The 57,671-nt window shown below is 71.1% G+C and carries 45 protein-coding genes, 7 tRNA genes and 1 pseudogene (1 of these 53 only partly in view); 38 read left to right on the top strand and 15 right to left on the bottom strand.

The window, feature by feature from the left end; translation table 11 throughout:
• Positions 1-19 precede the first annotated feature (19 nt).
• Positions 20-757 carry a TetR/AcrR family transcriptional regulator gene (locus ACZ5K7_RS29980; RefSeq protein ID WP_351713436.1) on the bottom strand — a complete coding sequence of 246 codons (738 nt, stop codon included), beginning with the start codon at positions 755-757 and terminating at the stop codon, positions 20-22.
• Between the two features lie 119 nt (positions 758-876).
• Here ACZ5K7_RS29980 and ACZ5K7_RS29975 point away from each other — a divergent pair, with 119 nt between their 5' ends.
• From ACZ5K7_RS29975 to ACZ5K7_RS29925, 11 genes are all read left to right on the top strand, one after another.
• Entirely contained in the window at positions 877-1,476 is a 600-nt protein-coding gene (locus ACZ5K7_RS29975; protein WP_351713434.1) for an NADPH-dependent FMN reductase, read from the top strand.
• A 30-nt stretch (positions 1,477-1,506) separates the two neighbouring features.
• Entirely contained in the window at positions 1,507-3,093 is a 1,587-nt protein-coding gene (locus ACZ5K7_RS29970; protein ID WP_450973691.1) for an MDR family MFS transporter, read from the top strand.
• A 106-nt stretch (positions 3,094-3,199) separates the two neighbouring features.
• Positions 3,200-4,318, top strand: coding sequence for an NADH:flavin oxidoreductase (locus ACZ5K7_RS29965; RefSeq protein WP_351713430.1), 1,119 nt, complete (start codon positions 3,200-3,202; stop codon positions 4,316-4,318).
• A 168-nt stretch (positions 4,319-4,486) separates the two neighbouring features.
• On the top strand, positions 4,487-5,686 hold the full coding sequence (locus ACZ5K7_RS29960; protein WP_468918035.1) for an MFS transporter: 1,200 nt from the start codon (positions 4,487-4,489) through the stop codon (positions 5,684-5,686).
• 312 nt (positions 5,687-5,998) lie between these two features.
• The gene (locus ACZ5K7_RS29955) at positions 5,999-6,346 is read left to right on the top strand and encodes a response regulator transcription factor (RefSeq protein ID WP_351713426.1); all 348 of its coding nucleotides are present in this window, start codon (positions 5,999-6,001) and stop codon (positions 6,344-6,346) included.
• A 47-nt stretch (positions 6,347-6,393) separates the two neighbouring features.
• A complete protein-coding gene (locus ACZ5K7_RS29950) occupies positions 6,394-7,932 on the top strand; it encodes an acyltransferase domain-containing protein (protein WP_468918032.1) in 1,539 nt (512 codons plus the stop codon).
• 75 nt (positions 7,933-8,007) lie between these two features.
• Positions 8,008-14,268: an SDR family oxidoreductase gene (locus tag ACZ5K7_RS29945; protein WP_468918030.1), complete on the top strand. Its 6,261-nt coding sequence runs from the start codon at positions 8,008-8,010 to the stop codon at positions 14,266-14,268.
• Positions 14,265-15,836 carry a cytochrome P450 gene (locus ACZ5K7_RS29940; protein ID WP_468918027.1) on the top strand — a complete coding sequence of 524 codons (1,572 nt, stop codon included), beginning with the start codon at positions 14,265-14,267 and terminating at the stop codon, positions 15,834-15,836. The genes ACZ5K7_RS29945 and ACZ5K7_RS29940 overlap by 4 nt, the downstream gene beginning before the upstream one ends.
• Positions 15,833-18,325: an SDR family NAD(P)-dependent oxidoreductase gene (locus ACZ5K7_RS29935; RefSeq protein WP_468918024.1), complete on the top strand. Its 2,493-nt coding sequence runs from the start codon at positions 15,833-15,835 to the stop codon at positions 18,323-18,325. Before ACZ5K7_RS29940 ends, ACZ5K7_RS29935 begins: the two co-directional genes overlap by 4 nt.
• Positions 18,322-19,569, top strand: a complete 1,248-nt coding sequence (locus tag ACZ5K7_RS29930; protein ID WP_468918021.1) for a cytochrome P450 — start codon at positions 18,322-18,324, stop codon at positions 19,567-19,569. The genes ACZ5K7_RS29935 and ACZ5K7_RS29930 overlap by 4 nt, the downstream gene beginning before the upstream one ends.
• Positions 19,566-21,005: a carotenoid oxygenase family protein gene (locus ACZ5K7_RS29925; RefSeq protein WP_351713416.1), complete on the top strand. Its 1,440-nt coding sequence runs from the start codon at positions 19,566-19,568 to the stop codon at positions 21,003-21,005. The genes ACZ5K7_RS29930 and ACZ5K7_RS29925 overlap by 4 nt, the downstream gene beginning before the upstream one ends.
• Positions 21,006-21,124: 119 nt before the next feature.
• On the opposite strand, the gene ACZ5K7_RS29920 is transcribed toward ACZ5K7_RS29925, so the two are convergent.
• Positions 21,125-21,886 carry an SDR family NAD(P)-dependent oxidoreductase gene (locus tag ACZ5K7_RS29920; RefSeq protein WP_468918017.1) on the bottom strand — a complete coding sequence of 254 codons (762 nt, stop codon included), beginning with the start codon at positions 21,884-21,886 and terminating at the stop codon, positions 21,125-21,127.
• A gap of 142 nt (positions 21,887-22,028) precedes the next feature.
• On the opposite strand from ACZ5K7_RS29920, the gene ACZ5K7_RS29915 reads away from it, so the two are divergent.
• The gene (locus tag ACZ5K7_RS29915; protein WP_351707350.1) at positions 22,029-23,516 is read left to right on the top strand and encodes an aldehyde dehydrogenase family protein; all 1,488 of its coding nucleotides are present in this window, start codon (positions 22,029-22,031) and stop codon (positions 23,514-23,516) included.
• A 103-nt stretch (positions 23,517-23,619) separates the two neighbouring features.
• Here the strand turns inward: ACZ5K7_RS29915 and ACZ5K7_RS29910 are convergent, their stop codons facing one another.
• On the bottom strand, positions 23,620-24,936 hold the full coding sequence (locus ACZ5K7_RS29910; protein WP_351707377.1) for a serine/threonine-protein kinase: 1,317 nt from the start codon (positions 24,934-24,936) through the stop codon (positions 23,620-23,622).
• A 196-nt stretch (positions 24,937-25,132) separates the two neighbouring features.
• Here ACZ5K7_RS29910 and ACZ5K7_RS29905 point away from each other — a divergent pair, with 196 nt between their 5' ends.
• The 4 genes from ACZ5K7_RS29905 (at position 25,133) to ACZ5K7_RS29890 (ending at position 27,555) form a co-directional block, all read left to right on the top strand.
• Positions 25,133-25,420, top strand: coding sequence for a hypothetical protein (locus ACZ5K7_RS29905; protein ID WP_351707347.1), 288 nt, complete (start codon positions 25,133-25,135; stop codon positions 25,418-25,420).
• A gap of 196 nt (positions 25,421-25,616) precedes the next feature.
• On the top strand, positions 25,617-25,793 hold the full coding sequence (locus ACZ5K7_RS29900; protein WP_046726640.1) for a hypothetical protein: 177 nt from the start codon (positions 25,617-25,619) through the stop codon (positions 25,791-25,793).
• A 396-nt stretch (positions 25,794-26,189) separates the two neighbouring features.
• The gene (locus ACZ5K7_RS29895; RefSeq protein WP_468918013.1) at positions 26,190-27,113 is read left to right on the top strand and encodes a phosphotransferase family protein; all 924 of its coding nucleotides are present in this window, start codon (positions 26,190-26,192) and stop codon (positions 27,111-27,113) included.
• A 142-nt stretch (positions 27,114-27,255) separates the two neighbouring features.
• Positions 27,256-27,555 (top strand): TFIIB-type zinc ribbon-containing protein, encoded by a 300-nt coding sequence (locus ACZ5K7_RS29890; RefSeq protein WP_360490284.1) that lies wholly within the window; start codon positions 27,256-27,258, stop codon positions 27,553-27,555.
• A gap of 93 nt (positions 27,556-27,648) precedes the next feature.
• On the opposite strand, the gene ACZ5K7_RS29885 is transcribed toward ACZ5K7_RS29890, so the two are convergent.
• From ACZ5K7_RS29885 to ACZ5K7_RS29865, 5 genes are all read right to left on the bottom strand, one after another.
• Positions 27,649-27,720 (bottom strand) — tRNA-Val (locus tag ACZ5K7_RS29885).
• Positions 27,721-27,754: 34 nt separating this feature from the next.
• Positions 27,755-27,826: transfer RNA gene (locus ACZ5K7_RS29880), tRNA-Val, on the bottom strand.
• A gap of 54 nt (positions 27,827-27,880) precedes the next feature.
• A tRNA-Val gene (locus tag ACZ5K7_RS29875) sits at positions 27,881-27,952 on the bottom strand.
• Between the two features lies 1 nt (position 27,953).
• Positions 27,954-28,027: transfer RNA gene (locus tag ACZ5K7_RS29870), tRNA-Cys, on the bottom strand.
• A 38-nt stretch (positions 28,028-28,065) separates the two neighbouring features.
• A tRNA-Gly gene (locus ACZ5K7_RS29865) sits at positions 28,066-28,138 on the bottom strand.
• Positions 28,139-28,316: 178 nt separating this feature from the next.
• On the opposite strand from ACZ5K7_RS29865, the gene ACZ5K7_RS29860 reads away from it, so the two are divergent.
• The 3 genes from ACZ5K7_RS29860 to ACZ5K7_RS29850 are packed head-to-tail and all read left to right on the top strand — an operon-like array spanning position 28,317 to position 31,056.
• Complete coding sequence (locus ACZ5K7_RS29860; RefSeq protein ID WP_468918011.1) at positions 28,317-29,360, top strand: chorismate-binding protein; 1,044 nt, start codon at positions 28,317-28,319, stop codon at positions 29,358-29,360.
• Entirely contained in the window at positions 29,357-30,178 is an 822-nt protein-coding gene (locus ACZ5K7_RS29855; RefSeq protein WP_468918008.1) for an aminotransferase class IV, read from the top strand. The genes ACZ5K7_RS29860 and ACZ5K7_RS29855 overlap by 4 nt, the downstream gene beginning before the upstream one ends.
• A gap of 53 nt (positions 30,179-30,231) precedes the next feature.
• Entirely contained in the window at positions 30,232-31,056 is an 825-nt protein-coding gene (locus ACZ5K7_RS29850; RefSeq protein WP_468918006.1) for a GNAT family N-acetyltransferase, read from the top strand.
• Positions 31,057-31,159: 103 nt separating this feature from the next.
• Here the strand turns inward: ACZ5K7_RS29850 and ACZ5K7_RS29845 are convergent, their stop codons facing one another.
• Positions 31,160-31,681: a DsbA family protein gene (locus ACZ5K7_RS29845; protein ID WP_468918003.1), complete on the bottom strand. Its 522-nt coding sequence runs from the start codon at positions 31,679-31,681 to the stop codon at positions 31,160-31,162.
• A gap of 237 nt (positions 31,682-31,918) precedes the next feature.
• Between ACZ5K7_RS29845 and ACZ5K7_RS29840 the strand changes: the two genes are divergently transcribed.
• Together ACZ5K7_RS29840 and ACZ5K7_RS29835 are read left to right on the top strand one after the other, a co-directional pair.
• Positions 31,919-32,365: a hypothetical protein gene (locus ACZ5K7_RS29840; protein WP_351707326.1), complete on the top strand. Its 447-nt coding sequence runs from the start codon at positions 31,919-31,921 to the stop codon at positions 32,363-32,365.
• Between the two features lie 259 nt (positions 32,366-32,624).
• On the top strand, positions 32,625-32,777 hold the full coding sequence (locus ACZ5K7_RS29835) for a hypothetical protein (RefSeq protein ID WP_351707323.1): 153 nt from the start codon (positions 32,625-32,627) through the stop codon (positions 32,775-32,777).
• Positions 32,778-32,933: 156 nt separating this feature from the next.
• Here the strand turns inward: ACZ5K7_RS29835 and ACZ5K7_RS29830 are convergent, their stop codons facing one another.
• Positions 32,934-33,494 carry a CGNR zinc finger domain-containing protein gene (locus tag ACZ5K7_RS29830; protein WP_351707320.1) on the bottom strand — a complete coding sequence of 187 codons (561 nt, stop codon included), beginning with the start codon at positions 33,492-33,494 and terminating at the stop codon, positions 32,934-32,936.
• A gap of 270 nt (positions 33,495-33,764) precedes the next feature.
• Entirely contained in the window at positions 33,765-34,178 is a 414-nt protein-coding gene (locus ACZ5K7_RS29825) for an SsgA family sporulation/cell division regulator (protein ID WP_004002642.1), read from the bottom strand.
• Between the two features lie 191 nt (positions 34,179-34,369).
• Between ACZ5K7_RS29825 and ACZ5K7_RS29820 the strand changes: the two genes are divergently transcribed.
• The 10 genes from ACZ5K7_RS29820 to ACZ5K7_RS29775 all read left to right on the top strand — a co-directional run bounded on the left by ACZ5K7_RS29820 (position 34,370) and on the right by ACZ5K7_RS29775 (position 45,284).
• Positions 34,370-34,834 carry a TIGR02611 family protein gene (locus ACZ5K7_RS29820; protein ID WP_351707316.1) on the top strand — a complete coding sequence of 155 codons (465 nt, stop codon included), beginning with the start codon at positions 34,370-34,372 and terminating at the stop codon, positions 34,832-34,834.
• Between the two features lie 69 nt (positions 34,835-34,903).
• Positions 34,904-34,975: transfer RNA gene (locus ACZ5K7_RS29815), tRNA-Val, on the top strand.
• Between the two features lie 1,221 nt (positions 34,976-36,196).
• Positions 36,197-37,483 (top strand): ABC transporter substrate-binding protein, encoded by a 1,287-nt coding sequence (locus ACZ5K7_RS29810; RefSeq protein ID WP_351707313.1) that lies wholly within the window; start codon positions 36,197-36,199, stop codon positions 37,481-37,483.
• Between the two features lie 11 nt (positions 37,484-37,494).
• The gene (locus ACZ5K7_RS29805) at positions 37,495-38,457 is read left to right on the top strand and encodes a carbohydrate ABC transporter permease (RefSeq protein ID WP_351707311.1); all 963 of its coding nucleotides are present in this window, start codon (positions 37,495-37,497) and stop codon (positions 38,455-38,457) included.
• The gene (locus ACZ5K7_RS29800) at positions 38,427-39,311 is read left to right on the top strand and encodes a carbohydrate ABC transporter permease (RefSeq protein ID WP_450972901.1); all 885 of its coding nucleotides are present in this window, start codon (positions 38,427-38,429) and stop codon (positions 39,309-39,311) included. Before ACZ5K7_RS29805 ends, ACZ5K7_RS29800 begins: the two co-directional genes overlap by 31 nt.
• 4 nt (positions 39,312-39,315) lie before the next feature.
• Positions 39,316-39,903, top strand: a complete 588-nt coding sequence (locus ACZ5K7_RS29795) for a hypothetical protein (protein WP_468917996.1) — start codon at positions 39,316-39,318, stop codon at positions 39,901-39,903.
• 93 nt (positions 39,904-39,996) lie between these two features.
• The gene (locus ACZ5K7_RS29790) at positions 39,997-42,735 is read left to right on the top strand and encodes an exo-rhamnogalacturonan lyase family protein (protein WP_468917993.1); all 2,739 of its coding nucleotides are present in this window, start codon (positions 39,997-39,999) and stop codon (positions 42,733-42,735) included.
• A gap of 121 nt (positions 42,736-42,856) precedes the next feature.
• The gene (locus ACZ5K7_RS29785; protein ID WP_351707299.1) at positions 42,857-43,303 is read left to right on the top strand and encodes an SRPBCC family protein; all 447 of its coding nucleotides are present in this window, start codon (positions 42,857-42,859) and stop codon (positions 43,301-43,303) included.
• A gap of 39 nt (positions 43,304-43,342) precedes the next feature.
• Positions 43,343-43,414 (top strand) — tRNA-Val (locus ACZ5K7_RS29780).
• Between the two features lie 124 nt (positions 43,415-43,538).
• Entirely contained in the window at positions 43,539-45,284 is a 1,746-nt protein-coding gene (locus ACZ5K7_RS29775) for a DUF2207 domain-containing protein (protein WP_468917991.1), read from the top strand.
• A gap of 37 nt (positions 45,285-45,321) precedes the next feature.
• On the opposite strand, the gene ACZ5K7_RS29770 is transcribed toward ACZ5K7_RS29775, so the two are convergent.
• Entirely contained in the window at positions 45,322-46,047 is a 726-nt protein-coding gene (locus ACZ5K7_RS29770; RefSeq protein WP_351707293.1) for a 3'-5' exonuclease, read from the bottom strand.
• Positions 46,048-46,216: 169 nt separating this feature from the next.
• On the opposite strand from ACZ5K7_RS29770, the gene ACZ5K7_RS29765 reads away from it, so the two are divergent.
• The 3 genes from ACZ5K7_RS29765 (at position 46,217) to thrS (ending at position 50,093) form a co-directional block, all read left to right on the top strand.
• On the top strand, positions 46,217-46,783 hold the full coding sequence (locus ACZ5K7_RS29765; protein WP_351707290.1) for a DUF4365 domain-containing protein: 567 nt from the start codon (positions 46,217-46,219) through the stop codon (positions 46,781-46,783).
• Positions 46,780-48,006: a hypothetical protein gene (locus tag ACZ5K7_RS29760; protein ID WP_351707287.1), complete on the top strand. Its 1,227-nt coding sequence runs from the start codon at positions 46,780-46,782 to the stop codon at positions 48,004-48,006. The genes ACZ5K7_RS29765 and ACZ5K7_RS29760 overlap by 4 nt, the downstream gene beginning before the upstream one ends.
• Positions 48,007-48,116: 110 nt before the next feature.
• On the top strand, positions 48,117-50,093 hold the full coding sequence (gene thrS, locus ACZ5K7_RS29755) for a threonine--tRNA ligase (RefSeq protein ID WP_468917988.1): 1,977 nt from the start codon (positions 48,117-48,119) through the stop codon (positions 50,091-50,093).
• A gap of 30 nt (positions 50,094-50,123) precedes the next feature.
• Here thrS and ACZ5K7_RS29750 read toward each other — a convergent pair whose 3' ends face one another.
• A complete protein-coding gene (locus ACZ5K7_RS29750) occupies positions 50,124-50,786 on the bottom strand; it encodes a potassium channel family protein (RefSeq protein ID WP_351707281.1) in 663 nt (220 codons plus the stop codon).
• Between the two features lie 67 nt (positions 50,787-50,853).
• Here ACZ5K7_RS29750 and ACZ5K7_RS29745 point away from each other — a divergent pair, with 67 nt between their 5' ends.
• Positions 50,854-51,417: an HIT family protein gene (locus ACZ5K7_RS29745; protein ID WP_468917986.1), complete on the top strand. Its 564-nt coding sequence runs from the start codon at positions 50,854-50,856 to the stop codon at positions 51,415-51,417.
• A 111-nt stretch (positions 51,418-51,528) separates the two neighbouring features.
• On the opposite strand, the gene ACZ5K7_RS29740 is transcribed toward ACZ5K7_RS29745, so the two are convergent.
• Complete coding sequence (locus tag ACZ5K7_RS29740; protein ID WP_351707275.1) at positions 51,529-53,172, bottom strand: hypothetical protein; 1,644 nt, start codon at positions 53,170-53,172, stop codon at positions 51,529-51,531.
• A gap of 223 nt (positions 53,173-53,395) precedes the next feature.
• Complete coding sequence (locus tag ACZ5K7_RS29735; protein WP_351707272.1) at positions 53,396-55,594, bottom strand: elongation factor G-like protein EF-G2; 2,199 nt, start codon at positions 55,592-55,594, stop codon at positions 53,396-53,398.
• Between the two features lie 223 nt (positions 55,595-55,817).
• Between ACZ5K7_RS29735 and pgsA the strand changes: the two are divergent.
• From pgsA to ACZ5K7_RS29720, 3 genes and pseudogenes are all read left to right on the top strand, one after another.
• Positions 55,818-56,553, top strand: a pseudogene (gene pgsA, locus ACZ5K7_RS29730) (phosphatidylinositol phosphate synthase).
• Complete coding sequence (locus tag ACZ5K7_RS29725; protein ID WP_351707266.1) at positions 56,550-57,458, top strand: phosphatidylinositol mannoside acyltransferase; 909 nt, start codon at positions 56,550-56,552, stop codon at positions 57,456-57,458. Before pgsA ends, ACZ5K7_RS29725 begins: the two are co-directional and overlap by 4 nt.
• A protein-coding gene (locus ACZ5K7_RS29720; protein ID WP_468917983.1) for a glycosyltransferase family 4 protein crosses the window boundary here: on the top strand, positions 57,455-57,671 show its 5' end (the start). The gene runs 944 nt beyond the window's last position; 217 of the gene's 1,161 nt are visible here — the first part of the coding sequence; it begins with the start codon at positions 57,455-57,457; its stop codon lies beyond the right edge, outside the window. The genes ACZ5K7_RS29725 and ACZ5K7_RS29720 overlap by 4 nt, the downstream gene beginning before the upstream one ends.

Raw genomic sequence — 57,671 nt, 5'->3', positions numbered from 1 at the left:
ACCTGTCCTGGCGATGTCCTCAGATCGAGAGGCGCGCCGCGATGCCGTCGAGGACGGAGTCCAGACCGGACTCGAACTGCCACTGCTGGTCGTCCTTGCGCCGGGCCTCGGTGATGTAGCGCGCGTACATCGGGAACCGGCCGGTGGTCATGAGCCAGGCCATCTGCGAGGCCAGTCCGGCGCGGGCCTCCTCGCGGGTGGACCAGCCGCGGACGCGCAGCATCTGCGTCAGTCCGATCTCCGAGTCCACCGCGCCGTGCACGTAGGAGGTGAGGGTGTTGTAGACCGCCATGGCGTGGTCCGCGTCGAGCCCGAGGCCGTCGAGCGCGGCCAGGACGGCCTCGGTCACGGCCAGCTGGTTCGGGGTCGGCGCGCACCACGTCGCCCGCGTCACCCACGAGTGCCGCAGCAGGACCTCCCTTATCCGCAGGGCGACGGACCGCAGGGTCGTGCGCCAGCCCTCCTTGCCGTCGGGCAGCTCCAGCTCCGCGTACACGAAGTCGACCATCAGCTCCAGGAGCTCGTCCTTGCCGGTGACGTAGCGGTACGCGGCCATGGGGGCGACGCCGAGTTCGGTGGCCAGGCGGCGCATGGTGACCGCGTCGAGTCCCTCCGCGTCGGCGATACCGACGGCGGTCATGGCGATCCGCAGGGGGGTCAGGGTGGTGCGAGGGGCGGGCGCCGGCCGTTCGAGGCGCTCCCACACGGAGACGTGGTCCTTGTCCTCGCTCGCTGCTTGTCTCTCCCGGGCGGTCATCGCTTCGGTTCCTTCCGACGAACAGTGCTGTGTACACCGTATCAGGAGTGGACAACGTACACACGGATGTGTACGTTGTACGAGAAAGATACGGCGTACACACCACCGAGGAGTCCTCCATGGCCGACGTGACTGACGACACTATCCGCACCGCGGTGATCATCGGCAGCACCCGGGATGGACGGTTCGGTCCGGTCGTCGCGGACTGGATCGCCGGACACATCGCCCAGCGCGAGGACATGGAGGTCGACCTGATCGACCTCGTCGAGACGCCTCTGCCCACCGTCTTCCCGGCGTTCGGGCAGGCCCCCGCCGACGAGGTCGTGGCCCAGCTCGGCGCGGTGTCGCCGCGGCTGGCCGGCGCCGACGCCTTCGTGATCGTCACGCCCGAGTACAACCACAGCTTCCCCGCACCGCTGAAGAACGCCATCGACTGGCACAACGAGCAGTGGCACGCCAAGCCGGTCGGCTTCGTCTCCTACGGCGGACTCGCCGGCGGCCTGCGTGCCGTCGAACAGCTCCGTGTCGTGCTCGCGGAGCTGCACGCGGTCACGATCCGCAACACCGTCAGCTTCCACAACTACGGCGAGGTCTTCGGTGCCGACGGCAGGCCGACCGACCCCGGGTGCGACGTTGCGGCCAAGGCCATGCTCGACCAGCTCACCTGGTGGGGGCAGGCCCTGCGCGAGGCCAGGCGCGCGCGCCCGTATGCCGTCTGACATCCCTCCACTCGTGCCCTGGGGGCAGCGATGAACGACCCCACAACCGACACTCCCGCGCCCGACCGGCCCGGCCTGCCCCGGCTGGGTGTCTTCGGACTGATGCTGAGCATCTTCCTGGCGACGCTCGACGGACAGCTCGTCAGCACGGCGCTCCCCACGATCGTGGGCGACCTCGGCGGCCTCGACCACTTCTCGTGGGCGGTGACGGCGTACCTGCTCACCATGGCCGCGTCCACTCCCGTCTGGGGCAAGCTCGGGGACCTGTACGGCCGCAAGGGCGCCTGCCTGAGTTCCGTGATGCTTTTTCTGGGCGGGACGGTGCTCTGCGGCCTGGCGCAGAGCATGGGGCAGCTCATCGCCTTCCGCGGCCTCCAGGGCCTCGGTGCGGGCGGCCTGATGGTCGGCGCGCTCTCGGTCATCGGCGTGGTGGTGCCCGCGCGGGACCGCGGCCGCATCCAGTCGATGGTGGGCGTCATGATGCCGGTCGCCTTCGTCGGCGGCCCCCTGCTCGGTGGGTTCATCACCGACTACATGAGCTGGCGCTGGGCCTTCTACGTCAACGTACCCATCGGCCTGGTCGCACTGCTGGCGATCACCAAGGGCGTACGGCTGCCCGCCGGCCGCGTCACGGGGCGGATCGACTGGCTCGGCACGGCCCTGCTCACCACCGGCATCCTGGCCCTCACCCTGCTGGCCGGCTGGGCCGGCACCACCTACGCCTGGACGTCCTGGCAGATCGCCGGACTCGCCGTGCTCGTCGTGCTCGCACTGGCCTGGTTCGTGCGCGTCGAACTGCGCGCCGCCGAACCGATCACGCCGCCCCGGCTCTTCGCCCGCCGGGACTTCACCCTCGCCCAGATCCTCAGCTTCCTGGTCGGCGCCGTACTCTTCTCCGTCGTCAACTACCTTCCGCAGTACATGCAGTTCGTCCAGGGGGCGTCGTCCACCGCCAGCGGCCTGCTCATCCTGCCGCTGATGCTCGGCATGCTGACGGCCCAGCTGGCCACCGGGCGGCTGATGGACCGAGGCGGTCTGGACCGCGTCGTGGCGCTCGCCGGCGGCGCCGTCGCCCTCGCCGGGGCGCTGCTGCTCCTCCTGCTCGGCACGGACACCCCGCTCGCCGCGGCCTCCGCGTTCACCCTGGTCATCGGGGTGGGAATCGGCGCCCTGATCCAGAGCACCATGGTGGCCACCATGAACAACGCGGACCCGCGCGACATGGGCGCGGCCACGGGCACGGTCACCCTGGTGCGCACCATCGGCGGCTCCCTCGGGGTCGCCTTGCTCGGCGCCCTGCAGAGCAGCCGCATGAGCGAGGTGCTGACCGAACGGCTGGGCTCCGCCGCGCAGCAGCGGCTCACCGCGGGCGGCGCACTGACCCCCGCGCAGCTGAAGGACATGTCGACCGCCATGCGCGACGCGGTCCGGGAAGCCGTCAGCAGCGGTCTGCACGGCGTCCTGCTGGGCGCGGCCGTCCTGTCCGCGATCGCGTTCGGCGCGGCGTGGTTCGTCCGCGCCGCGCCGCCCCTGATCCCGGCTGCCGCGGGGCCGCCGGCCGCCGGGGCCGGAGCCGGGGCCGGGAAGGACTCCGCCCGCACCCCGTCGGGGGACTGAGCGCGGCCCCGCGCCGCCACCCGTCCCCGTACCCACCCAAAGCAGCCGGCCGCACGGACGAATCCCCCGTCGCCGCGCGGCCGGCCCCTATCGAAGGCGAACACCGATGCCCAAGTACTCCGTCGAACGTGCCCGGGACGTCCTGGACCGTCCGTTCTCCCTGGGAGGCCTCACCCTGCCCAACCGCGTCGTGATGGCCCCGATGACGCGCGAGTTCTCCCCCGGCGGAGTGCCGGGCGACGACGTGGCGCAGTACTACGCCCGGCGGGCGGCCGCCGGGGTCGGTCTGATCATCACCGAGGGCACCTACGTCGGCCACGACTCGGTGGGCAGCAGCGCCCGCGTCCCCCACTTCTACGGCGACGAGGCGCTCGCCGGCTGGTCGGCCGTGGCCGAGGCCGTCCATCAGGCGGGCGGCCGGATCATGCCGCAGCTGTGGCACGTCGGCATGGACCGCGCGGCAGGCGCTCCGCCGGTCCCCGACGCCCCGCGGATCGGCCCCTCGGGCATCGCCCTGGACGGCACGAAGTCGGGCAAGGAGATGACCCAGGCGGACATCGACAACGTGGTCGCCGCCTACGCCACGGCCGCGGCGTCCGCCGAGTCGCTGGGCTTCGACGGCATCGAGATCCACGGCGGCCACGGCTATCTCATCGACCAGTTCCTGTGGGCGCACACCAACCGGCGCACCGACGCCTACGGCGGCGACATCGTCGGCCGCACCCGTTTCGCCGCCCAGATCGTGGCCGCCTGCCGGGAGAGCGTCTCCGACGACTTCCCGATCTCCTTCCGGTTCTCCCAGTGGAAGATGAACCACTACCAGGCGCGGGTCGCCGAGACGCCGCAGGAACTGCAGACCATGCTCGGTCTGTTGGCCGACGCGGGTGCCGACGTCTTCCACTGCTCCACCCGGCGGTTCCACCTCCCCGAGTTCGAGGGGTCCGACCTCAACCTTGCGGGCTGGGCGAAGAAGCTCTCCGGCAAACCCGCCATCAGTGTCGGCTCGGTGGGCCTCAGCAACGAGTTCCTCGAGGTGTTCCAGGGCGAGCAGGCCACGGTCACGGACATCGGCGAGCTGCTCGACCGCATGGAGCGTGAGGAGTTCGACCTCGTGGCGGTCGGCCGGGCCCTGCTCGGGGACCCCGAGTGGCTGCGAAAGGTCCTCGCCGGGCGCGTCGACGAACTCACCGCGTTCCACCGGGGTCTGGTCGGCAGCCTCCACTGAGCCGTACGGCCACCTGCCCGACCGCAGGCCGATGATCCCGTCGCTCCGGAGCGCCTCCGGAGCGACGGCCGTGCGGGCGGCGCGGGCGTGAACGCGAGTCCGGTACCGCCGCGGCCGTCCGCCCGCCTGCCTGTCCGCAGAATCGGAGAATCCAGGTTGAACCCACGCTTGCTCGTTCTGACGTCTGCGACGTTCGCCGTCGGCACCGACGGTTTCCTCATCGCGGGGATCCTGCCCGACATCGCCCACTCCCTCGACGTCTCGCCGTCCGTTGCCGGGCAGTTGGTGACCTTCTTCGCGCTCGCCTACGCGCTGCTCTCGCCCGTGCTGGCCGCGGCCACGGCCTCCTGGCCGCGACGCCGGCTGCTGGTGACGGCGCTGCTGGTCTTCACCCTGGGCAACGTGATCGTCGCCGTCTCCCCCGACTACGGCGTCGCCATGGCCGGCCGGCTGGTGGCCGCCGCCGGGGCCGCCGTGGTGACGCCGGCCGCCACCGTCGTGGCGACCGGCCTCGTCCCGCCGGAACAGCGCGGCAGGGCGCTGGCCCTGGTCGTGGCCGGGCTGAGCGCGGCGACCGCGCTCGGCGCTCCGCTGGGCACCGCGCTCGGCGGCGCGGGCCACTGGCGGCTCTCCCTCTGGGGAGTGGCGGCCCTGGGCGTCGTCGCGGCCCTCGGCGTCGCGGCCCTGCTCCCGGAGACGCCCCGGCCGCCGGCCGTCGGCCTGCGCCAACGGCTCGCGCCCCTGCGTGACATCCGGATCGCCACGGTGCTGTCGACGACCCTGCTCACCCTGACCGGCCTGTACACCGTCTACACGTACATCAGCCTCTCCTTCGACCGGGCGACGGACGGCAGCGGCAACCGCCTCGCCCTCCTCCTCTTCGTCTTCGGCCTCGCGGCCACGGCCGGCAACCTGACCGCCGGCAGTCTGACCGACCGGTTCGGCACCCGCCGGGTGCTCACCGTCGCCCTGCTGGCCTGCGTCGTCGACTTCGCGCTGATGCCCTGGAGCGGGTCAGGTCTGCCGAGTGCGCTGCTCGCCGTCGTGGTCTGGGGCGTGTGCGGCTTCGGAGTGCTCGTCCCGCAACAACACCGGTTGATCTCCGTGTCCGGCGCGGGAGCTCCGCTGTCGATCGCGCTCAACGCGACCGCGACCTACCTCGGGGTCGGCCTGTCCGGCGTCATCGGTGCGGCGGGTCTCCATCTCGTGGGCGCCCATCGACTCGGCCTGATCAGCGTGGTGTTCCTCGCCCTGGGGCTGTGCAGCGCCGAGCTGGCGCACCGGGTCATCCGGCGCCGGGAGGAGTCCGCGACGGCCCCGACCGGTGCCGTGTCTCTTCCCGACTCCCCGAGCGGGACCGCCCGTTGACCGGTTCCACATGCCCTAGCAATTTCTCCATGCTCCCATAGAAAATCGTGCCCAGGTCTTGCTACGGTGGTGGGAAGCTCCGATTACGGGACCGGTTTGAATCTCCCTGTTCCTGCGAGAGTTCTCCGGTCAAGCGGCCACCGGGTCAATGAGGCCCGGTCAACCGACCCGCCCCGGACGGAGTCGTTCTCCGGCGTTGCCTGGCGATCGCCACTCAATCCTGATTCGGCGATCTGCCACACACGCCGTACAAGGCTGCACGGTTTCTGGGGCGTCGTCTGATCGGGCGCCCCGCTGGTCAGCAAAGGGGGAATGTTGATCGCCCTGCTCTCTGAAACCTGGCATGAACTGACCGACGACAGGGGGGAGTCCGGACAGGAGTGGAGACGCATCAGCTCACTCATCGGTGAAGGCGGCGCCAATTGGGTCGAAGACCCCGTGCGCCACATCGAGGAACTCACCGACCGGGAATTCGACGTGTTCATCCTCCTGGGCCGAGGCCTGTCCAACCACGGGATATCGGCGGCCCTCCACGTCACCGAGCGCACGGTCAAGTCGCACGTCACGCACATCCTGGCCAAGCTACAACTGGACTCGCGGCTGCAGGCCGGCCTGGTGGCCCAGGCCTACACGCACCTGGTCGCGCTCAGCTCCCAATAGTGCATCTGTCAACTGTACTTTCGTCCGGTGCGCTGTCCGCCGGTCCGATGGTTGACTCCTGCTACATATACACGCTCCTCAAGTCTCGTATCTCGCAACAGCATTTACGGTTCAAGTCCAGTGGAGTGAAAACGGGGATGACGGCAGAGGAATCGGCAGTTCTCTTTCCAGGGCAAGGCGGATTCAGCGGTGCGGCGCTCAATGCCGCCAGGATGAAGTATCCGCAAGTCGACGAGACTTTCAAGGCCGTTGACGCGGTGGCGGAGGAAATATTCGGGGGTGCGGTTTCCGCCGTACTGTTCGACGGCCCTCCGCTCACCGTGGACGACCTGCTTCAGCAAGCCGGTTGGGTGTCGCAACTGGCCATTTACGGCAGCGATGTGGCTGCCTGGCGCATTCTGCAGGAAAACGGCCTGAGACCGCGGCTCTTCGTGGGCCACAGCATGGGCGAAATACCGGCGCTCGTCGCCGGCGGGGCGTTCTCCGTGGAGGACGGCGCGCGTATCGTCGCCGAGCGGCTGCGCGTCCTGGAGGAGGCGGACCTGCCGGCGGGACGGATGGCGGCTCTCACGCTGGACCGGCAGCGGACCCGGCGGCTGCTCGACCTCCTCGATGACCCGGCCCTGGTGGTGGCCGCCGAGAACCACGACCGGCAGACGGTCATCAGCGGCCCCGAGCACTCCGTGCGCGCCGCGCTGCGCGTGGCCCGCGAACTGCATGCCGGTGGCCTCCTGCTGGCCTCGCCGTTCGCGTTCCACAACCCCGCGCTGCAGCCGGTGCGGGCGCCGTTCGCCGCCCGGATCGGCGGCCTGCTCCGGCAGGCTCCGCGCACGGCCGTGTACTCGCCGATCCTGCGCCGGACCTACCGCGCGGACGACGACCTGGCGGCACTGCTCGCCGAACACCTGGTCCGGCCGGTCGACTTCCGCGGGACGGTGCGCGCTCTCTACGACGCCGGCGTCACCACGTTCTTCGAGGCGGGCGGCCTCGGCTCCCTCGGCCGGTGCGTCGAGCGGGTCCTGGCCGGCGCCGGCGACCTCACGGTCCGGTCGACCTTCACGTTGGAGGCGGACGGACGACTCGGCGTGGAGCAGGCCGTGACCGGCCTCTCCGCCGCCGCACCGGAGCCCTTCGAGCAGTTCTGGGCCGCCTTCGGCACGCGGCTCGTCGCACGCGTCCGGGCGGAGCTGGCCGCCTCCACCGCCGTACCCGCGAGCCCGGCGAAGCCGGCGCCGGCCGCCCCGGCCGCCCCGGCCGCCCCGGTTCCCGCGTCCGCGACGCCGTCGGCGCCCGCCGCGCCCGCCCCCGTCGGGGCGCCCGACCGGGAGGAGCTCTTCGCCGAGCTCCGTTCGCTGTACGCGGAGGCGCTGGAGTATCCCGAGGAGGTCTTCACCGAAGAGGTCCTGCTGGAGGCCGAACTCGGCATCGACTCCGTCAAGCAGGTGGAGCTGCTGACCCGGGTGACCGGCCGCTACGGCCTGCCGCCCAGCGACATCCGCATCTCCGACCACGACACCGTCGGCAAGGTGGTCGACCTGCTGCACGCCCACCTGGTGAGCCGCGACGTGTCCGTCGCCGCCGCCTGAGCGGCACACCCCGACCGGAGCAGCGGCGACCCGCCCGCTCCGGTCCCGGACCGCGCGACAAGGAGCAATCTCGCGATGCAGCAGCAGCTCAGCGGCAGACTCGCCCTGGTCACCGGGGGAGCCAGGAACATCGGCCGGAGCGTGGCCAGGGCGCTCGCCGAGCGTGGCGCCCACGTCCTGGTGAACTACTTCCATTCGCACGAGGAGGCCCTGCGCACCCGCGCGGAACTGACGGCGCTCGGCGCCCGGGTCGATCTGATCAGGGCCTCCGTGGCCCGGCAGGACCAGGTCGACCGGATGTTCTCCGAGATCGGGGAACGCTTCGGCCATCTCGACATCCTGGTGAACAGCGCCGCGAACGGCGCGCTGCTCCCGCTCGACCGGATCACCGAGACCGACCTCGACAAGGCCCTCGACACGAACTACAAGGGCAGCCTGCGCTGCGCCCGGGCCGCGGCCCCGCTGATGGCACGCCGGGGCGGCGGCTCGATCGTCCAGATGTCGGCCCTCGGCAGCTCTCAGATGGTGATGGCGAACTATCTGGCCTGTGCGCCGGCCAAGGCCGCCGTCGAGGCCCTCACCCGCTATCTGGCCGTGGAGTTCGCCCCGCTCGGCATCAGGGTGAACACCGCGTCCGCGGCCATGCTGGTCAGCGAGGTCGCGGACGCGTTCCCGGACGCCGAGGCCATGCAGGAGGTCATCCGGGACGCCACCCCGCTCGGCCGGCTCGGCACGCCGGAGGAGTTCGCCGCCCTCGTGGCCTTCCTGGCCTCCGACGACTCCCGCTGGATCACCGGCCAGACGATCCTGGCGGACGGCGGACTGTCCCTGGGGGCGGCGCTGCTGTCGCCGCCACGCGTGGACCGAGGCGCTCCCGACGCCGGGGAACGCACCCTGGACGACGGCGCCCCGGACGAGGACGCCGTAGCGGAACCCGCCCTGAACGGCGGCGCCGTTTCCGGCGAGCCCACGGACGACGGCAGTGCTGTGGACGACGGCAGTGCCGTGGACGATGGCGGTGCCGTGGACGATGGCGGTGCCGTGGACGGCATCGCCATCGTCGGCATGGGGCTGGCCGTCGCCGGCGCCAACAGCCCGGAGGAGTTCTGGGAGCTGCGCACCACCGGGGCCGATCTGTTCGTCCCCGTTCCCGAGGACCGCTGGCAGCGCCGGACCTTCCACTCGGCCGACCTCTCGGCGCCCGACAAGTCGTACCAGGACACCTGTGTCTTCATCACCGACTTCCACCCGGTCGCGGAGGCAGTCGAGACAATGGACGAGGCCGACGGCGCAGACCACGAGCTGACGACCACCTGGCTGCGCCACAGTCTGGTGCAGGCGTTGAAGGGGGTACGGCGCGCCCCGTCCGCCCGCCATTCCTTCCTGGTGGGCTACACCCCCGACGGCAGCCAGCACCTGGAGGAGGCCGGCGTCCTGGCGGGCATGGACACACGGGCCCGGCGGACGGCCGGCTCGCTCGACCTCACCGCACCGCAACGCGACCGCCTCCTCGACGCGGTCCAGGACGTCCTGACCCGGCGGTACCGGCGCGGCGCGCGGGCGCCGGAGCGGTTCCTCCCGCACCGGGTGGGACAGCTCGCGATGGCGGGAGTCCTGCCGGCCGACACCGAAGTGCAGATGATCGACACCGCCTGCTCGTCGTCGCTCTACGCCATCGACATCGGCGCCAAGGGCCTGCTGAGCGGCAAGCACGACATCGCCGTATGCGGCGGCGCGTTCGCCCTGGCCCCGCGCGGCACCGTGCTGTTCTCCAAACTGCAGGGCCTGTCCCGGCGCGGCGCGGTCCACTCGCTCGACGCGGACGCGGACGGTGTGATCTTCGCCGACGGCGCGGGCGTCGTCGTCATGAAGCGGCTCAGCGACGCGCGGCGCGACGGGGACCGGATCCTCGGCGTGCTCACGTCGGTCGGAGCCTCCTCCGACGGCCGGGGCAAGGCGGTCTACGCACCGAACTCGGCCGGTCAGGACCTGGCGGTCCGCGCCGCCCTCGCCGACGGCGTCTCGCCCGACGACGTCGACTGGATCATCGCCCACGCCACGGGCACCCCGGCCGGAGACCTCGCCGAGTTCACCACACTCCGCGCGCACTTCGGCCGGACGAACCCGGCGTACGTCACGTCCAACAAGTCGCTCATCGGACACACCGGATGGGCGGCGGGCGTCGTATCGGTCATCGAGGCGTTGCTGGCGCTGGAGCACGAGACGATCCCGAAGCAGTTCCGGTTCAACCGCGCTCCCGAGTCGTTCGGCCTGGACGACAGCCTGCTGGAGATCCCGACCGAGAACGTCCCCTGGACCGCGTCGGCGGGCGGGCCTCGCACGGTCGCGGTGTCCGGCTTCGGCTTCGGCGGCACGAACGCGCACGTACTCCTGCGGGAACACCTCGCGGGTGAGCACCGTCCGCCGGAACGCCGTCCGCGTGACCACGGCCCGGACCACCGTCCGCGCGCCGGCCGCCCCGCCCCACCCGGGGCCGCCGGCGCCGAGGAGCGGGTGGTGGTCGTCGGATGGTCCGCGCACGTCCCGGGTCTCGACCGCGAGGGCGTTGTCGAGTGGATCGGCGGACGGGGCGCCGGGCCGGCCGACAGTTTCGGCTCCTCGTACCCGACGCCGCCGCTGCACAGGGTCCGGTTGCCCCCGGCGACGGTGCGCACCATCGACCGCAGCCAGTTGATGATCCTGGAGTGCGCCCACGACCTGCGCGGCAGGCTCACCGAGTTCTGGGACGCCACCACGGGGTCCACCGGCGTGTTCGTGGGCAACATGGGCCCCACCAGGGCGGCCATGCTGTTCGCCAACCGCTGCTTCCTCGACGACGTCGAGGAGGCTCTCACCGAGGATCCGGCCACGGCGTCCCTGCCCGGACTGGCCGAGCTGCTGACCGGGCTGCGCGCGCTGGTGCGGGAGGAGATCCCGGCGTCCAACGAGGACTCGTTCCCCGGCATGATGCCCAACGTCATCTCCGCCCGGGTCGCCAACCACTTCGACCTCAAGGGCCCCAACATCACTCTCGACTCCGGGTACGCCTCAAGCCTGACCGCCATCGAGACGGCCGCGCGCTATCTGCGGGCCGGACAGCTGGACTTCGCCCTCGCGGGCGGGATCAACGGCAACAGCCTCCCGGAGTACGCGACGCTGCTGGCCGGGCTTCCGGAGGGCGTCGCGGACGGGCGACTCGCCGAGGGCGCCTTCATGTTCGCCCTCACCACCGAGGCCGGAGCCGTCGCGGCGGGGCTGCCGGTCCTCGGCCACGTGGCGGATCTGACGGTCGGCGGCACACCGTCCGGCGGTCGCCGCATCGCCCTCCTGCCGACGCGGCCGGACGAGGTCTCCACCGCCCGCTACCTCGGCGCCGCCGGCGCCCTGGCCGTCCTTCAGGGACTGCTCGGCCCGTCCGGCGCGGTGGACGTCACCTGCCCGGGACGGACCGAGCAGAGCACCGTCCGTCTCGCCCTCGGCATACCCGCCGCCGCGGCCGAGGCGCCGCCGGACCGGCCCCACCCGGCGACCACCGGCCCCCGGCACCCCGCACAACCGCCCACCGCCGGTCCGCGACCGGCCGTTCGCCGCCCGCGGGCCCCGCTGCTCCCGTTGCCCGAGCGGTTCGCCGGCGCCGACCGGCTGGCCACGGGCGAGGGCCTGATGACCGCGCGTCATGTGTCGGTGCTCTCCGAACTCGCGGCCGGACCCGAGCCGCACGAGCGGGTCGCGTTCCTGCCGCCCGGCGTCGTGGTGCTCACCGACATGCCCGACCTGTGGGCCTCCCTGCGCCATCTGCCGGCCGACGCGACCGTGCTGTGCACGGCGCCGGTCAGTGTGACCCGGCCCGGCTGGCGCCATCTGCCCGAGGCCACCCCGGACGCGGTCCGCGCGGCGCTGGCCGACCACGGGCCCGTTCGGCATCTGCGGGTCGTCGCCGACCTCGCCCGCTCGGCGCCGCTGCCCGACGGCTCCCAGGCCGGTCCGCCCGCCTCCCGCGACGGCCTGGCCCCCTCCCTGACCGCCCTGCACGACGCGACGTTCCTCGTGCTGCAGACCGCCCATACGGACCTGGCCGCGGAAGGTTCGTCGTTCCTGACCCTGCTCCTGGGGGCCGTCACGGAGCGGATCCCGCACCCCTGCACCGGCCTGTTCTCCGGGCTGGTCAAGTGCGCGGCCCTGGAACTGCCGGACACCCTCACGTTCCTCCTGGCCACCGACGTACGGGAACCGCGCAAAGGCGCGCTGCTCGCGGAGCGGGAGACCCGGGCCGTACGCGCCTTCCCGGTGGTCTTCCACGAGGACGGCCGGCGCCACGCCCAGGTGCTCACGCCGGAGTACGCCCTCTCCGGCGCCGGACGGGGGAGCGCCGCGGGCCGCCTCGGCCCCGACTCCGTGGTGGTCGCCGTCGGCGGCGCCCGGGGCATCACCGCGGAGGCCGTCACGGCACTGGCCGAGCACTTCCGCCCGCGGATCTACCTGTTGGGGAGCAACCCCCTGGACGGGTACCCCGAGGCCGTCTTCGAGGGGGACGACGAGACCTTCGCCGCCACCCGGCGGTCGTACCTCCGCGAGAACCTGGCGGGAGGCGGCCGGACGGTCGCGGACGTCAACCGCGCGTTCGACCGCTTGCTGGATGCCCGCGCGGCCCGCCGGACCATCCGGCGCATGGAGGAGTTCTGCGGGGCCGGCCGGGTGACCTATCTGACGTGCGACGTCCGGGACGGGAAGGCGGTCGCCCAGGCCGTCGACCGCATCCTGACGGAGCAGCCGGCCGTGGACCTGCTCGTCAACGCCGCCGGACGCAACAAATCCGCCCTGATCAAGGACAAGGAGTTCGCCGAGTTCAAGGCCATCCGCGACCTGAAGGCCCTCGCCTACCGCAACCTCAAGCGCGCGTTCGCCGGCCGGTCCCCGGCGACATGGTGCAACTTCGGTTCCCTGCTCGGCCACTTCGGCCAGCTCGGCGAGCCCGACTACGCCTCGGGCAACGACTATCTGGCAGCGGCCGCGGTCGACGCCGCCGCGCACGGGGCCGACGAGTTCACCGTGGGCTGGACGCTGTGGGACGGCGTGGGCATGGGAGCCGACGAACTGACCAAGGCGTACTTCAAGCGCGCCGGCTCCTACAGTCACATGCCGGTGCGCGAAGGCGTGCACCATTTCCTCCAGGAACTCCACGCCGAGCGCCGTACGGCGTCGGTGGTGCACATCGGGGCGGCGGAACGGGAGACGATCGAGGGTTTCTACCCCGGTTATCTGGACCGCCGGGCGTTCGGTGCGACTGCGTCCGGCGCGACCGTGCCGGAGCGGTCCGTGCCGGACGGGTCCGTGCCGGAGGGCGTCGGCAAGGGCACGTTCTACCTGCGCGAGACGCTGTCTTCGGACGCCGACTCGGCGGTCTTCGCCTGTGCCTTCGACCTGGGCACCGACGGCTACCTCGCCCACCACACCGTCCGCGGCGTGCCCACCCTGCCGGGCACGTTCGTCGTGGAGATCGCCGTGGAGGCGGCGTGCCACCTGGCGCCCGGCCGCAGGGCCGTCGCCCTGGAGGACCTCCGCTTCGAACACTTCCTGCGCGTCCACAACGCCGTCCGGTCCACCCCCGACCCCAAGAAGATCACCGCCCGGGTGCTGGAACGCGGAGACGAACTCACCGTGGTCGAGGTGGCCGTGACCGGAGACGTACGGGCGCCCGGCGGCGTCCTGCTGGTGAAGGACAGGGTGCACTTCACCGCGCGGGTGCTGCTGCGCGGCGAGCTGCCCGAGGCCCCGGGCTGGGAGCACTGGGACGACGGCGACGACATCCCGGTCCCCGACCCGTACCACGCCCAGGCGTCGCCGGTGTCCCTGACGGGCCCCTTCGTCTCCACCACGCGGACCCGGCTGCACCGCCTGGGCAAACACTCCCTCTACCGGGCCGACGTGGCCGCCGACGATCCCGCCCTCTCCCGGTTCACCACCCCCGCGATCCTGCTCGACGGTCTGGCCCGCACCGGTGTCCTGCACCTGGAGGACGGCCGGCTCGTGCCTGTCGCCGCACCCCTGTCCATCCGCCGGGTGGATCTGTACGAGGAAGCCAACGACATCGAACTGACCAGGCGGTACGGCCGGCTCCACCTCTACGCCACGCCCACCGGCTTCGACATGACCGGACACGCCCCCGACAACCGGTTCCTCGCCGTCACCCCCGGGGGCCGGGTCGTCGCCCAGATGAAGGACGTCACCGCCACCGTCGTCGGCTACCTGGACGCGGTCTCCGGGCGCCTGTACTCCCCGGACAAGCAACCGCTGCCCGGCCCTGTCGACACCGAGACCCCGAGGAAGGCCGGATGATGGAGCAGCGGACGACGACCGAGGACGCGGTCGGGGAGCAGCGGCACGTGCGGGCGGAGAAGGCCCCTGGGCCGGTCGGCAGTGTGCTGTTCGGCGCGCTCAGCAGCTTCAAGAAGGACACCCTCCGCCTGCTGACGGAGCTTCAGCGCCAGTACGGCGGCGTGGCCCGGATGAAGATGGGCCCCTACCTCGTCCATCAGGTGACCGACCCCGAGGCCGTCAAGCACGTACTCCAGGACAACGCGCGCAACTACGTGCGCGGCAGGTTCTACCGGGGCTTCAACCTGTTCTTCGGCCGCGGGATGCTCACCACGGACGGCGCGGAGTGGCGGACCCGCCGTGCGGTCAGCCGGCCCTTCTTCCACCGGGCAGGGCTGCGCGCGCGTTCCGGCACCGTCACCGACACGGTGGAGGAGCTGCTGGCGCGCTGGGAGCCCATCGCGCGTTCGGGCGACCCGGTCGACATCACCGACGACATGATGTGGCTGGCGATGGGTGTGCTGGGCCGCATGCTGTTCGGCGTGGACCTGCGCCGGTACGCGGACCGGTTGCTGCCCGCGGTCCGCTTCTCGCTGAAGGCCATGATTCTCACCGGCGAGGTCAAGCAGATGCTGCCCCGCTGGGTGCCCACCCCCTACCAGCGCCGCCTCAAAGGGCATCAGCAGGTCCTCAACGACGTCATGGACGAGATCATCGACCTCCACCGGCGCGGCGAGGGCAGCCCCGACAGCGTGGTCTCCGCGCTCTTGAAAGCGACGCACGAGGTCACCGGCGAACCGTTCAGCCGGCGGCAGATACGGGCCGAGCTCAAGACGCTGTTCCTCGCCGGTCACGAGACCACCGGCTGCGCCCTCACCTGGACGCTGTACGCGGTCGCCCAGCACGAGGACGTCCGGCGCAGGCTCGACGCCGAGCTGACCGAGGTGCTCGGTGGCCGGGTGCCCACGGCCGAGGACGTGGACGACCTGCCGTATCTGCGGGCGGTCGTCGACGAGTCGCTGCGCCTGTATCCGCCCATCTGGCTGTTTCCGCGGGACGCGGTCACCGACGACCGGGTCGGCGGTTACCGCATCCCGGCCGGCAGCACGGTGATCGTCCCGGTGTACGCGGCCCACCACAACCCGGCCGTGTGGGACAACCCCGAGGCGTTCGATCCGGAACGTTTCTGCCCTGCCCACGCCGCCCGCCCCGCGGACAGCGGAGACGGGAGGAGCCCGGACGGAACCGGGAGCGCGAACGAAGGCGGGACCGGAGACGGGACCCGAGGCAGGAACGAGGGCCCGAACGAGGACGGGACCGGAGGCGCGAACGGCAGCGGTGTCCGCGGTACGCCCAGGCAGCGTGACCGTTACGACTACTTCCCCTTCGGCGGCGGCGCCCGCAAGTGCATCGGAATGGACCTGGCCCTGCTGGAACTGCGCCTCGCCGTCGCCATGGTGGTGCAGCGCTACCGGCTCCAGCTGGTCGCGGGCCGCCCGGTCAGCCCCGCGGCGCTGGTCTCGCTCCGACCGCAGCCCGGTGTCCTCATGCACATCAGGCCGGCCGAGCCGAAGGATCCCGCGGCATGAGCACCGTCTCCCGGCCGGTGTCCGCGACGCCCCGCACCCCGGCGCCGGCCGTGGCCCCGGTGCGCCGCGTCCGGTGGCGGACCGTCACCGCGTCCGGTCCGCCGCCGTATCCGGCGCCGGCGCTGCGCGGGGCCAAGGTGCTCGTCTTCGGCGGCACACCCGGGCTGGCCCGCGCCGTCCGCGACACCCTCAGGGCCGCGGGCGCCGAGGCCCACGCCGACGATTCGGGGCGGTGGCCGGTCCCGGGCGAGGCGCCCGACGGGCTGGTGGACCTGGGGCACGCCGACCCCTTCGTACCGGGGGAGCACCACGGCTACCGCCGGGCGCTGCTGCGCTCGGTGACCGCGCTGCGGGCCTGCTACCCGTACTGGCGGCGAGAACCGGACGCGCACCTGCTCTTCTACGTCGTCGTCACCTACCTCGGCGGTGCCATGGGATACGACGCTCCCGGTGACGCCGGAACGGCCGGGCAGCCGCTCGGCGGTATCTGGGCCGGCCTGGCCAAGACCGTGCACCGGGAGATCGCCAACTGCAACACCCGGGTCGTGGACACCGACCCCGCCGACCTGGCGGAGCTGCCGCGCCGGATCACCCATGAGCTGTACCGCTGGGGCCTGTTCGAGGTCGGCTACCGTGCGGGGCGCCGCCGCACCCTGGAGGCGGCCCCGGAGGACGCCGGCCCGCCGGGACTGTCGCTGGACACCGGGGACCTGGTACTGCTCTCGGGCGGCGGACGGGGCATCGGCTGGCGGCTCGCCCGGACGCTCGCGGCCCGCCACGGCTGCCGGGTGGTCGTCACCGGGCGTAGCCCGCTGCCCGGCCCGGACGACCCGTCCCGAGCGCTCGACGACGAGCAGTTCAAGGCCTACGAGCAGAGCCTGTGGGCGCAGCGGCGGCAGGGCCGCGGGCTGGCCGCCGTCCGCGCCGCCGTCGACTCGGCCCGGCGCGACCGGGAACTGGTCCGGCATCTGGACCAGGTCCGGCGGGCCGGCCTGCGCATCTCCTACACGGTGTGCGACGTCACGGACCGCGACCAGACCGCGGCCCTGGTCGCCCGGTACGGGAAGGCGATCACCGCCGTCGTGCACAATGCGGGCGTCGACACGCCCGCGCGGCTGCCCAAGAAGTCGGACGACGAGTTCCTGAGCACGGTCGCGACCAAGGTGGACGGATTCGTCAACCTCTTCTGCGCGGTACGCGAGCTGCCCCTCAAGTTCTTCTGCAACGTCGGCTCCCTCACCGGACGGCTCGGCGGCATGGTCGGCCAGCTCGACTACGCCGCCGCGAACGAGGGACTGGCCCGCCTCGGCCTCTGGGCCCAGGCGCGGGTCGCGTTCCCCGTCATGACGCTGTGCTGGCCCACCTGGGACCGGCTCGGCATGGTCGCCAACTTCGAGGCCACCCTGCGCTACATGGCCGCGCTCGACGTGGCGGAGGGGCTTGACCTGTGGACGCGGGAACTGACCGCTGCCTCCCGCGGTGAGATCACCTACATCGGCCCGCTGGGCCGCGCGCTCGGACCGCTCCAGAGTCGCGGATACCGGGTGAGCGCGGCCCTGCCGGGCCACCGGGACCTGCTGTCGGCCGTGTTCCACCTGGGCGACCTGCGTACCCACCTGCCGCATACGGCGCAGGAGGCCCTGTTCGCCCTGGACAGCGCGCAAGCCCCCGTCCTGAACGACGTGCTGGTCGGCGGCGAGCCCTCGCTGCCGGTGTCCCTGCTGCTGGAGAACGCGGTACGAGGAGCCGCCTGGGTGCAGCCGGAGGACTACACCCCGCTGGCCCTGCAGAGCCTGCAGGACGTGTACGTCGCCCTCCCGGAACTCCGCCTCCGGCACGGCCGCATCGCCCTTCGACGGTCGGTCACCGCGGGCTACGCCGACGGCCGCTGGACCGCTCACGTCCGCTTTCACCACGCCGACACCGGCCACGAGGCCGCCCGGCTGTGCCTGGCCTACCGCCGCGCGGACGCTCCGGGTGAGCCGTACGCCGGACAGAGCGCCGGCACCACCGGCACCGCTGAAGCCACCGAAGCCACCGCCACCGAAGCCACCGCCACCGCCGCCGAGGCCGGCACCGCCGCCGCCCGCCGCCCCCCGCACCTCGGCGCGGCCGGACTTCCCCTGCGCTGGTCGGGTCTGGTCCTGCGGGGCGCCAGCTGGCACGCCGGGCCGCGGGACACGTACACGGCCGAGGTCCGCGAGACGCCGGCCACCGATCTGTGGGTCCTGCCCAGCTGGCCGGTCAGCACACTCCCACTGACCGCCCTGGAGAACGTCTTCCGCCGCACGGCGGAGCACGCCCCGGGCGCCGCGCTCACGGTCCGGCGCGTCGAAGTCCGGGGCGGGATCCCCGCACCGGCGGCCCCAGGCGCCGCGCTCCTCGTCCGGGGAAGCCCGGGAGCCGGACGCTGGACGGTGTCCGCGGCCGACGGCGACAACCGCGCACTCCGTCTTTCCGGCGTCACCTACCGAGGAGATCAGCGATGACGCAGCCACAGCCGACCGCCCCCGAAGTCTCACTGTCAGGTGTGTACCAGCCCGAGTTCATCGACGACCCGTATCCGCTCTACCGGCGAGCCCGTGAGACGGCCCCCGTGCTCTGGGACCCGCAGATGGGCGACGCCGGGGCCTGGATGGTGACCGGCTACGAAACGGCCCTCGCCGCGCTGCGCGACCCGCGGTTCTCCGCCCGCCGCCCCCAGTGGGACCCGGCGACCGGCACCGAGCGCACCGCGTCGCCCCTGCGCGCCCTGCACACTCAGGTGTTCGTCAGCGACGCGCCGGACCACCAGCGCATCCGCAAGGCGATGTCCCAGCCGTTCCTGCCGCGGGCCGTGGACGCGATGCGCGGGGACATCGAGCGGGCCGCGCACCGGCTGCTGGACGCCGTACTGCCGCGTGGGGAAATGGACTTCATGGCGGACTACGCCATGGCACTGCCGTCCGAGACGGTCTGCCAGGTCCTCGGCATCCCCCGGGAGGACCGGGGCACGGTCTGGAAGTTCATCCTCAGCTGGGGACTGCTCGTGGACGAGGGGCCGCTCAGCAAGGAGCACCCGGAGTACCACCTGGCCGGGATCGGGAAGTACATGGACTACTTCCGCGGGCAGTTGGCCCTGCGCCGCACCCGGCGCACCGACGACCTGATGCAGACCGTGGCCGACGCCTGGGACGACGGCGGGTTCAGCAGCGAGGAGGAGCTGCTGGGCAACCTGATCTTCCTGCTGACGGCCGGCCAGACGACGACCGCCCACCAGATCGGGAACACCGTGCTGGCCCTGCTGGCCCAGCCGGAGGTGTACGGCAGGGCCGTCGCCGAACCGTCCCTCGTGCCCGCGGCCACGCCCGAGTTCATGCGGTACGACAGCTCGGTGCAGCTGACCAGGCGACGCGCGACCGAGCCGGTCGAGCTCGGCGGCCGGTTCATTGAGGCGGGGGAGGAGGTGTTCGTCTGGATCGGCGCCGCCCACCGCGACCCGGCGGTCTTCCCCGACCCCGACCGGATCGACCTGGACCGTCCGCGCACCCCGAACCTCGCGCTGGGCCACGGGGCCCACTACTGCCTGGGCGGCCGACTCGGGCAGCTCGTCAACGAGATCGCCGTACGGACCTTCGTGGAGCGGGTGACCGGACCGGCCGTCGACCTCTCCGGTGTTCACCGGACGGTCACCCCCACCTTCCGCGGCCCCCACGTGATGCCGATGACCTTCGACGCCAAGGAGACACGATGACCACCGCCAGGCCGCCGCTGCCGGATTTCGCCGGCTTCACCACCCTGGACAGGGAGGTGTCGCTGGACCGGCTGCCGGTCACAGGGGCCCTCCCCGGCTGGCTGACCGGCACCCTGCTGCGCAACGGGCCGGCGAAGTTCGAGGTCGGCGACTACCGGCTCACGCACTGGTTCAACGGTCTGGCGATGCTGCACGCGTTCTCCTTCGCGGACGGCCGGGTGAAGTACGCCAACAAGTTCCTGCGCACGACCGCGTACGACCTGGCCACCACCAAGGACCAGCTCTACGGCAAGCAGTTCGGCCAAGACCCCTGCGAGCAGCTCTTCGGACGGCACTTCGCGGCCTATTCACCGAACGTCACGGACAACACGAATGTCAACGTGGCCCGGATGGCCGGGCGTTATTTCGCCTTCGCGGAGCAGCCCCTGGCCAACGAGTTCGACCCGCAGACGTTGGACACACTCGGCGAGGTACCGTTCGAGGGCCAGGTCCAGGGCGAGACGTCCACGCCGCACCCGCACTACGACTTCGACCGCCGGGTGCTGATCAACTACACCACGTCGATGGCGGACCGAGCGGCGTACCAGCTCTTCTACGTCCCGGACGGCGAACTCGTGCAGCGGCCGCTCGCCACCGTCGAGGTCGACGAACCGTGCTACATGCACAGCTTCGCCGCGACCGAGAACTACGTCGTCCTCGTGGAGTTCCCGGTCGTCATCGACGCCGAGCTTTTCCGGCAGGCGAGAAACCCCTTCCTGGCCACCTTCGAGTGGCAGCCCGAGCGGCCGGCCCGCTTCCTCGTGGTGGACAAGCGCGAGGGCCGGTTGGTCGCCACCTTCGAGAGCGAGGCGTTCTTCGCCTTCCACCACGTCAACGCCGTCGAGACGGGCGGGGACCTCCTGGTCGACATCGCGGCCACGCACCATCCCTACGAGACCGTGCTCGGCCTCGCACCGACGGAGGACCAGCTCGACCTCCAGGCGTACGGATACCAACTGCGGCGCTACACACTGCCGTTGGCGCGTTCCGGCGGTTCGGTCGGGTGGGAGCCGCTCGCCGACGCCGGCGTGGAGATGCCGCGCATCAACTACCGGGAGCACAACGGCAGGGCGTACCGCTACGCCTACGGCCTCGGGCACTCCCCGCGCAGCCTGCGCGCGATGAACAGGCTGCTGAAGGTCGACGTGGTGGCGGGCACCCACCGGGCCTGGTACGAAAAGGGCTGCTTCCCCGGCGAGGGCGTCTTCGTGCCGCGCCCGGGGGCCACGGGGGAGGACGACGGGGTGGTGCTGTCGGGCGTGCTGGACGCCCGGAGCGGGCGGTCGTTCCTGTTGGTCCTCGACGGGCCGACGTTCGAGGAACTGGCCCGGGCCGAGGTGCCGCACCACATTCCGAACGACTTCCACGGACAGTTCTTCCCGGACCTGCACCGCTGACCCGGGCCTGGGCACCGCCGCCCTGGACGGGGCATCACTGGTCCATGCCCGTCCTGGCCGGCCCGGACCGGCCAGGACGGCCGGGCAGGAGCGCTCCTGCCCGGCCGACCGGACCGGAGTCACGGCGTCCAGGCCTGATGGAGGAACCGCATGGTGCCGACGCCGATGCCGCCGTCCGCGTACAGCGTCTGCCCGGTGATGTAACGGGCCTCGGCGGATCCCAGGAAGGCGATCACACCGGCGATGTCGTCGGCCTCGCCGAGCCGGCCGAGCGGGAGGTACGCACCGCGCCGGGCGTGCTCGGCCGGGTCCGGGCCGAAGAGGTTGGCGGCCCCCTCGGTGCGGATGAGGCCGGGGCCGACCGCGTTGACGCGAATTCCCGCGTCGGCGTACTCGGCGGCCGCCTGTTTGGTGAGGGCGATGACCGCAGCCTTTGCCGCGGGGTAGACACCGGAATTGGCGCGGGCGGTCTCGGCGAGGAAGGAGGTGACGTTCACAATGGCCCCGCCGCCGCTGCGTGCGATGAGCGGAGCGAAAACCTGGGTGCAGATCAGGTTACCGAGGACATTGACATCGAGAACGCGGCGGAAATGCTCGACGTCGATTTCTTCGAGCGAGCTGAAGGTCCATACGCCGGCGTTGTTGACCAGCAGGTCGAGCCGGTCAAGACCCGCCGCCAGGGACCGGAGCCCCGCGGCGTCGCGGACATCGCAGCGGACACCGGTCCCGCCGACCGAACGAGCCGTGGTCTCCGCGGACTCGTCCTGGTCCACGGCGACCACGGAGTAGCCGCGCTCGGCGAGCAGCGCCGCGGTCGCCCGGCCTATTCCCCGGCCGGCTCCGGTGACCAGGGCCACGGGTTTTTCGGATGCGTTGCTCATCGGATCTCCTCGCGTCCAGGAAGCCGGGAATGCGGATGCATTGCAGGCAGAGTTATGGAATAGCCCGGCGGTAGTGGCTGTCAAGTAATTACGCCGGTCGAAATATGACGATTTTCTTGGTGTCCGAGAATGGAGTGTGAGAATGTCAGTGACGACGGAACGCCTCGCGTCTGGAATTTCCACGACGCCGCGGAAGATGCTCGTCGGCGGAGTCTGGGCGGACGCGCTCGACGGCGCCGTCCTGGAGACCCTGGACCCCGCGACGGAGGAGGTGCTGACCACGGTGCCGCTGGGCGGCGCCGCGGACGTGGACCGTGCCGTCCGCGCCGCCCGCGCGGCCTTCGAACCGGGCTCGCCGTGGCGCCGGCTGTCCCCGTCGCAGCGGGGCCGGCTCATCCACCGGCTCGGCGACCTCGTCCTGGAACACGCCGAGGAACTCGCCCTGACCGAGTCGCGGGACAACGGAAAACCGGTGGCGTACGCGGCGATGGCGGACATCCCGATGGCCGCGGACCTGTTCCATTACATGTCCGGATGGACCACCAAGATCGAGGGCAACACGATCCCGTTCTCCGCCGCGCCGCCCGGCAGCTTCCTCTCCTACACCACGCGGGAGCCCATCGGCGTGGTCGGCCAGATCATCCCCTGGAACTTCCCCCTGATGATGGCCGCCTGGAAACTGGCCCCGGCACTGGCGGCCGGCTGCACCGTCGTGCTCAAGCCCGCCGAGCAGACACCGCTGAGTGCGCTGCGGCTCGGCGAGCTGATCCAGGAGGCGGGGTTCCCGGACGGCGTCGTGAACATCGTGACCGGTGACGGCGCGACGGGCGCGGCCCTGGTGGCCCACCCGGACGTCGACAAGGTCGCCTTCACCGGTTCCACAGAGGTCGGCAAGGAGATCGTCCGGGCCTCGGCGGGCAACCTCAAGAAGCTCACCCTGGAACTGGGCGGCAAGTCCCCGAACATCGTCTACGCCGACGCCGACCTGCAACGCGCTGTGGCCGCTTCGGCCGGCGCCATCTTCTTCAACCAGGGCGAGTCCTGCATGGCGGGCTCCCGTCTGTACGTGCAACGGCCGGTCCTGGACCAGGTGGTGGACGGCCTGGTCGCCGAGATGAACCGGCTCGTCGTCGGCGTGGGCGCCGACCCTGCGACCCAACTCGGCCCGCTCGTGTCCAGGGAGCAGCTCGACCGGGTCCGGGGCTACGTGGCGTCCGGTGTGCGCGAGGGGGCCGTTCCGCACACCGGAGGCCAGAGTCTGCCGGACACGGGGTACTTCGCCCCGCCCACGATCTTCACCGGGACCGAACCCGGCATGAGAATCGTCGACGAGGAGATCTTCGGCCCGGTGCTGGTGGTCCTGCCCTTCGACCGGCTGGAGGACGTCGTGGCCATCGAGCGCGTCAACCCCTACGGCCTGGCCGCCGGCGTCTTCACCCGCGACATCGGCAAGGCGTTCCGGACGGCTGACGCCATGCGCGCGGGCACCGTGTTCGTCAACACCTGGAACGCCCTGGACGCGGCCCTGCCCTTCGGCGGCTACAAGCAGTCGGGATGGGGCCGGGAGATGGGGCACGCGGTGCTGGAGAACTACCTGGAGACCAAGACGGTCATCGCCGACCTGTCCTGACCCGGACGGGAGTACCTGACCGCCGTCGGCGCGGGCTCGCCCCGACCCTGCGCCGGCGGGCCGGGCTCCGGTGACCACCGGCCGCCCCGAGCCGCAGGACCCGCTACTCCCTGAGGGCCACGGTCTTCGCGGGTACCGCACCGCCGCCCGGCACACTCATCCCGTGCGCCGGACCGGAACAGCCCTGCGCCAGCGCGATCCCCAGCGTCACCAGCAGGGTCACCACGACGAACACGAACAGCCGCTGGCGCAGCAGCCGGGGATTGGCCGGCCGCCGGCCGGTGCCCGTCGGACGGGGCCCCGGACGCCCGGTACCCCCGCGCGACGCGGGCCGGGTGCCGTTGCCGCGCGGGGCGGGCATGGGGCGCGCGCCGTTCGGCCGGGACGGCACACCGCCGGTCGGGCGCGGGCCGCTGCCGCCGCGCGAGGGAGCGTTGCCCCGCACGGGCGCGCCCGTGGCCCCTGACGAGGACTGCGGCCTGCGCTGGGTGCGCTGCTGCTCCGGGTAGGTCGGGTAGGTCTCGGCGAGCCGCCCGGTGGGCCGGTCCGCCTCCGCGGCACGCGGCGCCGGCGGCCGAACGTCGGGCAGCCCCTGCGCCTCGCGCGCGGCGATCTCCTTCAGCCGGAGGGACAGCTGGAGCGTGCTCGGCCGGTCCTCCGGGTCCTTCGCCAGACAGGCCCGCACCAGCGGGGCCAGCGCGTCCGGCACCCCGTACAGCTGCGGCTCCTCGTGCACCACGCGGTAGAGCATCACCTCGGAACTGCCGTGTCCGAAGGGTGAGTCGCCGGTCGAGGCGTACGCCAGGGTCGCGCCGAGCGAGAACACGTCGGTGGCCGGGGTGACGGCCGCGCCGCGCACCTGCTCGGGCGCGAGGAACCCGGGGGAGCCCACCGCCGTACCGACGTGGGTGAGCGTGGAGGCCCCGGTGGCCCAGGCGATGCCGAAGTCGATGATCCGCGGCCCCTTCGGGGACAGCAGGATGTTGGACGGCTTCAGGTCCCGGTGGACGACCCCGGCCTCGTGCACGGCGACCAGGCCCTCGGACAGCGCCGCGCCGACCGCGGCCGCGTCCGCCGCGCCCAGCGGGCCGTCGTCGGCGACCTTGTCGTGCAGCGAGGGACCGGGCACGTACTGGGTGGCGAACCACGGCCGCTCGGCGTCCAGATCCGCCGCGACCAGCCGTGCCGTGCAGCCGCCCCTGATCCGCCGGGCCGCCGAGACCTCACGGGCGAAGCGGGACCGGAACTCCTGGTCCTCCGCCAGATCGGGCCGGATCACCTTCAGCGCGACCCGCTGGCCCTTCTTGTCGGAGCCGAGGTAGACCACGCCCATCCCGCCGGCGCCGAGCCTTCTGTGAAGCCTGAACGAGCCGACGACGCGCGGGTCCTCGCGCCTCAGGCGCATCATCGCCATGTTCATCCCCGCTGCCCGGTCCGTGTGACGTGGCACAGCTTACGTTTCCACGGCCGCCCGCGCGCAGAGGCCGCGCCCTCTCGGCCCGACGGATTGTCAGTGCCGGGTGCGAGACTTGAGGAGTGGTCAGGAAGGCGCCGGTATCGGCGCCTTTGAGCATCCGTCTGCACCAACAAGCCGTCACAGAAGGGGGATTGAAGCTGTGAAGGGTGACCGAGTGGAGATAGTCGTCGACGCCGGCGACACGACCCGTACGTACGAGGTGGTGGCCAGCAGGGCGGGCCGCCGGGTGGAGACGGCGGTACGGCGGGGGGTGGTGGAAGTGAGCGAAGTCACGCGAAACGGCAGTGTTGTCCGGACGGCCCGTTTCATGGCGACCCGGGTCCTGGCCCTCGTCGAGCAGCCGGTGCCCCGCGAGGACAGCTCGGAAAAACCGGGAAGGACCGGGCAGCCCCTCCGGGAAGACCCCGAGGCCCAGGACGAGGTGTAGGACCCCGTCTCCACCCAGGGGAGTAGACCGCAGGTCACGGCTCATCCTCTCGGAGGCCAGCGATTCGGTACGAGGGCATGACGTCCCCGAGGTGACCCGCCCCTAGATTTGAGGTCAAGCGGCGGGTGCAGCACTCGTCCCCCGAGGTCAGACACCCGCCGCTGCCAACGACAACTGAACGGTCAGGAGAGGGACCATGGCTCTTACGGCACAGCGGACACACACCACCCGCCCCCGCCGGCAGGGCCGCCGCCACCCCCTGGTGGCGACGCTGATGGCCCTTCCCCTGGCGGCCCTGCTCCTGCTCGTCTTCGACGGCTGGGAGACGGTGGCCACACAGGCGTCGTCCGTGGGAGTGATGCTGGGGCGCTGAGCGGCGACCCCAGGCCCGGAAGAGCGGTCCGGGCGGGGACATCCACCCATGAAACCCCGTGGGGACGGGGGTGCGGCGGACGGCAAAATGCCGGCGCAGCTGGGGAGCTGCGCCGGCATTGCTTTTTTGCGGTGCGCACGACCGATGCACACCTGCGGCCCGGCGGTGGCTGACCGCGCAGTTCCCCGCGCCCCTTACGGGGGCGCGTCTCAGCCGTGTCTTACACAGCTGCGGGCAATCGTGCCGCAGGGCGGCACGGGTGGGCGCAGCCGCACCCCGCAAGCGCGGGCGCGCGAAACCCCGGTACCCCAGCCCTCACGCCGCCCGGCCAGGAACCCCGCCCCAGCACACCCACGTACGCTCAGCGCAGCATGCAGCCGCACCCCCGGGGGACCCTTGACCACCGCAGACGTGATACCCCAGCTGACCGCCAAGGTCAGAGCCGCCGCCCACCCCGACGCGGCCCCCTGCCACTGCGGCGCCACCACTACCCTCGCCCACCGCCCCGACACCACGGTCCTCCGGCACGCGGAAACCGTCGCCAAGGCCCACGCCCCCGGCACCGACCCCACCGCCCTCGCGCTCCGCCTGGCCACCGCCGCCCACCTTCCCGACGTCTTCCTCGCTCCGCTCGCGGCCACCCCGGCGACCGTGCTCGGCACCCGCCCGGTCACGCTCTGGCCGTACGGCCGCCCCGTGGACCCCGACGCCCCGGACGCCGCCCCCTGGGAAGCCGCCGCCACCCTCCTCGCCCGTCTCCACCGCACCCCGCCGCTCCCCGCCACACCCCCGATGCGGGGCCCGGCCAAAGCCGCCGATGCGGTGGCCCGCCTCCGTCAGGCGCTGGCGGCCTCGCGGGTGCACCCCGCCGCCCCGCCCGTCCTGCGCGCCTGGTCCACGCTGCCCGCCTGGGCCCGCGCCGAGGCCCCGATGCCCGCTACCCGCATCCTCTGCCACGGCGACCTGCACCTCGGCCAGCTGGTCCGGCACCCGGCGCCGGACGGCCCGTGGCGGCTCATCGACGTCGACGACCTCGGCGTCGGCGACCCGGCCTGGGACCTCGCCCGCCCCGCCTCCTGGTACGCCTGCGGCCTCCTCCCGCCCGAGGACTGGACCCGCTTCCTGACCGCCTACCGCGCGGCCGGCGGCCCGGCCGTACCGGAGGACGGCGACCCCTGGCCGGCCCTGGACGTGCCGGCCCGCGCCCTCACCGTCCAGACCGCCGCCCGCTATCTCGCGAAGGCGCTCGCGGCGGACCGTGGCCTGGACGAGGTGGAGCAGTCCTTGATCGACGCTTGTGCCCGTATGGCCCCGGAATGACCCCGTGCCGCTCCCGAACGACCTCGGTCCCCGCCCGGTTGGCCCGCGATTTCCCGAAGTAGGGTGCAACCGACCGGGGTCGGACGGAGTCTGTCCTGGGTGAACGTGAAGCAGTTTTTACCGGCGAGGAGTTGAGCCGACCATGCAGTGTCCGAAGTGTCATGCGCCGATGCACACCTATAACCGCAACGGCGTCCAGATCGAGCAGTGCAGCGGCTGCCGGGGCATCTTCCTCGACTACGGCGAGCTGGAGGCACTGACCCAGATGGAGGCCCAGTGGTCGAAGCCGGTCCCGCCGGCCCCGCAGGCCTACCCGGCACCGCCCGCGCCGGCCTGGGGCGCACCGCAGCAGCACGGGGGTCACTACGGCGGCCACGGTGGGCACCACGGCGGTCACCACGGCCACAACAAGAGCTGGGCCCACATGCTCTTCTCCAGCTGAGCCCGGTGCGCCCGGCACCTCCGCCGGGCGCACCCGCAGGTCCTGGTGCACGAAGAAGCCCCGGCCGTCGTGACGGCCGGGGCTCTTTGCGTGTGGACGATACTGGGATTGAACCAGTGACCTCTTCCGTGTCAGGGAAGCGCTCTCCCGCTGAGCTAATCGTCCTCGGGACCGCGATCCGAAGATCACGGGCACTGCGTGCGCGATACTGGGATTGAACCAGTGACCTCTTCCGTGTCAGGGAAGCGCTCTCCCGCTGAGCTAATCGCGCGGGATCAGATCCTCGACCTCTTCGGTGAGAACGCCGAAGGCTACGAAGATCCAGTGGACGATACTGGGATTGAACCAGTGACCTCTTCCGTGTCAGGGAAGCGCTCTCCCGCTGAGCTAATCGTCCTTGGAGGTGGAGACGGGATTTGAACCCGTGTAGACGGCTTTGCAGGCCGTTGCCTCGCCTCTCGGCCACTCCACCAGGAGTGTAGGGGATCGGGAAGACCCCTGTTTCCTTCGAGCGGACGACGAGGCTCGAACTCGCGACCTCAACCTTGGCAAGGTTGCGCTCTACCAACTGAGCTACGTCCGCCTGTCGTTTCGGTCCGCTCCCGCGGCCCGGCGACGTGTTGAACTCTAGCGGATTCCCGGGCCAGCACAAAAACGCGTTTACGCAGCGTGCTGCGCCTGACCCGGCGGACGACGTGGTCAGGGCCCCCTTGACGACACGCCCGGGTCACCCCCAGGACACCCGCCATAGACTCGACGACGTGCTCCATCACCCTCCTCTCGCCCGGTTCGGCGCACGTCTCGCCACCGGTCTCCTCGATGTCACCAGCGATCCCGCGGCCCTCGACTCCGCCGGTTTCTGGGCCGTCTGCGCGGACTTCGAGGGCCGGCTGACCTGCGCCCGGTTCGGCGACGTACGGGAGGAACCGGTGCCCGCGCCGGTGCCGGGGCGGTGGCGGGGCCCTGCCGCCGGTGACTGGACGTCGTCCCTCGACCGCGCCGCGTACACGACGGCCGTGCGGCGGATCCGTACGCATATCGCGGCCGGTGAGGTGTACCAGGCCAACCTGTGCCGTGTGCTGTCCGCGCCGGCCGCCCCGGACGCCGACGTGGACGCCCTGACCGCACTGCTGGCCCGCGGCAACCCGGCGCCGTACGCCGGAACGATTCGGCTGCCGGAACACGGTGTCGAGATAGCCACCGCCTCCCCGGAGCTGTTCCTGCGCCGGGCGGGGCGGACCGTCGAGAGCGGACCCATCAAGGGCACCGGCCGCACCGAGGCAGACCTTTTGGAGAAGGACTACGCCGAGAACGTGATGATCGTGGACCTGGTCCGCAACGACATCGGGCGGGTCTGCGCCACCGGCACGGTGACCGTCCCCGACCTGTGCGCCGTCGAGAAGCACCCCGGGCTCGTCCACCTGGTCTCCACGGTCCGGGGCGAGCTGCGGGCGGGGGCCGGCTGGGCCGAGCTGCTCGCCGCGGCCTTCCCGCCCGGCTCCGTCACCGGCGCGCCGAAGTCGAGCGCCCTGCGGATCATCGAGGAACTGGAGACCGCGCCGCGCGGCCCGTACTGCGGCGGCATCGGCTGGGTCGATGCGGACCGGGGGGTCGGCGAGCTGGCCGTGGGCATCCGGACCTTCTGGATCGACCGGGGCGCGGGTCAGCTGAGGTTCGGTACCGGCGCCGGGATCACCTGGGGGTCCGACCCCGAGGGTGAATGGCGGGAGACCGAGCTCAAGGCCGCCCGGCTGCTCGCGGTAGCGTCGGGCATGTACGACATGAACGAAGGGGTTCTCGGGTGAAGATCTGGCTGGACGGCGGGCTGCAGGACGTCGAGTCCGCGCGTGTCTCCGTGTTCGACCACGGGCTGACCGTGGGGGACGGCATCTTCGAGACGGTGAAGGCGACCGAGGGCAGGCCCTTCGCGCTCACCCGGCATCTCGACCGGCTGACCCGCTCGGCCCGGGGCCTCGGCCTGCCCGACCCCGACCACGACGAGGTGCGCCGGGCGTGCGAGGCGGTGCTGGTGGCCAACCCGATGCCGTTGGGCCGGCTGCGCATCACCTACACCGGCGGCCACGGCCCGCTCGGCTCCGACCGCGGTGACCGCGGCCCCACCCTCGTGGTCGCCCTCGGGGAGACCGGCCGCCGTGCCGACTCCACCGCCGTCATCACGGTCCCCTGGACCCGCAACGAGCGCGGCGCGCTCACCGGGCTGAAGACCACCTCGTACGCCGAGAACGTCGTGGCCCTGGCCCGTGCCCACCAACACGACGCCACCGAGGCCCTGTTCGCCAACACCGTCGGGCAGCTCTGCGAGGGCACCGGCTCCAATGTTTTCGTCGTCCTCGACGGCGAGATCCACACCCCGCCGGTCGCGTCCGGCTGTCTGGCCGGCATCACCCGCGCCCTGACCGTCGAGTGGACCGGCGCCACGGAGACCGACCTGCCCCTGGACGTCCTTGAGCGGGCCGACGAGGTCTTCCTCACTTCCACCCTGCGTGACGTCCAGGCCGTGCACCGGGTCGACGACCGGGAACTCCCCGGTGCCCCGGGCCCGGTCACCGCCAAGGCGATGCAGATCTTCGACGAGCGGTCCGGGCAGGACCTGGATCCGTAAGAAGCTCTTTTAATAGGCTGACGTGGGCGTCCGTGGAGGGTAGAACACGTCTGATGACCACCACCCTGCGGCCGGCCGAGCCGCTTCAGCACGAAGTCGACGGGACGCGTTCACGCCGCTACCAGGTGTGCGTGAACAGCCGTCCCGTCGGCGCGGTACACCTCGGCGTGAGCCCTGACTTCGGTGACGACGTGGGCCGGATCCTGGACCTGTGCATCGAGGAGCCGGACCGCCGGCGAGGCCGCGGTACGGTCGCCGCGCTCGCCGCGGAGGAAGTGCTGCGCGGGTGGGGGTGTACGCGGATCGAGGCGTCGGTGCCCGCGGCGGCGGAGGCGGCGCTGAAGGCGGCGACCGCCGTCGGCTACCTCGTACGCAACCGCCACATGCAGAAGCCGCTCGGCGACACCCCGCCCGGACTGCCCGCGGGGAGCCGGGGGCGGCCCATGACCCCGGCGGAGTTCGGCCCCTGGCGGGAAGCACACCAAGAGGGCTACGCGCGGAGCTGGATCGAGCGCGGGGTGCCCGAGGCCGAGGCCAGGGCCAAGGCGCTGCGGGACACCACGACCTTTCTGCCCGACGGCCTGGCCACCGCGGGAATGGCCGTCAGGGTCCTGGAGCATGAAGGGACCCCGGTCGGCACACTCTGGACGGGCACCCGGGAGGACAGGGCCTTCGTCTACAAGGTCGAGGTCGACGCGCGCCACCGGGGCAGGGGCCACGGCCGCACGCTGATGCTCCTCGCGGAGGCGCAGGGCGTCGCGGACGGCCGGCCGGCCATCATGTTGAACGTCTTCGCGGGCAATACCCCCGCCGAGCGGCTCTACGAGTCACTCGGCTACGAGACCACCGTCTACTACCTGTACAAGAACCTGATCTGAAAGCCGCTCCGCAACCGGCTGTGGGGTCGGGTGCGGGGTCGGGTTGCGGGGTCCGGGTGTGGGGTCGGGTTGCGGGGTCCGGCTTTTGGGGTCCGGCTGTGGGTTACTGCTCCCGCTCGGCCAGCAGCCGGTCCGCGATCTCCGTCACCCGCTCGCGCAGGCCCTCCTGGCTCTTGCCGCCGTCGAGACGTTCACCTCCGATGACGTACGTCGGGGTGCCCGTCACGCCGATGGCCTGCCCCTCGGCCTGGTCGGCGTCGACGATCAGGATGTGCCGGCCGTCGACCAGCGCGGTGTCGAACTCCTCGGCATCCAGGCCCAGTTCACGGGCCACCTCGACCAGGAACGGCTCGCCCCCGCGGTCCAGCTCCTCGACCCGGCCGAGGACCGCCTCGACGTACTCCCAGCCCTTGCCCTGCTCCAGCGCCTCCTCGGCGGCCTGTGCGGCGGCGAAGGCATGCTTGTGCTTCTCCAGCGGGAAGTGCCGCAGCCGCAGCTCCAGCCGGTCGCCGTACCGGGCACGCAGGGCGCGGAGGTTGTCCAGGGCGCCGCGGCAGTCGGGACACTGGAGTTCGCACCAGACGTCGAGGACCGGGGCGTCGGTGGGCGCGGGGGAGTCGTTCATGGCGACCAGTCTTCCAGTCCGGGCCCCGCCGACCCAATCGTGACGGTGGGCGGCGGCCGGTGGCCGGCTGTGGTCACCGCTCGTGCCTGGGGTGGAGACGACCCGGAGAGGACCCCGAGATGCCCCTGATTGTCGGGCCCGGGCATGGATCGCACGGGCCGGGCGGTGCACGATGGAGGGGGCACGACGCAGCGTGTGTCCGTCGCCCCGCCCGACCGAGCCCGCCAGGAGGACCGGATGATCGCCGAGACAGTCTGTTCCGCCGCGTCCGCGGCCGGCCTGGGCATCGCCGTGGTGACCGCCTACCGCAAGCGGTACCTGTCGGCGGCCCGTATCGCCGCCTACTCACTCGTGCCCGTCGGCCTTGTCATGACGGGAGTGGTCGGCTGGCTCGCGGACACGGCGTTCAGCCCCACCGCCTGGGCGGGCTTCGGTGTGCTCGGCGCGGCCTGGGCCCTGTTCGCCTCCACGCGTGCCGTGGAGCGCCGGCGCGGCGGCACCCGCGCCGAGCGCAAAGCCGCCGCCCGGGCCGCGAAGCGGGACACCGTCGCTCCCACCGCCTCGGCACCCTCGCTGGGTCCCGCCAGCCGCCCCGCGGCCAGGCCCGCGGCGGCGCCCCGCGGCACCGGGTCAGGTGAGGACTTCAGCGACATCGAGGCCATCCTGAAGAAGCACGGAATATGACGCCCCCGCGGCGGCGGGGCCGTGCGGGAGACGGCGACGCCCCGTCGTGCGGGCCTGACGTGCTGTTCAGGCGGGTTGCGACGGATGCGTATGACAGTCACATGAGGCATTGAAACGACACAGTGCGCCTACGGCGTGCGCGGAAGCGTTCACCGGGCGAGCGGAAGCGAACCGGACATCACGGAATTCGGCGAACTCCCGCCCATTCCGGGCGTGTTGATCGCGCGACGGGCGCTCGCTAGGTCATCATCGCCGCGAGATGCTGGACACGACACAGAGCGAGGCCGCGCCGCCGAAGGACGAGCCGCGCGGGTGCCTCTTCGCCCTTTCCCAGCCACCGCTGATGATCTTCCTTGCGGTGATCGGGTGTCTGCTCCTCATGGCTGCGCTGCACGACCTGCTGTGGCTGTGAGCCGTACCCGCCCGTCCCGGCGCCACCCGCCGGGACAGGCGTCGGCATCGACGCACTCCGACGAGGAACTCCGACGGCGAATCCCGACGGCGAATCCCGACGGCGAACCCGACGGCGGACCGGACCGCCGGCCCGGCGGGGTCCGCCTCTCGTGGATCAGCCCGCCGCCTCCTTGCGGCGCGCCCGGTAGGCGGCGACATGCAGCCGGTTTCCGCAGGTCCGGCTGTCGCAGTAGCGGCGCGAGCGGTTGCGGGAGAGGTCGACGAAGGCGCGCCGGCAGTCCGGAGCCTCGCAGCGCCGCAGCCGCTCCTGCTCCCCGGCGACGACGAAGAACGCGAGCGCCATCCCGCAGTCGGCAGCGAGGTGGTCGGCCACCGAGGCGCCGGGCGCGAAATAGTGCACATGCCAGTCGAAGCCGTCGTGGTCCGTGAGCTGGGGCGTGGTGCCCGCGGCCGCGACCAGTTCGTTGATCATGCCTGCGGCGACCCGGGCGTCCCGGGCGGCGAAGATGCCCGCGAACCGGCCGCGGACCTTGCGCACCGCCGACAGGTCGAACTCCGAGAGCACGCCCACACCGCTTATTTTGTGGTTTCGCACAAAAACCTGGAGCGCCGCGACATCGGACAGCCCGTCCGGCGCCGTGTCGTCCTCCGGCGCGGTGTTCACCAGATCCACCACGGCGTCGAGGGAACACCGGGTGTCGTGGGTGATCAGCACGTTTCGCTCCCTGGCCTGAGGGTCGGGCGGGCGCCCGCCGATGGTGGCCGATCGTAGCGACATATCGCTCCGGTGCATCGTGCTGTGCCCCACTTGTCGCTGCCCTGTAGAACGCGCGCCGTCCGGCAGGGGTTCCCAGGGCACACGGACACACCGGCGCCGCCCCCGTGACCGATCACGGTGGCGGCGCCGGTGCTGCCGTATGCGGTTGTCTAGGCCCGAGCCGTCTCCCCGAGTGGACGGCGCCGGGCGGCTTGCAGGGGCGTTGCCCTAGCTCTCCGCCAGAATGTGCGAGAGCTCCTGATCGAGATCGAAGTGCCGGTGCTCCGTGCCGGGCGGCACGGCGGCGTCAGTTCGCTTCAGGAAGGATTCCAGGGCCCGCGCCGGGGCTTCGAGCAGGGCTTCGCCCTCCGGAGAGCTCAGGGCGATGCACACGACGCCCTGACCGTGACTGCGGGACGGCCAGACGCGGACGTCGCCGGTGCCGGTGGGGCGGTGCAGCCCCTCGGCGAGGAGGTCGCGGGCGAACACCCACTCGACGGTCTCCTCGGCTCCGGTGTGGAAGGTGGCGTGCACGGCGTAGGGGTCGGCCGTGTCGTACCGCAGGCCTGCGGGGACAGGCAGGGAAGACTCGCTCGACACAACGAGGCGCAGGTGCAGCTCGCAGCTGACCGTGGTGTTCATAAGCGCCAGGGCCTTTCGCTCAGTGTGCGCTCGGGGATTCGCACGTCGGCGAAATCGACATGCCACCTACGGTGCCGTTGTAAACCCCTCTGAGTGTTTTGCGTGTGTTTACGTAACTCTTCCGGCCGAGAACCTCGGCGCGATCTACGACCATTCCGGTGACCGGAATCGTTCAGGTAGGGTTTGGTCGTATGAATACGGGGAGTAACGAACCGGGCGAGGCCGCCGTGGCCTCGGACGGGAGCGAGGTGGACGGGACGGAGACGGACGGGGCGCGCGACGAGCGGGGGCTCGGATCGCGGGCGCCCGAGTTCATCAAAGCGCGCCGGATGCTGCACCTGAGCTGGCAGGTCGGGGTCTTCGCGGTCGGCCTCGCGGTGGTGGTCGCGGGCATCGTCCTGCTGCCGTTGCCGGGGCCGGGCTGGGTAATCATCTTCGGCGGCATGGCGATCTGGGCGACCGAGTTCGTCTGGGCCCAGCTGGTGCTCCGCTGGACGAAACGGAAGGTCACGGAGGCCGCCCAGAAGGCCCTCGACCCCAAGGTGCGCCGCCGCAACATCACGCTGACGGCGATCGGCCTGGTGATCGTGGCTGGCCTGGCCGGGATCTACCTCTCCAAGTTCGGCGTGGTGATGCCCTGGAAGATCGAGGAGTGACCCGGCCGACGGCCCCCGGCGACTGGTCGGGGGCACCCCCTGACATGGGGTAATGTTCTTCCTGCGTCCGGGCGATTAGCTCAGTGGGAGAGCGCTTCGTTCACACCGAAGAGGTCACTGGTTCGAACCCAGTATCGCCCACCCGGAACCGCGGCCCACCTGCGAGAGAGCAGGTGGGCCGCGGTGGTTTCAGGGCCGGGGCCGGGCGGGGCTCCGGCAGTGCCGCCCACCCCGTGCGGTATGCCTGTGATGTGGCTGGCTGATGTGCGGCCGATGCGGGTCCGACCAGGCGTTCCCCGCACGCCCACGCCCCCCCGTCCACCGCGCGAGCAGGTCGCTGCGCGACGGTGCTCCCGCGGGTCGCTGCGAAGAGCTACACGCGCCTGACCGCCCTTGCTGGCACCTGTCTGCTGTGCTGAGTGCATCCCCGTGCCTGGTGGCGCCGGTGTGAGAAGAGCCGCGCGGCGCCTGACCGTCCTTCGCGACACCCGTCTGCCGTGCTGCGTGTACCCCCGCGCCTGGCGGCACCGGTCGACGCCGGCGGGGTGGGTCGGTGTCGACGCCGTCGCGCTCCGTCATTCTCCGCGCGATGCGGAGAGGTTCGTCCGTCCGTGTGATGCGGGCGAACACGGTCGTGCACGGTCCCTTCCCGAGTTGGTCGGCGGCGGGTGGCATCAGGTGGGCACCGCCAACGGCGGACGGCGATCTTCGGGGGAGGCCCGCCGGGGCGGTGCCTGACCAGTCACGCTCTGGGGTCGCAGTCGTCGGAGGAATCGGCCCCGCCACCCGACCCGGACCCGCACAATCCGCGAGCCTCTCGCCGTGTCCCGCCCTCGCTTCGGACTCGCGCCGTCCGCCCGTCTCTCGCCGTGTCCCGCCATCGACTTCGACTCGCGCCGGCTGTCCGCCCCTCGCCTTGCCCCACCCGCGACTCGGACCCCCGCCTGCCATCCGCCCCTCTCCCTGCCCAGTTCTCCATGCCGACCGCACCGAGCCTCCGCGGAAGGAGACCCACGGCTCCCACCCACCCCTCTTGCGCCCCCCCCGCAACGGATCTTCGTCCCGTCCCGGTCTCCGGCCCCGTCCTCACCCCGTACCGTGCATCGAAGCCAACCCGTAACCCCCGGCCACCGCAGGCCACTTCACGTTCGGCCCCCCGACCGCACGCCGTTCACCTGCGACGTCACCCGCCCTCCGGCCCCCGCGCCCGCGGCCCTCCGCGCCTCACCGCCGTCCCCGCGCACAAGAAATTCCTGTCCGAATCATTGACGCCTCACCGGCCCCTCCGTAACTTGTGCCAGCAAGCGCTTACTTGAAACGATTCATGCAGGCGTCGGCGACGCCGCGGGGAGGGGCCCGACTGTGGGAACGAGCAGGAATGTGGAGAGGCGGACCGTCCTGAAGGCGGCCGGGGCCTCGGCGGTCGCGCTCGGGCTCGCCGCGACGACCGGGTGTGGTGGCGGAAGCGGTTCCGGGGGCGGGGCGGTGACGATCCGTTACTCGTGGTGGGGTGCCGAGGAGCGCGCCACGAAGATCAACCAGACCATCAAGCTCTTCGAGAAGAAGTACCCGAAGATCAAGGTCAAGACGGACTTCCAGACATATCAATCGTTCTGGGAGAAGTTCCAGACCCAGGCCGCCGGCGGAAATCCCCCGGACGTTTTCCAAAATGCCGTCACCTTTCTTCGGAAGTACGACAAGCGAGGAATTCTTCTCGACCTCAAGTCTCAGGTTCAGGCAGGCAATCTGAGCCTGGATCACTTCCGGGCCGACGTCACGAAGGTCGGCGAGGTCGACGGCAAGCAACTCGGAATCCCCGTCGGCTCCAACACCATGGCGCTCGTCATCGACAAGAAGGTCTTCGAGAAGGCCGGCGTCGAACCGCACGCGGGCTGGACCTGGGACGACTACTTCAAGGCCCTGAAGACCATCCACGACAAGACCGAGGTCGCGGGGGACACCGGCTACTTCGCCATCATGTACCTCTACGACCTCTACCTCCGCCAGAACGGCAAGGCGTTCTACACCGCCGACGGACTCGGCTTCGACAAGGCCGACCTGACGGAGTGGTGGGCCGACGGCTACAACCGCGTGAAGGCCGGCGTCGTCACGGACCCGAAGGTCGTCGCCCAGGACGCCCCCAAGTCGTCTCTCTCCGCCGGACACGGCGCCTCGGAGTTCACCTGGGACAACTTCACCGTGCGCTACTCGTCGGAGGGCGACAGCACCTACGGCCTCGCGCCGATCCCGACCATCGACGGCAAGCACACCGGGCAGTACCTGGCCTCCCTGATGCTGAGCGCCTCCGCCCGTACCGCTCACCCGAAGGAGGTCGCGCAGTTCATCGACTTCATGGTCCACGACCCGGAGGTCGGCAAGATCATGGGCTACGACCGGGGCATCCTCGCGAGCACCGAGCAGTACGCGGCGTTCAAGCCGACCGACACGGTGAACAAGGAGATCGCGCAGTACGAGGACGACACCGCCAAGGCGGGCGTTCTCGGCGCGATCACCCCGCACCCCTCCGGTGCCGACACCATCGAGGCCGCCTTCCTGCGCATCGGCGGCGATCTCGGACAGGGCAAGACGAAGGTCGCGGACGCGGTGAAGCAGTTCTTCACCGAGTCCGAGGCCGCCTTCCAGGCCTGATGGGACATGCCGTGACGCTCGTCAAGGACTCCCTGCCCGCAGCGCGCGGGACGCGTTCGGCCGCCTCCGCCGGCCCGGGGCGGCGGCCGGGCCGCCGACGTGAGAACCTCGCCGGCTACCTCTTCATGTCCCCGTGGATCGCCGGTTTCCTGCTGCTGACCGCGGGCCCGATGGTCGCCTCGCTGTACTTCGCGTTCACCGACTACAACCTCTTCAACACCCCGAAGTGGGTCGGGTTCGACAACTTCACCAAGATGTTCGACGACCCCCGCTGGCAGAAGTCGGTGGAGGTGACCGCCAAGTACGTGGTCATCGGCACCCCGCTGAAGCTGCTGCTCGCCCTCGGGGTCGCGATGCTGCTCGCCCAGAGCCGGCGCGGCCAGGCCTTCTACCGGGCCGCCTTCTACGCCCCCTCGCTGATCGGCGCGAGCGTCTCGGTGGGCTTCGTCTGGCGGTCGCTGTTCTCCGACGGCGCGATCGTGGACCGTACCCAGTCCTTCTTCGGCTGGCACGTCGGCGGCTGGGTCGGCAACGCCGACTGGGTGCTGTACTGCCTGGTCGCGCTGACCGTGTGGCAGTTCGGCGCCCCCATGGTCATCTTCCTGGCGGGCCTGAAGCAGGTGCCGAGGGAGTTGTACGAGGCGGCCGAGATGGACGGCGCCGGGCCGCTGCGGAAGTTCTGGAACATCACCCTGCCGATGATTTCCCCGGTGCTGTTCTTCAACGTGCTCCTGGAGACCATCCACTCCTTCCAGATCTTCGGCTCGGCGTACGTCGTCTCCAACACGTACTGCGGTCCGGCCGACGCCACGCTCGTCTACACCTGCTACCTCTACCAGCAGGGCTTCCAGAACGCCCGGATGGGCTTCGCCGCCGCGATGGCCTGGATGCTGCTGCTCGCCGTCGCCCTGGTGACGGCCGTCCTCTTCTGGTCCCAGAAGAAATGGGTGCACTACGAGGAGGCCGCCCGATGAGTTCCCCCGCTCTCTCCCGGAAGCACACCGGCTCGCTCGCCTGGCACCTCGGCGCCCTGCTGATCCTCGCGGTCATCCTCTACCCGGTGGTCTGGGTGATCGGCGCCTCGTTCAAGCCCAGCAAGGACATCATCAACAGCCTCCAGCTGCTGCCGTCCCATCCGATCGTGTCCAACTTCAAGGGCCTCGCCGACGGCATCGCGGACATCTCGATCTGGACCTTCTTCCAGAACTCGCTCTTCTACGCGCTCGGCGCCGTCGTCGGCGTGCTGATCTCCTGCTCGCTCACCGCCTACGCCTTCGCCCGGATCCGCTTCGCCGGCCGCAACCTGCTCTTCTCCCTGATGATCGGCACCCTGCTGCTGCCGTACCACGTGCTGCTGATCCCGCAGTACGTGATGTTCCAGAAGCTCGGCTGGATCAACACCTACACCCCCCTGCTGATCGGGAAGTACCTGGCCACCGAGGCCTTCTTCGTCTTCCTGATGGTGCAGTTCATGCGGAACCTGCCCCGGGAACTGGACGAGGCGGCCCGGCTCGACGGCTGCGGGCACTTCCGCATCTACTGGTCGATCGTGCTGCCGCTGTGCCGGCCCGCCCTGATCACCAGCGCGATCTTCACCTTCATCAATGCCTGGAACGACTTCATGGGCCCGCTGATCTACCTCAACGAGCCCGGCAAGTACACGGTCTCCCTGGGCCTGATGATGTTCCGCGACTCCGACGGCGTGGCCGCCAACTACGGCGGGATGATCGCCATGTCCCTGGTCGCGCTGCTGCCCGTGCTGCTGTTCTTCCTCGCCTTCCAGCGCTATCTGATCGACGGAATGGCGACCTCCGGACTGAAGGGCTGAGGCCGTGGCCGACGACGTACGGGCGAAGTCCACCGCCTTCTCCGACCGGTTCGGCGTCTTCGCCGAATGTCTGCTCACCGGCGTGTGGATCGCCGTCGCGTCCCTGGGAGTCATCACTTACCCGGCCGCCTTCGCCGCCGGCGCCCGGCACCTGCGCCGCCGCACCGGCCAGGTGGGCGGTGGCTGGCGCGAGTTCGTGGGCGACTTCCGGGCCGCCCTGCCCGGTGGCGCGCTCGTCGGGCTGGCCGGCTGGGGCGCGGTCGCCGTCGCCTGGGTGGACGTCCAGGCCGTGCGGGCCGGGCTGCCGGGCGGGCCGCTCGTCGGGGCTGTCGGCCTGTTCGCGGTGATCGGCGTCGCCGTCGCGGGGCTGCGCGCGGCGGCCGTCTGGGCGCCCGGCGACCGCTGGCGCACGCTGCTCGCGGCGGCCGGCCGGCGTACCGTCCTCGACCCCGGCGGCTCCTTCCTGCTCGTCGGCGGAGCGGTCCTGGTGGTCTGTTCCGCGCTGCTCATCGCGCCGCTGGCGGTGCCCGTGCTGGGCGCCGTGGCGGCGGCGGCCGTCGCCGTGGAGGAGCGCCACCGGCGCCGCCGCTGACCGGCCTCGCACCAGGGGCGGCGCCTCCGGCGTCGCACCTCTCTCTGTCATGCCCCTGATCACCCGCACGTGTACGGAAAGGAAAGGCGGACCATGTCTCCCATCCCCCGCAGGTCCCTTCTCAAGGCGGCCGCCGTCGCCGGTGCCGCCGCCCAGTTCAGCTGGGCGCTGGGCGCCAAGGACGCGCAGGCCGCGCCCAGAGCCGAGGCCGCCGACACGGACCCGGTGACCCTGGACTGGCTGGAGGACGGCGGCCTCGGCGCCGCGCCCGGCTCGACCGTCGGGGTGCCCTGGCCGATGGGCGCGTTCCAGGAGGACCAGACCTTCGCGCTGACGGACGAGGACGGCAAGGACGTGCCCGTCCAGTCCTGGCCGATCGCCTACTGGCCGGACGGCTCCCTCAAGTGGACCGCCCACGCGGTGAGTTCCGGCAACGGCACGCTCACGCTCGCGGTGGGCGACGCGGCGGCGCCCGACAAGAAGGTCACCGTCGACAAGAGCGGCGGCACGATCGACGTGTCCACCGGCGTGATCGGCGTGAAGATCGGCAAGAACGGCTCGACGCTCGTCAAGTCGGTCACCCGCGGCTCGACGGAGATCGCCAGGAACGGACGGCTCGTCCTAGTCCGCCAGCCCGAGATCGAGGACGAGGACCAGGGGACGGTCAAGACCGAGCGTTTCGACGGAGCGATCGACTCCGTCACCGTCGAGCAGGAGGGCCCGGTCCGCGCGGTCGTCCGCATCGACGGCAAGCACCGCAAGGGCGGCCGGAGTTGGCTGCCGTTCTCGATCCGCCTCTACTTCTACGCGGGCGCCGACTCCTTCCGGATGGTCCACACGATCACGTACGACGGCACGCAGGAACCGGGCAAGGCGAGCGGTGACTTCATCCGCGGGCTCGGCGTCCGCTTCAGCGTGCCGATGCGCGACGCGGCGTACGACCGGCACATCCGTATCGGCGGTGAGGGAACGGGCCTGCTGCGGGAGGCCGTCCAGGGCATCACCGGGCTGCGCCGCGACCCGGGGGCGGCCGTGCAGGCGGCCCAGTACGCGGGGGAGAAGCTGCCCGACCCGTCCACCTGGGACCAGCGGGTGACGACCCGGTTGCAGTACATCCCGCTCTGGGGCGACTACACCCTTGCCCAGCTCTCCGCCGACGGCTTCACCCTGCGCAAGCGCACGAAGAAGGGGTACGGCTGGATCGCGGCCGGCGGCGGCAAACGTGCCTCCGGGTTCGGTTACGTCGGTGGCGCGAGCGGCGGATTCTCCTTCGGCCTGCGGGACTTCTGGGAGAAGTTCCCCGCCCAGCTGGACATCCGCGACGCCCACACCGACGAGGCCGAGGTCACCCTCTGGCTCTGGTCCCCCGAGGCCCAGCCGATGGACCTGCGCTTCTACCACGACGGCATGGGCCAGGACACCTACGCCGAACAGCTCGAAGGCCTCAACATCACCTACGAGGACTACGAGCCGGAGTTCGGCACCCCCTACGGCATCGCCCGCACCTCCGAACTCCTCTTCTGGGCCAACGAGTCGACGCCGACGCCGCAGACGCTGGCCGACCAGGTCGACGCCGTCCGGGTACTGCCCCAGCTCACCGCGCCGCCCAGGCAGCTCATCAAGGCCAAGGTCTTCGGCCCCGGCCTCTACTCCGAGCCCGACCGCTCCACCGCCGCCAAGGCCAGGATCGAGGACCACCTCGACTTCCTCTTCACCTACTACAAGGACCAGGTGGAGCAACGCCGTTGGTACGGCTTCTGGGACTACGGCGACTTCATGCACACCTACGACACCGTGCGCCACCAGTGGCGGTACGACGTCGGCGGGTACGCCTGGGACAACTCCGAACTCTCGCCCGACCTGTGGCTCTGGTACGCGTACCTCAGAAGCGGGCGCGCGGACATCTTCCGGTTCGCGGAGGCGCTCACCCGGCACACCGGCGAGGTCGACGTCTACCACCTCGGCCAGTGGGCCGGCCTCGGCACCCGGCACGGCGTCCAGCACTTCGCGGACAGCGCCAAGCAGCAGCGCATCTCCAACACCACCTACCGGCGCTTCTACTACTTCCTCACCGCCGACGAACGCGTCGGCGACCTCATGGCCGCCAACGTCGACTCCGACGAGACCTTCCTCGTCCTCGACCCGCTCCGCAAGATCCGCACCGACCCCTACACCCCCGACCGGCACGCCCTCTCCATCGGCTTCGGCACCGACTGGAGCGGGCTCGTGTCGGCCTGGCTGACCGAGTGGGAACGCAAGGGCCCCCGGTGGGAGAAGGCCAAGGCGCGCGTGCTGTCGACCATGGAGGGCATCGCCGCCCAGCCCAACGGATTCGTGCAGGGCAGCGGCCTGTACGACCTCGACACCGGCAGGTTCGCGACCGCCGCGACCCCGGTCGTCTCCGTGTCCCACCTCTCGGCGGTCTTCGGCCTCAACGAACTCTGCGCCGAACTCATCCACCTGACCGACATGCCGAAGTTCAACGAGGTGTACTTCGACTACTGCCGCTACTTCAACGCCACCAAGGCCGAACAGGCGGCACGCTACGGCGCCAACTTCGGCACCCTGCTGCTCTTCCAGGGCCACTCCCGGCTCGACGCCTACGCCGCCGTACAGACCGGTGACGAGACGCTCGCCAAGCGTGCGTGGACGAAGTTCTACAGCTCCGACGGCTATACCGAGTCCTCGCCGTGGAAGACCGAGCCGCTCTCCGGCCCGGTCGCACTGGTGGCGGGCAGCGAGGCGAGCTGGGTGTCCTCCAACGACACCGCGCTGTACGGGCTCGCGGCCATCGAGAACCTCGCCCTGCTGGGCGACAGGATGCCGTCGTAGCAGGTGAGAGGGGGAGCGCCGTCGCACGGGCGGCGGCGCTCGCACCCAAGAGTGTGGTCCAGGTCACTCCGCACGGCATGAGTACGCGTACTCAGATCGATCCGGTGGGCAGACTCCGCCCATGGACTGGACCCACTACCGTTTCCGCAGCCTGTGGCCGTTGCCCGCCGAGTGTGCCGCCGTCTACCAGGCCCTTGAGCGGGTCGAGGACTACCCGCGCTGGTGGCCGCAGGTGCGTGCGGTCAACCGGCTGAACGACACCACCGGCATCATCACCATCCGCTCGGTCCTGCCGTACGACATGACGTTCACCGCACGCGAGACCCTGCGCGACCCGGGCGCCGGCGTGCTGGAGATCGCGATGAGCGGTGACATCGAGGGCTGGTCCCGCTGGACGATCACCGCCGACGGCACCGGCACGCTGGCCCGCTACGACCAGGTCGTCGACGTCAGCAAGCCGCTGCTGCGCCGACTGGCGGTCCCCGGGCGGCCGTTCTTCCGCGCCAACCACCGGCTGATGATGCGGGCGGGACGGCGCGGACTGCTCGGGCACCTACAAGCGGTTTGAACGAAACCCGCCGGTCCCTGTATCGTTCACTGCGTTCCCGGGCGATTAGCTCAGTGGGAGAGCGCTTCGTTCACACCGAAGAGGTCACTGGTTCGAACCCAGTATCGCCCACCGGGGAAAAGCCGGTCTGCACCAGCAGACCGGCTTTTCTGTGTCCAGAGGGGGGCTCATGAGTGGTGGGGAAGGCAAGAGACCGGGACGACGGGGAAAGGTGACGTCCATACGACGGCGCAGGGTGAGGTCGCTGATCGTCGTCGTCATCGTCCTGGTGGTGTTCGGCGGGATCGCCGCCGGCGCCCAGGCGCTCTCGAACAAGGAGCGCGTCACCTCGATGTGGGTCGGTGCCGAGATACGCGCCGACGGAAGCGCTCGGATCACCGAGGTCATCGACTACGACTTCGGCCACTCGGGCGACTCGCACGGCATCTTCCGGGACGTGCCGGGCGATCCCTTCATGGACGACGAGAACCTGCACGTCACCATGGATGGCCACAAGGTCCCGTACGAGGACACGTTCGGCGACTACTACCAGGACGAGAAGGGCAAGCGGGAAATCGCCGACCGGCTGAAAATCGGCGATCCCGACCATCTGGTCAGCGGAATACACCGCTATCGCATCCAGTACGTGCTCCCGGACGTGGTGAAGGGCCGCAAGCTCGCCTGGGACGCCGTCGGCACCGGCTGGAAGGTCGACCGGGCGGATGTCAAGATCCACGTCGTGGACACGCACGGGCTCACCGGAGTCCGCTGTGTTCGGGGCACCGGGGACGACGGGACGCCTTGCACGGCCGAGCAGAGCGAGCCGGGCCACCTCATCGTCGAACTCGACAAGTTGAGCGGCCACGAGGGCCTCACGCTCTACGCCACCGCCGACAAGGCCAGGACCGCCACCGGGGCGGCACTGCCTGCGGCACCCACCGGCAAGGCCGTCGGTACGAGCCTGCCGCACCCGATGCGTACCGGCGGGCTCTTCCTCGCCGCCGCGCTGGCCGCCGTCGCGCTGACGGTGTGCGCGCTGCGCCTCCTCGGGCGCGACCGCCTCGTGGAGGACGGCGGCCGTGAGCGGCGCTTCGCGGTCGGACGGCTCGACCGTAAGGTCACCCCGTCCGCGACACCGCCCGACGAGCTGACCCCGGCGCAGGGCGGCATCCTGCTCGCCGAGACCGTCGAGGACCGGCACCGGGTGGCGTGGCTGCTCACCGCCGCGGCCGACGGCCATCTGAGCATCGGGGGCGGCGACAAGCGCCCGACCCTGAGACGGCTCGACCGCGAGGGGGAGCCGGTCGACCGGGAGATCAAGGACATCCTTGGCACGATGTTCGGCGGCCGCAGCAGCATGACCCTCGGGATGCGCGACGCCCCGTTCAGGTCGGGCTGGGGCAGCCTCTTGACCCGCTTGTCCAACTGGCGTGCGGACAGCGGCCTGTGGGACGTCGACGCCGCACGGCGCGCTGCCGTCGCCGGAAGAGCCGGCCTGATCTCGGTGCTGGTCGGCTTCGTCCTCGTGATCACCGGAGGTGTCCTGACCGGCCGTCGTACCGCCGCCGGATGGCCCGTCGTGCTCGCGGCCGCCGTCGTCGCGGGTGTCGGTCTGGCGCTCGCCGCCCGCGGGTGGGAACTGGAGCGGCGCACCCCGCGCGGTACCGCTCTCCGGCTCCGGGTCGAAGCCTTCCGGCGCTACCTGGCCGACCCGTCCACCTGTCCCGGTGAACTGCCCGTCGACGAGCGGGCGGACCGGTACACGGCATGGGCCGTGGCCCTCGGTGTCGAATCCGCCTGGGAACAGGCCATCGGCGCCTCGACGGCTACGGCTCGGCGGCGTTCCTCCCTCGACTTCAGCGACGTCCTGCTCGCCGCCGTCGTCCTCTCCGCGGCCAGCCCGCCCTCCAGCTCCGGTGGCGGCCGCTCCGGCGGTGGCGGTTCCTCCTCCTCCGGCGGCGTCGGCGGTGGCGCCGGCGGCGGAGGAGGCGGCTCCTGGTGACGTCGAGGCGGGGCGCCGGGGGCCGGCGCCCCGCCCCTCACGCTGCCGTCGGCAGTTCCGGCCGTAGCGGCCAGAACGTGTTCACCGTCTCCGGTGTGCCGCTGCGCGCGAACCAGGCCTGAAGCCCGCGCGCCTGCGCCGCGTGCCACGTCGTCTGCAACGTGTGCAGCTCGGCGGGGCTCAGGCGCTCCAGCCGGGCCGCGAAACGGCGGCCCAGCGCCCGTACGAGATCCAGTGAGGCCAGTGCGTCGGCGGCCGCGTCGTGCGCGCCCTCCAGGGTGACCTCGTAGTGCGCGCAGAGGTCGGTCAGGGTACGGCGGCCCTTTCGGTAGCGGTCCAGATGCTTGTCCAGGACCCGCGGGTCGAGGACGAGCAGGGGGCTCGCCTCGAACCAGCGGTCCAGTGCGGACGCCCGGTGCCGCCGCAACTCGCGGTCCAGGAGCGTCAGATCGAACGGCGCGTTCATCACCACCAGCGGGCGGTGCATCGCCGCGTGCTCGGCCAGTTCCTCGGCTATCTCGTACATCACCGGCGCCGGCCAACGGCCGTTGCGCTGCAGGTGTTCGTCCGTCAGCCCGTGCACCGCCGTCGCCGCTTCCGGCACCGGCATGCCCGGGTTAACCAGCCAGCGGGTCACCCGGGGTCGGGTGCCCGGGGCGTCCTGGACGACGACCGCGGCGGACACGATGCGGTCGGTCTCCACGTCCACGCCCGTGGTCTCCGTGTCGAAGGCCGCCAAGGGCCCTTCGTACCAGCACGTCATGCCAATACAACTCCTCGTTCACCCACGGCAGCTGACGTTCCGTCTTCTGCCCGTTTGGTGATACCCGGGCCGTTTGCGGCGTACGCCGGAAGGACACAACAGGAGTGCGGGTCTTTGCAGTTCAGCGGCCCGCCACGGGGAAACTCTTTGGCTGGGAAGGCTATTGGTCATGGCGATAGCGCAGCCCGAGCGGGGCGGGCTGCTGCCCGAACGCACGGGCCCCCATCGCGGCACACTCGCCACCACCGCCTGCATGGAGACACTGCAGGTGGGATATCTGCACGCCGTCGCCGCGGCGGCCGGCTGCTCGCTCTCGCAGCCGTTCCCGGACAACGGCATCGACTGGCACGTCAGCCATGGCTCGCCCGGTCACACCGTCGACGACGAGGTGACCATCAAGGTGCAGCTCAAGTGCACGTACCAGATCGCACCCAACCCGCCGGGACGTTTCTTCTCCTTCACGCTGGACAACGACCACCTGCGCAAGCTCGCCCGCACACCGGTGTCGGTGCACAAGATCCTCGTGGTGATGCTGGTTCCGCGCTCCCAGGACGACTGGCTGCGCGCCAGCCACGACCGGCTCGATCTGCGCCACTGCTGCTACTGGGTCAACCTGGCAGGGCACCCGATCACCGGCCGGAACCGGACCACCGTGCGGATTCCGACCGCGCGCATCTTCGACGACCGGGCGCTCTGCGAGATCATGACGCGGGTCGGGACGGGAGGACGACCATGAGGCACCGTCCGTACGAGGAGCAGCTGCGGGAAGTCCGGCCGCATCCGGTGGACCCCCACTGGAACCGTCCTCCCGAGCCGGCCGAGGTCGACCCCGCGGTGCTCGGCGCCCTGCTGCGCCGGCACGGCTGGCAGCGGCGCGGGGGAGCCCCGGGGCGCTACGGCCGCTGGACCCCACCCGGGCCGGGCAACACCGGCACCAGCCTGCTCGTACCTGAGAGCCGCGCCTTCCCGGACAGTGACGATCTGCTCGGGGAGGCGCTCACGGCTCTCCTGCGCAGCGGCACGCCCGCCGCGCGTGAGGTGCTGGTCGGGCTGGCGGTGCCCAGCGACGAGATCCGCTGGTGGCGGGACGTACCGAGCGGGCCCGCGGACACCACGCCGTGGACGGTCGAGGAGCAACTGCGCACCGCGGCCCGGGGGACCCTGCTGGCCGGGGCGCTCGCCACGCGCGCGCGTGCCGGTTACTACGGCGCCCGGCACAAGCGTGCGGCCGCCGCCCTGCTGGAGTCCGTCCTCGTGGGCTCGGCGGAGGGCGGTCGCGGCCTGACCGCCTTCGTGCCCGTCGGCACCGGGCGGCCCCTCGCCGTACGCCTCCATCAGGCCCTGTACGCCGCCCGCGAGGCCATCGACTACCAGCGGGCCACCGGCGGCATGGACGCCTTCGACGGAGCCGTCGAGGCGGGCGTGAGCCGTGAGCTGACCGACGCCCTGGTCACGCTCGTGCGCGGCACCGAGGGCGCCCGGATCTCCGTCGAGTGGGCACCGGGCGCCGGGGTCCCCGACGACTGCGCGTCCACCGCCGAGCCCGTCGAGTTCTCACCCGGCGACCTGCCCGTACTGCGCGAGGCCGGCGCCCGCTTCCTGCGTGACGAACCCTCCGTACCGGTCCGGGTCACCGGCACCGTGGTCCGGATGCGCCGCTCGGAGCCGCGCGGCGAGGGCGCGGTACGGCTGCGGGTCATCGCCGGCGCCGAGGTGCCGTACGTCCGGGTCACCCTCGACGAGGAGGACTACCGGATCGCCGGGCAGGCCCATCTGGTCGGGCTCCCGGTGCGGGTGCACGGGCGGCTGGAGAGCCGGGGCGGGTTCCGGCGGCTGTCCGGCGCCTCCGGGGTCGTACCCGTGCAGGTGGACGAGGCGGAGCGGGACGGGCTGATGAAGTCGCTCCAGGAGAACCTCGACTTCTTCGAGGAGGCGTGCAGCGGGGACGACTGCGACTGACCGCGGACTGTGGGTGACCGTTTAGCGGTCGGTGGGGCCGGGTCGGTACGATCCGGTATTGCGCGCGCTCCTGGTATGGCGCCGCATCCACCTTCAGGCAGGAGAGACCGGTGTCAGACGTCCGTGTGATCATCCAACGCGATTCCGAGCGGGAAGAGCGCGTGGTGACGACGGGGACTACGGCCGCCGAGCTCTTCGCCGGCGAGCGCTCGATCGTAGCCGCGCGGGTGGGCGGCGAGCTCAGGGACCTCGCGTACGAGCTGAAGGACGGCGAGACCGTCGAGGGTGTCGAGATCTCCTCCGAGGACGGTCTCAACATCCTGCGCCACTCCACCGCGCACGTCATGGCGCAGGCCGTGCAGGAGCTCTTCCCGGAGGCCAAGCTGGGCATCGGCCCGCCGGTCAAGGACGGCTTCTACTACGACTTCGACGTCGAGAAGCCCTTCCACCCCGATGACCTCAAGGCCATCGAGAAGAAGATGCAGGAGATCCAGAAGCGCGGGCAGAAGTTCTCCCGCCGCGTGGTGACCGACGAGGCCGCCCGCGAGGAGCTGGCCGACGAGCCGTACAAGCTGGAGCTGATCGGCCTCAAGGGCTCGGCGTCCAGCGACGACGGCGCGGACGTCGAGGTCGGCGCCGGTGAGCTGACGATCTACGACAACCTGGACGCCAAGACCGGCGAGCTGTGCTGGAAGGACCTCTGCCGCGGTCCCCACCTGCCGTCCACCCGTCTGATCCCGGCGTTCAAGCTGATGCGCAACGCGGCCGCCTACTGGCGCGGCAGCGAGAAGAACCCGATGCTCCAGCGCATCTACGGCACCGCCTGGCCGTCCAAGGACGAGCTGAAGGCGCACCTGGACTTCCTCGCCGAGGCCGAGAAGCGCGACCACCGCAAGCTGGGCAGCGAGCTGGACCTGTTCTCCATCCCCGAGCAGATCGGCTCCGGGCTCGCCGTCTTCCACCCCAAGGGCGGCATCATCCGCCGCGTGATGGAGGACTACTCGCGCCGCCGGCACGAGGAGGAGGGCTACGAGTTCGTCTACACCCCGCACGCCACGAAGGGGAAGCTCTTCGAGACGTCCGGGCACCTGGACTGGTACGCCGACGGCATGTACCCGCCCATGCAGCTCGACGAGGGCGTGGACTACTACCTCAAGCCCATGAACTGCCCGATGCACAACCTGATCTTCGACGCGCGCGGCCGCTCCTACCGTGAACTGCCGCTGCGGCTCTTCGAGTTCGGCACGGTGTACCGCTACGAGAAGTCCGGTGTCGTGCACGGCCTGACCCGGGCCCGCGGTTTCACGCAGGACGACGCGCACATCTACTGCACCAAGGAGCAGATGGCGGACGAGCTCGACAAGACGCTCACCTTCGTCCTGAACCTGCTGCGCGACTACGGCCTCACCGACTTCTACCTGGAGCTGTCCACCAAGGACCCGGAGAAGTTCGTCGGCTCCGACGAGGTCTGGGAGGAGGCCACGGAGACGCTCCGCGCGGTCGCCGAGAAGCAGGGCCTGCCGCTCGTCCCCGACCCGGGCGGCGCCGCCTTCTACGGCCCGAAGATCTCCGTGCAGACCAAGGACGCCATCGGCCGCACCTGGCAGATGTCGACCGTGCAGCTCGACTTCAACCTGCCCGAGCGGTTCGACCTGGAGTACACCGCCGCCGACGGCTCCAAGCAGCGCCCGGTGATGATCCACCGCGCCCTGTTCGGCTCCATCGAGCGGTTCTTCGCGGTGCTCCTGGAGCACTACGCGGGCGCCTTCCCGGCATGGCTGGCGCCGGTCCAGGCGGTTGGCATCCCGATCGGCGACGGACACGTCGAGTACCTGCAGAAGTTCGCGGCCGAGGCCAAGAAGAAGGGCCTGCGGGTCGAGGTCGACGCGTCGTCGGACCGGATGCAGAAGAAGATCCGCAACGCCCAGAAGCAGAAGGTGCCCTTCATGGTCATCGCGGGCGACGAGGACATGACGGCCGGCTCGGTCTCCTTCCGCTACCGCGACGGATCGCAGGAGAACGGCATCCCGTTCGAGGAGGCCATCGCCAAGATCGCGCAGGTGGTCGAGGAGCGGGCCCAGGTCTGATCCCACCCGGCGTCGAGGGGCCCTCGGAGATCACCTCTCCGGGGGCCCCTTCCCTTCCTCGCCCTCCAGCGCGAACCGCTGGAGCAGCATCGAGGAGAACGAGCCGGTGACCGTTCCCAGCAGCGCCAGACCGCAGGCCATCAGCCCGACCGCGATGGTCCGGCCGAGCGGGGTCACCGGGACGACGTCGCCGTAGCCGACGGTCGCGAGCGTCTCGCAGGTCCACCAGACGGCGTCGCCGAAGGTACGGATGCTGGCGCCCGGGGCGGCGCGCTCGGCCTGGTAGACGGCGAGCGCGCCGGCGAAACCCAGCAGCGCGATCGACAGCCCCGCGTAGACCGTCACGCGCGCGTACAACGACAGCCGGGGACGCCCGCGCCGGCGCTCCATCGCCTCGTAGGTCCGTACGATCCGCACCGGCCGCAGCAGGGGCAGCACCAGGACGAGCGTGTCCAGCCAGTGCCGTCGTACGAAGCCGGGCCCCTCACCGCTGAGCCGCCAGCGCACCGCGTAGTCGACGGCGAACAGCGACCAGGCGGCGTAGGTCAGCGACAGGAACAGGTAGTGCACGGCTCGGGGCAGACCGGGCGCCAGCACATGCACCGCGTACGAGCCCAGGAAGACCAGTGACCCGATGGCGAGCGGGAGGTCGGCCCACCGCTGCCAGCGGGTCAGCCGGCTGTCGTCGTCCATCCGCCCAGCTTCGCCGCCGGTCGGCTTCCCCTGGCCCCGGCGACACGCTGCGAACGGGCGAAGCCATATGCTGCCTAGCATGACGAGTGAGCCGGAGCAGCAGATCGGAGTGGGGACGCAGGACGCGTTCCAGCGCCTGTGGACGCCCCACCGGATGGCCTACATCCAGGGCGAGAACAAGCCGACCGGCCCGGGGGCCGACGACGGCTGTCCCTTCTGCTCGATCCCGGCCAAATCCGACGAGGACGGTCTGGTCGTCCGGCGCGGCGAGCACGTCTACGCGGTGCTCAACCTGTACCCGTACAACGGCGGCCATCTGATGACGGTCCCGTACCGTCATGTCGCCGACTACACGGACCTGACCGGCCCGGAGACGGCCGAGCTGGCCGAGCTGACCAAGCAGGCGATGACCGCCCTGCGCACGGCGTCCGGTGCCCAGGGCTTCAACATCGGCATGAACCAGGGCGCGGTGGCCGGCGCGGGCATCGCGGCCCACCTGCACCAGCACATCGTCCCGCGCTGGGGCGGCGACACGAACTTCATGCCGGTGGTGGGTCACACGCGCGTGCTGCCGCAACTGCTGGCCGACACCCGCAAGATGCTGGCCGAGGCCTGGCCGACGGCAGCGTGATCAGCCCGTCCGGCGTGTGAGGACGAGGCCTTTCAGGCCGAAGCGGGGGTGTGAGGGCGGCACCCCCCGGGTGGCGTCCGCGACCCCCTCCTCGGCTCTGCCGCCGGAGTCTCACGCGTCGTACTTGTCCGCCTTCTTCGGTGACGCGTCCTGGACCGCTCCGCTGAGGTTCCCCGCCCGCGAGGTGAACTTGTCGATGTCGACGTCGTGCTCCTTGAGGACACTGAGCGCGGCCCGGTGCACGGCACGGAGTATCGGCGTGGCCGCGCGCAGCGCGTCGTCGGCCATGAAGCGGTGGTCCCAGGGCTGGTCGGCCCAGGCGTGCCGCAGACCGAACGGCTCGGGCAGCCCTATGGAACCGCCGAGCCACTTCAGCAGCGGCGGGTACCAGGTGATGGTGGCACGGGCGGCGAGACGGACCACCTCGTCGGTGGTGACCAGCGGCAGCTTGACGGTCCGGGTCTCCCAGAACCGCACGGTCTTGGCGACCGTCTTGGTGGGAGCCTCGGGCTTGCCGTTGAACAGACCGTTGACCGGGCCCAGGGCGTGTCCGGAGACCTCGATGCGGAGGGTCTCCTTCAGCACGGTCACGGTCGCCATCATCGTGATGATCAGGTCGCCGTTCCACAGGTACGGCCACTGCACGCCCAGGTAGTGGCGTTCGCCCTTGTCGAAGTGGTTGCTGTTGCAGATCCGCTCCACGTCGGCGGGCCCCACCTTGTAGTCGGTCCCCTCGGGCCTGGACACCGCCTTGGCGCCCGCTCCGACATGGGTGACGATCCAGTGCTTGACCTGGGGCTCCGGGAAGCCGCCGGTCTTCAGGTGCTGCCGGTGCAGCACGCTCAGCTCCTTCTCGATCTCCCGGACGACCGTCCAGGCCCGGAACTCGTGGACGCCCTTGACCGGGTCGAGGGGGACCAGTTCCTCCGCGAGCACCCAGGAACCCCAGCGGGTGCCCATGCCGAGTATGCCCTTGGTGCCGGCGTAGAAGACCGAGTTGGACTGCTGCTCGGCGCTGAGCCGGGCCAGCGACTGGCGCAGCTGCTCGGCCGCGGCCTGGTCGGGGCTGGTCGGCACCGCCTCGGGGACCTTCGCGCCGACGCTGCCGCCGGAGAGCAGGCCGTCCCAGGCCCCGCGCAGGTCCTTCGCGGTGGTCTCGCAGAGCCGCTTGGCCAGATACCAGCCGACGACGGGGAGCACGATGCAGCCGCGCGCGTACCAGCCCCAGAAGCCGGTCAGCGGCATGCGGATCAGGAAGATCACCGCGAGCACGCCGACGGCGGCCAGCAGGGCGCTGCCGAGCCCGGAGACCCGCTTGTCGCCGGCCTTCAGCATGGTCGCGCGGAGCTGGAAGACCAGCAGCCAGACCACCAGGCCGGGCAGGAACAGCACGCCGCACAGGAACATGACGGCGGTCAGGCGCTGGTCGCGTTCCTTGCGGATGCGGTTGGCGGCGAGGCAGTGCTCGACGACCACCTGGGGTTCGCTGCCGAAGGACTGGATGAGCGGTTTGCGGCCGACGCCCAGCATGCGGTCGATGACCGCCTGGGAGTACGCCTCACCGAAGTTGGGCCGGAAGATCTTCGCCCACTTGCGGCCCTCGTTGACCGTGGACTGGTGCCATTCGTTGTCGGCCTTCTTGATCTCCTCCATCGGCGTGTCCCGGTAGGCCGCCGAGGCCAGGGCATAGGTCGGGGCCTGTGCCTCGCCGCCCGGCCTGGGCACCTGTGGCCCGAAGAAGTCCTCGAAGCTCATTCCCGCCCCCACTTGCCGCTGTCCCGCTTCTGCGGCCTTCCCGACTTCCGTACTCCGCACACCTGTTGATCAAGTACTCAGAGTATCCCCGGCCACCGACAACCGTCGGCGGACGGCCGAAGCCGTCCGCCGAACACCTTTGTCGTCGACCGTGACACCTTGTCGCCCACGACGACCACGACGCCTACGACGCCCACGACGCCTATGACGACTATGAAGCCAACTACGAGGCTTCCTTCACCTGTTCGCGAATCTTCTCGGCGATCTGCGGGGGCATCGGCTCGTGACGGGCGTACGAGCGGCTGAAACGCGCCGTGCCGTGCGAGAGGGAGCGCAGGTCGACCGCGTACCGGCCGATCTCGAACTCGGGCACCTCGGCCTTGATCAGCGTGCGCCCGCCGCTGGTCTGCTCGGTGCCCAGCACCCGGCCACGCCGCCCGGACAGGTCGCTCATCACCGCACCCACGTAGTCGTCGCCGACCAGCACGGACACCTCGGCCACCGGCTCCAGGAGATGGATCCGGGCATCCGCGGCGGCCTCCCGCAGCGCCAGCGCGCCCGCCGTCTGGAAGGCGGCGTCGGAGGAGTCCACCGAGTGCGCCTTGCCGTCGAGAAGGGTGACCCGCACGTCGACGAGCGGGTAGCCGGCCGCGACGCCCTTGGCGGCCTGGGCCCTGATGCCCTTCTCGACGGACGGGATGAACTGCCGGGGCACGGCGCCGCCGACCACCTTGTCGACGAACTCGATGCCGGAGCCGCCGGGCAGGGGTTCCACCTCGATCTCGCAGATCGCGAACTGCCCGTGCCCGCCGGACTGCTTGACGTGCCGGCCGCGTCCGGCGGACCGGCCGGCGAACGTCTCGCGCAGGGACACCCGGTGCGGTACGACGTCGACCTGGACGCCGTACCGGCTGCGCAGCCGCTCCAGGGCGACGTCCGCGTGCGCCTCGCCGAGGCACCACAGGACGACCTGGTGGGTGTTCTGGTTCTGTTCGAGCCGCATGGTCGGGTCCTCGGCGACCAGGCGGGACAGGCCCTGCGAGAGCTTGTCCTCGTCCGCCTTGCTGTGCGCCTGGATGGCGAGCGGCAGCAGCGGGTCGGGCATCTCCCACGGCTCCATGAGCAGCGGGTCGTCCCTGCCGGAGAGGGTGTCCCCGGTCTCCGCGCGGCCGAGCTTCGCCACACACGCGAGGTCACCGGCGATGACATGGGTGACCGGCCGCTGCTGTTTGCCGAACGGTGTCGACAGGGCGCCGATCTTCTCGTCCACGTCATGGTCCTCGTGGCCGCGGTCGGCGAGGCCGTGCCCGGAGACATGGACCGTCTCGTCGGGGCGCAGGGTGCCGGAGAAGACCCGGACCAGCGACACCCGGCCGACGTACGGGTCGGAGGCGGTCTTCACCACCTCGGCGACCAGCGGACCGCCCGTGTCGCAGGGCTTGATGTCGCGCGGCTCGCCGTCGATGGTGGTGACCCCGGGCGTGGGGTGCTCGAACGGGGTCGGGAACCCCCGCGTGACCAGCTCCAGCAGCTCCACCGTGCCCAGCCCCTGGCGGGCGCCGTCGGTGGCCGGGGCGGCGGCCAGGACGGGGAAGAACGCCCCGCGCGCCACGGCCCGCTCCAGGTCCTCGATCAGCGTCTTGACGTCGATCTGTTCGCCGCCCAGATAGCGGTCCATGAGGGTCTCGTCCTCGCTCTCCGAGATGATCCCCTCGATCAGCCGGTTGCGGGCCTCGTCGATGTCCGGCAGCTGGTCGGGGCCGGGCTCGGACTCCTTGCGCTCCCCGGAGGAGTAGTCGAACAGCTTCTGCGTGAGCAGCCCGACAAGACCGGTCACGGGCGCGTGCCCGTCCGGTCCCTGCGGGCCGTGCAGCGGCAGGTAGAGGGGGAGCACGGCGTCGGGGTCGTCGGCGCCGAACGCCTCGGCGCACACCCGGGTCATCTCCTCGAAGTCCGCGCGGGCGGCCTCCAGGTGCGTGACGACGATCGCCCGGGGCATCCCGACGGCCGCGCACTCCTCCCACACCATCCGGGTCGAGCCGTCCACCCCGTCCGAGGCCGAGACGACGAAAAGGGCCGCGTCCGCCGCGCGCAGACCGGCCCTCAGCTCACCGACGAAGTCGGCGTATCCCGGGGTGTCCAGGATATTGATCTTGATTCCGTCCCAGTCGACCGGTACCAGCGACAGCTGTACGGAGCGCTGCTGCCGGTGCTCGATGTCGTCGTAGTCCGAGACCGTGCCGCCGTCCTCCACCCGGCCCGCCCGGTTCACCGCTCCCGCGGTCAGCGCGAGAGCCTCCACCAATGTGGTCTTGCCCGATCCGGAGTGGCCGACCAGTACCACATTCCGTACGGACGCGGGGTGGTCGGCCGCTGTAGCCCTGCCGGCGGCTCCGGGGTGTTCCTTGACCTTGTCGCCCATGGCCTTGCCTCCCGTGCACGGTGAGGTCTGTGTGGGCGCGGGCGAGCATGCCGGGCCGCGTGCGGCGGCGGCTTCGATGACGCCCGCGGTTATTCGAGCTTTCCACTCCCGTCACGGTGCGTCCATACGAAGGACGTGATCGCGCCCGCGAGCCCCTCCGCGCGCCGCCGCCGGTCCCGTCCTGCGAGTGCCCGGCCGTCGTACACACGCGCGCGTGGCTACGATGGGCCAGCCGGGGTGGCCAGCAGGGGCCGCACGGCGCAACGACCGTCGGGAAGGCCATGCTGAACAAGTACGCGCGTGCATTTTTCACGCGTGTCCTCACACCGTTCGCCGCGTTTCTCATCCGCCGGGGTGTGAGCCCGGACACGGTCACGCTCCTCGGCACGGCCGGAGTCGTCGCGGGCGCGCTGGTCTTCTTCCCCCGGGGCGAGTTCTTCTGGGGCACGATCGTGATCACGCTCTTCGTGTTCTCGGACCTGGTGGACGGCAACATGGCCCGCCAGCTGGGCCGCACCAGCCGCTGGGGCGCCTTCCTGGACTCCACCCTGGACCGGGTCGCCGACGGCGCGATCTTCGGCGGCTTCGCCCTCTGGTACGCGGGCAACGGGAACAACGACGTCCTGTGCGCCGTCTCCATCTTCTGCCTGGCCAGCGGGCAGGTGGTGTCGTACACCAAGGCGCGCGGCGAGTCGATCGGGCTGCCGGTGGCCGTCAACGGTCTGGTCGAGCGCGCCGAGCGCCTGGTGATCTCGCTGGTGGCGGCCGGTCTCGCCGGTTTCCACAAGTTCGGTGTGCCGGGCATCCAGATCCTGCTCCCGATCGCCCTGTGGGTGGTCGCGGTGGGCAGCCTCGTCACGCTGGTCCAGCGGGTCGTCACGGTCCGCCGTGAGTCCGCCGAGGCGGAGGCCGCGGCCGAGCGGGAGAAGGCCTCCCACGGGAGCGAGGCCGGGCAGTGACCGCCGCCGACCGGCTCACCGACGGTCTGTACGGGCTCGGCTGGAGCACCGTCAAGAAACTCCCCGAGCCGGTCGCCGTGCGCCTCGGCCGGACCGTCGCCGACCTCGCCTGGCGGCAGCGCGGCAAGGGCGTCCAGCGCCTGGAGTCCAACTACGCGCGTGTGGTGCCCGACGCGAGCCCGGAGCGGCTGCGCGAGCTGTCGCGCGCGGGCATGCGGTCGTACCTGCGCTACTGGATGGAGTCCTTCCGGCTGCCGGCCTGGAGCGAGGACCGGATCCGGGCCGGTTTCGACGTCAAGGACGTCCACCACCTCACCGACGGTCTCGCCTCCGGCAAGGGCGTGATCATCGCGCTGCCGCACCTGGCCAACTGGGACCTGGCCGGCGCCTGGGTCACCACCGAGCTGAAGACCCCGTTCACCACGGTCGCCGAGCGCCTCAAGCCGGAGACGCTCTACGACCGTTTCGTCGCCTACCGCGAGGGCCTCGGCATGGAGGTGCTGCCGCACAGCGGCGGCTCCGCCTTCGGCAACCTCGCCCGCAGGCTGCGCGAGGGCGGCCTGATCTGCCTGGTCGCCGACCGAGACCTGTCCGCCTCCGGCGTCGAGGTCGATTTCTTCGGCGACACCGCGCGGATGCCCGCGGGACCGGCCCTGCTGGCCCAGCAGACCGGCGCGCACCTGCTTCCGGTGACCCTCTGGTACGACGACACTCCCGTCATGAAGGGCCGGGTGCATGCCCCGATCGACGTCCCCGAGTCAGGTGACCGGGAGTCGAAGACGTCTGTCATGACACAGGCGCTGGCCGATGCCTTCGCCACCGGGATCGCCGACCATCCGGAGGACTGGCACATGCTCCAGCGGCTGTGGCTCGCCGACCTCGACCCCGCGAAGGGACCGTCGTGAGGATCGGCATCGTCTGCCCGTACTCCTGGGACGTGCCAGGTGGCGTCCAGTTCCACATCCGTGACCTCGCCGAGTACTTCATCCGCCTCGGTCACGACGTCTCCGTCCTTGCCCCCGCCGACGACGACACCCCTCTCCCGCCGTACGTCGTCTCGGCCGGCCGCGCCGTCCCGGTGCCCTACAACGGCTCGGTGGCCCGCCTCAACTTCGGCT

Source organism: Streptomyces sp. NPDC031497, from assembly GCF_055580905.1.
This window is presented reverse-complemented; position numbering and strand designations above follow the sequence as displayed.

Bases quoted from the DNA above. Each gene is read 5' to 3' on its own strand.
- ACZ5K7_RS29965 (WP_351713430.1), top strand. From the start codon at position 3,200: ATGCCCAAGTACTCCGTCGAACGTGCCCGGGACGTCCTGGACCGTCCG.
- ACZ5K7_RS29785 (WP_351707299.1), top strand. From the start codon at position 42,857: ATGGACTGGACCCACTACCGTTTCCGCAGCCTGTGGCCGTTGCCCGCC.
- ACZ5K7_RS29935 (WP_468918024.1), top strand. From the start codon at position 15,833: ATGAGCACCGTCTCCCGGCCGGTGTCCGCGACGCCCCGCACCCCGGCG.
- ACZ5K7_RS29845 (WP_468918003.1), bottom strand. From the start codon at position 31,681: ATGAACGACTCCCCCGCGCCCACCGACGCCCCGGTCCTCGACGTCTGG.
- ACZ5K7_RS29765 (WP_351707290.1), top strand. From the start codon at position 46,217: ATGGCGATAGCGCAGCCCGAGCGGGGCGGGCTGCTGCCCGAACGCACG.
- ACZ5K7_RS29950 (WP_468918032.1), top strand. From the start codon at position 6,394: ATGGTTGACTCCTGCTACATATACACGCTCCTCAAGTCTCGTATCTCG.
- ACZ5K7_RS29915 (WP_351707350.1), top strand. From the start codon at position 22,029: ATGTCAGTGACGACGGAACGCCTCGCGTCTGGAATTTCCACGACGCCG.
- ACZ5K7_RS29955 (WP_351713426.1), top strand. From the start codon at position 5,999: ATGTTGATCGCCCTGCTCTCTGAAACCTGGCATGAACTGACCGACGAC.
- ACZ5K7_RS29745 (WP_468917986.1), top strand. From the start codon at position 50,854: ATGCTGCCTAGCATGACGAGTGAGCCGGAGCAGCAGATCGGAGTGGGG.
- ACZ5K7_RS29825 (WP_004002642.1), bottom strand. From the start codon at position 34,178: ATGAACACCACGGTCAGCTGCGAGCTGCACCTGCGCCTCGTTGTGTCG.
- ACZ5K7_RS29840 (WP_351707326.1), top strand. From the start codon at position 31,919: ATGATCGCCGAGACAGTCTGTTCCGCCGCGTCCGCGGCCGGCCTGGGC.
- ACZ5K7_RS29770 (WP_351707293.1), bottom strand. From the start codon at position 46,047: ATGACGTGCTGGTACGAAGGGCCCTTGGCGGCCTTCGACACGGAGACC.
- ACZ5K7_RS29740 (WP_351707275.1), bottom strand. From the start codon at position 53,172: ATGAGCTTCGAGGACTTCTTCGGGCCACAGGTGCCCAGGCCGGGCGGC.
- ACZ5K7_RS29835 (WP_351707323.1), top strand. From the start codon at position 32,625: ATGCTGGACACGACACAGAGCGAGGCCGCGCCGCCGAAGGACGAGCCG.
- ACZ5K7_RS29890 (WP_360490284.1), top strand. From the start codon at position 27,256: ATGCAGTGTCCGAAGTGTCATGCGCCGATGCACACCTATAACCGCAAC.
- ACZ5K7_RS29945 (WP_468918030.1), top strand. From the start codon at position 8,008: ATGCAGCAGCAGCTCAGCGGCAGACTCGCCCTGGTCACCGGGGGAGCC.
- ACZ5K7_RS29930 (WP_468918021.1), top strand. From the start codon at position 18,322: ATGACGCAGCCACAGCCGACCGCCCCCGAAGTCTCACTGTCAGGTGTG.
- ACZ5K7_RS29920 (WP_468918017.1), bottom strand. From the start codon at position 21,886: ATGAGCAACGCATCCGAAAAACCCGTGGCCCTGGTCACCGGAGCCGGC.
- ACZ5K7_RS29735 (WP_351707272.1), bottom strand. From the start codon at position 55,594: ATGGGCGACAAGGTCAAGGAACACCCCGGAGCCGCCGGCAGGGCTACA.
- ACZ5K7_RS29850 (WP_468918006.1), top strand. From the start codon at position 30,232: ATGACCACCACCCTGCGGCCGGCCGAGCCGCTTCAGCACGAAGTCGAC.
- ACZ5K7_RS29975 (WP_351713434.1), top strand. From the start codon at position 877: ATGGCCGACGTGACTGACGACACTATCCGCACCGCGGTGATCATCGGC.
- ACZ5K7_RS29910 (WP_351707377.1), bottom strand. From the start codon at position 24,936: ATGAACATGGCGATGATGCGCCTGAGGCGCGAGGACCCGCGCGTCGTC.
- ACZ5K7_RS29980 (WP_351713436.1), bottom strand. From the start codon at position 757: ATGACCGCCCGGGAGAGACAAGCAGCGAGCGAGGACAAGGACCACGTC.
- ACZ5K7_RS29790 (WP_468917993.1), top strand. From the start codon at position 39,997: ATGTCTCCCATCCCCCGCAGGTCCCTTCTCAAGGCGGCCGCCGTCGCC.
- ACZ5K7_RS29750 (WP_351707281.1), bottom strand. From the start codon at position 50,786: ATGGACGACGACAGCCGGCTGACCCGCTGGCAGCGGTGGGCCGACCTC.
- ACZ5K7_RS29900 (WP_046726640.1), top strand. From the start codon at position 25,617: ATGGCTCTTACGGCACAGCGGACACACACCACCCGCCCCCGCCGGCAG.
- ACZ5K7_RS29760 (WP_351707287.1), top strand. From the start codon at position 46,780: ATGAGGCACCGTCCGTACGAGGAGCAGCTGCGGGAAGTCCGGCCGCAT.
- ACZ5K7_RS29820 (WP_351707316.1), top strand. From the start codon at position 34,370: ATGAATACGGGGAGTAACGAACCGGGCGAGGCCGCCGTGGCCTCGGAC.
- ACZ5K7_RS29940 (WP_468918027.1), top strand. From the start codon at position 14,265: ATGATGGAGCAGCGGACGACGACCGAGGACGCGGTCGGGGAGCAGCGG.
- ACZ5K7_RS29925 (WP_351713416.1), top strand. From the start codon at position 19,566: ATGACCACCGCCAGGCCGCCGCTGCCGGATTTCGCCGGCTTCACCACC.
- ACZ5K7_RS29970 (WP_450973691.1), top strand. From the start codon at position 1,507: ATGAACGACCCCACAACCGACACTCCCGCGCCCGACCGGCCCGGCCTG.
- ACZ5K7_RS29800 (WP_450972901.1), top strand. From the start codon at position 38,427: ATGGGTGCACTACGAGGAGGCCGCCCGATGAGTTCCCCCGCTCTCTCC.